Genomic DNA, 55567 nt, shown 5'->3' on the forward strand with positions numbered 1-55567 from the left:
GTGCGGGCACTCAGGTCGTTGTTGCCCGAGGCAATCTGCGCGCTGGCCGAGGCCACGCTTTCGGCGTTGCCGCGCACGCCGGTGACCACGCGGGCCAGGTTCTGGCGCATGTCCTCCAGCGCCGAGAGCAACTGGCCCATTTCATCCTTGCCGTGGGCCGGCATGGCCGCCGTGAGGTCGCCCTCGGCAATGGCGCGCGCGGCATCCACGGCCTGGCCCGCGGGGCGTGTGACCGAGCGTGTGATCGACACGCCCAGCACCAAGGCCAGTGCCACGCAGGCTGCCAGCGTGCCCAGCACCCAGAAACGGGCTGCCTGGAAGACCGACGACACTTCGGCCTGCTCCTTGTCGGCCTGCGCCGAGTTGATCTTCTGCAACTGGCCCAGGGTTTCGGCGGCGGCCACGAAGGCGGTCTCGGATTCACCGGCAAACAGCCCGGACAGGGCATCGGCGCTCAGCGCCAGGGTGTCGTTGGTGCTGAAGTCCACCGCCTTGGCGACCTCGATCAGGTTGGCCTGCAGCTTGTAGTAGGCGGCCTTGCGCGTGCGAAAGGACTGGAAGGCATCGCGCTCCTCGCCCGGGCTGACCAGCGGTTCGTACTGCGCCTCCACGCGCTCGAGGTCTTTGGCACGCGCGGCCATCTGTTCGGCGAAGGCCTGGACCTCGGCCGTGCTGCGTGCGGTGATCATGCCGGCTTCGGAGCGCCGCATGCGGTTCATCAGCACCCGCAGCTCGCCCGTGTAGCCCACGCTGGGCAGCAGGTTGCTCGCGATCTCCTGCGCGTTGTGGTGGATGCGGGACAGCTGGAACAGCGAGACCGCCCCCAGCAGGGCCGTGAGCAGCACCAGGGCGCAAAACCCCACCCCCAACTTGAGCCCGATGCGCACGTCGGAAATCTTCATAACACCCCTTGGCCATGGCCATTGCTGCCGGGGCGGGCGCAGGATTCCGCGCCGACACCCTGGCTTTGCCCAGTCTAGCAACGGCGGGGGCACTGCACAGTGCGGGGTTTCCATGAAAAAAGCATGCAGCCCGCCAAGGCATGCATGCTTTTCTTTCAGCGGGCGGTCAGCGAGGCTGCCCGTCCGGGCGCTCAGGCCGCGTTGTTCTTGGCCTTGAAGTTGGCGATGCCGTCCATGATTTCCTTCTTGGCGGCGTCCAGGCCTTCCCAGCCCAGCACCTTGACCCACTTGCCGGCTTCCAGGTCCTTGTAGTGCTCGAAGAAGTGGCTGATGGCCTTCAGGCGCATCGGGTTCACGTCTTCGACCTTCTGCCAGTGGGTGTAGATGGGCAGCACCTTGTCGGTGGGCACGGCCAGCACCTTGCCGTCCACACCGGCTTCGTCTTCCATCATCAGGATGCCGATGGGGCGGCAGGGCACGACCACGCCGGGGAACAGCGGGTAGGGGGTGATGACCAGCACGTCCACCGGGTCGCCGTCGCCCGACAGGGTCTGCGGCACATAGCCGTAGTTGGTGGGGTAGTGCATGGCGGTGGTCATGAAGCGGTCCACGAAGATCGCGCCCGATTCCTTGTCCACCTCGTACTTGATCGGGTCGGCGTTCATCGGGATCTCGATGACGACGTTGAAGGCGTCTGGGGCGTTCTTGCCTGGGGGTACGTGGTTCAGGGACATGTCTTTGGAGAGTGGTTTGGAACGATAACCCGCGAGCCCGGTTCAAGGCCCAGAGCGTCGGGATTAACCCTGATTTTAGGCGCATGCCCCTTTCTGCCCGCTTGCAAACCCCTGTTTGCCTGTAAATTGGGTCTGTTGGCCAATCGACTCCGGCAGGAGCACGAGGAAGCAACGCAGCGGAAGCACTACCGGCCTGCGTTGTGTTTCCTTTCCGTGCAACTGAAAAACCAAGGAGAAATGAATGGCTGACAACTCAGCGCTGACGTCCCCTCTGATACTGGCAGTGGTTTGCGGATTGATTGCGGTGGCCTACGGCATCTGGGCCCGCGGCTGGATTCTGGCCAAGGATGCAGGCAACGCGCGCATGCAGGAAATTGCCGCCGCCATCCAGGCTGGCGCAGCGGCCTACCTGGCCCGGCAGTACAAGACCATTGCCATCGTCGGCGTGGTGCTGGCCATCCTCATCGGCGCCTTTCTGGACCTGACCTCCGCGCTCGGCTTCGTGCTGGGCGCCTTTCTCTCGGGCGCCTGCGGCTTCATCGGCATGAATGTCTCGGTGCGCGCCAACGTGCGCACGGCGCAGGCCGCCACGCAGGGCATCGGCCCCGCGCTCGATGTGGCGTTTCGCGGCGGCGCCATCACCGGCATGCTGGTGGTGGGCTTGGGCCTGCTGGGTGTCACGGGCTTCTACTGGGTGCTGTCGCGGGGCATCACCTCGGGGCCCATGCTGGCCGAGGCGCTCAACCCGCTGATCGGCTTTGCCTTCGGCTCCTCGCTGATCTCCATCTTCGCGCGCCTGGGTGGCGGCATCTTCACCAAGGGCGCCGACGTGGGGGCCGACCTGGTGGGCAAGGTGGAGGCCGGCATCCCCGAGGACGATCCGCGCAACCCCGCCGTGATCGCCGACAACGTGGGCGACAACGTGGGCGACTGCGCCGGCATGGCGGCCGACCTGTTCGAGACCTATGCGGTGACGCTGATCGCAACCATGGTGCTGGGCGCGCTGATGGTGGCCAAGGCCCCCGGCCACGCCGTGGTCTACCCGCTGGCGCTGGGCGCCGTGTCCATCGTGGCCTCCATCATCGGCTGCTTCTTCGTGAAGGCCTCGCCGGGCATGAAGAACGTGATGCCGGCCCTGTACAAGGGCCTGGCGATCGCGGGCGTGCTCTCGCTGATCGCGTTCTACTTCGTCACGATGTGGATCATGCCGGACAACGCCATCATGGCCAGCGGCAGCCAGATGCGCCTGTTCGGCGCCTGCGCCACGGGGCTGGTGCTCACGGCCGCGCTGGTCTGGATCACCGAGTTCTACACCGGCACCCAGTACTCGCCCGTGCAGCACATCGCGCAGGCCTCCACCACGGGCCACGGCACCAACATCATCGCCGGGCTGGGCGTGTCCATGCGCTCCACGGCCTGGCCCGTGGTCTTTGTCTGCCTGGCCATCCTGGCGGCCTACCAGCTCGCGGGCCTGTATGGCATCGCCGTGGCGGCCATGTCCATGCTGAGCATGGCGGGCATCGTGGTGGCGCTCGATGCCTACGGCCCCATCACCGACAACGCCGGCGGCATTGCCGAGATGGCCGAACTGCCCAGCAGCGTGCGAGACATCACCGATCCGCTGGACGCCGTGGGCAACACCACCAAGGCCGTGACCAAGGGCTATGCCATCGGCTCGGCCGGCCTGGCCGCGCTGGTGCTGTTCGCCGACTACACGCACAAGCTGGAGACCTATGGCAAGGCCATCTCGTTCGACCTGTCGGACCCACTGGTCATCGTGGGCCTGTTCATCGGCGGGCTGATCCCCTACCTGTTCGGTGCCATGGCCATGGAGGCCGTGGGCCGCGCGGCCGGTGCCGTGGTGGTGGAAGTGCGCCGCCAGTTCAGCACCATCAAGGGCATCATGGACGGCACGGGCAAGCCCGAGTACGGCAAGGCCGTGGACATGCTGACCAGCGCCGCCATCAAGGAGATGGTGGTCCCCAGCCTGCTGCCCGTGGTCGTGCCCATCGTGGTGGGCCTGGCCCTGGGGCCCAAGGCCCTGGGCGGCCTGCTCATGGGCACCATCGTCACCGGCCTGTTCGTCGCCATTTCCATGTGCACGGGCGGCGGCGCTTGGGACAACGCCAAGAAGTACATCGAGGACGGCCACCACGGCGGCAAGGGCAGCGAGGCGCACAAGGCCGCCGTGACCGGCGACACCGTGGGCGACCCTTACAAGGACACGGCCGGCCCGGCCATCAACCCGCTGATCAAGATCATCAACATCGTGGCGCTGCTCATCGTGCCGCTGGTGGTGAGCTTCCACAAGGGCTGATACCCTGCAGCCATTGCCCATGCAGCCACGGCCCGCTTCGGCGGGCCTTTTTATTTGCCGCAACGCCCCCTACGCCACCATGCCCCTCACCGTGCAATCGCTGGACCATGTGGTCCTGACCGTCGCCAGCATTCCGGCCACCATCGCCTTCTACGAGCGCGTGCTCGGCATGCAGGCGCGCGAGTTCAAGCCGGGGCGCCACGCCCTGCACTTCGGCACGCAGAAGATCAACCTGCACGAGGTGGGCACGGTGGTGGACCCGAACGTGCGCCACGCCACGGCGGGCTCGGGCGACCTGTGCTTGCTCACGCGCACGCCACTGGACGAGGTGCTCGCGCACCTGGCCGCCGAAGGCGTGGCCGTGGTGCAGGGGCCCGTGGGCGCCACGGGCGCGCAGCACCGCCTGCGCTCGGTCTATATCTACGACCCTGACGAGAACCTGATCGAGATCGCCAACGAGGTTGAGGACCCGCTCACACACCAGCCCATCGCATGAGGTACTGCGCAGCCACTTGAGCGGCATCGGAGCGGCGCGTGCTGCTGCACAGCATGCCGATGGCGTCGAGCGCATCGGGCAGTTGCAGCGGCAGCCTCTTGAGCTGCCCCGCCTCCACAAACGGCTTCATGTGGCTGTCCGGCCCCACGTACAGCAGCTTCAGGCGGAGCACCGCAGCCACACTCAGCGCAATGGTGCGGGTTCCGATGCGGGCCAGCGGCGGGCGCATGCCCCACTGCTCGCACAGGTGCTGAAACGCATGGAACGGCGGTGACCCCTCGGGAGGCAGCAGCCAAGTCTCTCTCGCACAGTGTCGCAGGCTGAGGGTCCGGCGCCTGGCCAACGCATGGTCGCTGGCACTGTAGATGCCCAGCCGGTCCTGCTGCAGCGGGGTGAATGCGTAACCTGGCGGCACGTCGACGGACGCACGGCACAGAATGATGTCGGCGCCTTCTTCCTGGCACAGAGCGGCGATGGCCGCCGCATCGGTCTCGCGGTAGTCGATCCAGAGATCAGGATGGGCCGCACACAGAGCAGGAATCGCCTGGGCTGCGACGGCCGCAGTCGCGGCGGTGATTCCAGCAATCCTCACCAGTCCATTGGAGCCGTGCTGTACGTTCGCGGCGTCATGGCCCAGCGCCTCCATCGCAGCAAGCGCCCGCCTGAGGCCAGGCATCAGAAGAGCGCCCTCCCGGGTGAGGCGCACGCCTCGCGCATGCCGGTCGAAAAGCACGACCCCCAGCAGTTCCTCGACACGGTTGAGAGCCTGGGTGGCGGAGGGCTGGCTCATGCCCAGGGCGGTTGCAGCCTTCTGGATGGCACCCAGTTCGGCAATGCGGACAACCAGATTCAACTGGCGCGGATGCGCGTAGTGCACCAGGCGGCGGGCCAGGGAAGCACGGGAGTCTGCGAATGAGGAAGCCATGTAGGTACACGGGAAGACAGATATAAATTTTACCTATAGCTCATGGCAATCCGTGCATTGCTGCCTTGATGTCGAATGCGAAGAATCCACCATCCATCCAACAAGCAAGGAGACCGCGTGCGCCACCCCGATTCACCCTCCGTTCACGACCGATCCACCCGCCGCAGGCTTGTGCAGGTGGCTGCATTGGCTTTGAGCCTGGGAATGTGCGCTGGCATGGCCATGGCACAGGCCTACCCCTCGAAGCCCGTGAACCTGGTGGTGCCCTTCCCGCCAGGGGGCGCCACCGATGCCGCAGCACGGCTGGTCGCCACGCACCTGGGGCAGCTTCTGGGCCAGACCGTGGTCGTGGACAACGTGGCCGGCGCCTCGGGGGCCATCGCGGCACAGAAGGTCGTCCGCTCGGCCCCCGATGGCTATACCCTGCTGGCCGGCACCATCAACGAGGTAGTGCTGGCCCCGATCACCAACCCGGGCACGGCCTACAAGCACCAGGACCTGGCACCGATCGGCGAGATCGGCGTGACGCCCTTCGTGCTCGTGGCCAACCCCAAGGTGCCCGCCACGCAGGTCGATGAGCTGCTCGCCCACCTGCGCAAGAACCCCGGGTCGGTGAACGTCGGCATCCCGGGCGTGGGAACCCTGCAGCACATTGCCGTCGCCATGCTGGCCAGCCAGGCGAAGATCGACTGGGTGACGGTGCCCTACAAAGGCGCAGCCCCGCTCAATGCGGACCTGCTGGGCGGGCAGATCGATCTGGCCGTGGTGACCCTGCCGTCCGCGGTCGGGTATATCCAGGAGGGCAAGCTCAAATCCCTGGGGCTGATGAGCCTGAAGCGCGACGAGCGCCTCAAGGACCTGCCCACCATCAACGAGGGGCGCGAGGTCAAGGGCTTCACCACCGATGCGTGGCTGGGCCTGCTGGCGCCCGCCAAGGTGCCAGCCCCCGTCGTTGCCAGGATCCATGCAGCGCTGAGTGAGACCCTCCAGAAGCCCGAGGTGCGCGAGGGCCTGGGCAAGCTGGGGTTCCGCGTCGGGGGTGGCACGCCGGCCCAGTTCGCCCAGTTGCTGGAGCGCGAGGACGCGCGCTACCGCAAGGTCGCTGCAACCGTCAGGCTCGAACGCTGAGCCAAGGCGCCCGCGAATGATCTGTCTTTCCGACGAGGTGGCGGCCACACGGCCAGGCCAGGCGCAGCTGGCGGTGTTCTCGGCGCGATCCAGCATTGCGCACATCCTGGCCTTCGAGGCGGCCCTGGCGCGGGTCCAGGCACGGCGCGGCCTGATTCCCCAGGAGGCTGCCGACGATATCTCCCGCCGCGCCAGTTGGCGCCACTTCCCTCAGGACGAATGGGCGCGCCAGCGCGAACGCCTCGGACATCCGCTGGTGGCCATTCTCGAAGCCTGGGCAACGCGCCTCTTGCCCGAAAGCCGCGAGTGGCTGCACTACGGCGCGACCACGGCAGACCTGTTCAATACCGTGCTGGTGCAGCAGCTGCAGCAGGCCGGTGGCCTGCTGGTGGGCCAGTTGCGCAGTGTGGAGCAACGCCTTGCAGCGCTGGCAACCGAACACCGGGCCACGCCCATGGTGGCGCGTACCCTGGGGCGCCATGCCCTGCCCTTCACCTTCGGCATGAAGGTGGCCACCTGGCTGGCCGAGCATGGCCGCAGCATAGCGCGGCTGCAGGCCTGGCTGGACAGGTACCGGACGGGCATCCTGAGCGGGGCCGTGGGAACCTATGCGGCTTTCGGCGAGCAAGGGCCGCACATCGAACGCGAGGTGATGGCCGAGCTGAGATTGGCCGAGCCCGAGACGGTCGACTGGAAAGGCAGCCGCGACCGGTTTGCGGAGTTCGGCTGCGCGGTGGCGCTGGCCGCCAGGACCTGCGGCCACGTCGCCCACGAGATCTTCCTGCTCAGCGGCGACGACCTGGATGAGCTGCGCGAGGCCAATGGTGCCGTGGGCTCCTCCACCATGCCGCACAAATCCAATCCCTCGCTGTGCATCGAAGTCGTGTCTCGTTCCCGCGAAGTCGGCGCGCGCCTGCAGCCGCTGATGGAATGGATTGGCGTCGACTATGAGCGCGATTCCGCGCAGCACGGCGATGTACTGCGGGACATGTGCGTGGCCATGGCGGAGTTGCTGGCACATCTGGAAAGACTGCTCGACGTGCTGGTGGTGCTGCCGCAGAACATGGCGGCCAACCTGCAGCGCACCCGGGGCATGATCCTGTCGGAAGCCCTGACCTTCGCGCTGGCCGGGCAACTGGGCAAGCACACCGCACATGCCGCCATGAAGCAGGTCATTGACACGGCCCACAGAACCCACAGCCCGCTGCAGGAAGCCTTGCTGGGCCACGAGGTGTTTGGCGCGCTGGTGAAGGACAGGCCACAGCTGCTGGATGCGGCCCACTACGTCGGCCGGGCACCTCAGATCGTGGACGAGGCCGTGAGGTCGATCCACCTCCACCCCAGCGCAGGCGCGGAGGTCAGAACTCCGCAGAGATCGCAGCCCTGAGCAGCATCGCTGCGGGCTCCACCAGCTCCTGCAGGTCGCTGGCGCGGCCCTCCTCGATGGACTGCAGCACCATCTCGTTGATGCCACCCACCACCGCCATGGCCATCTTGGGCTGCAGTGGGGCCTTGCGCAGGCGTTCGCCCGGGCGGTTGTTCACCACGTCGAGCATCAGGTCGGCCAGTTGCTGGTTGGCCCGGCGGCGCGCGGCCAGGCCTGCGGGGCCCAGGCCCAGCATCTCCACGAACAGGGTGCGCAGCAGCACGGGGTTGCGTTCGAGCACGCCGAAGTAGGCCTTGAGGGCCTGCTCCACCTGCGTCTGCCACTCGCTGTGCGGGTCGATGGCGTTGCGCAGCACGGTGATGGCGTTGCCGCTGGCGACCTCGTAGAGCGCGATCAGGCACTCGGCCTTGTCGCCGAAGTTCTCGTAGAAGGTGCGGCGCGAGACGCTGGCCTCGCGCACGATGTCGGCGATGGTGGTGTCGGCATAGCCGCGCGCGGCCACGGCGCGTGCCATGCCTTCCAGCAGGCGGGAGCGGTGCACGGTGGAGGGGCTGGCAACGGTCGGGGCTTCGGTCATGGCTGCGGGAATGGATTCCAGGGAATATCCGAAAAGGTACTTGACAGTACCACATTCCAGTCGCATCATAGGCGCTTGGTACCACAACGTACCAACACCTTTTCATCCTGGGAGCCTGCCATGACCGAACTCGTCGTCCGCCGCCTGCTCATCGACCTCACGGCGCCCTTCGAACGCCACTGGTGCGGTGGCGACGCGTTTCGCACGGCGTTCTTCAATGCGCTGTCGATGAGCTTCCCCGTGGGCGAGCAGTTCTTCATCGACGCCGTGCGCAACGGCCACAAGGCCCTGCCCGCCGAGCGGCAGGCGCAGTACGCCGACGAGGTGCGCGGCTTCATCGGGCAGGAGGCCACGCACCGGCGCATCCATGCACTGTTCAACGGCCACCTCGACATGCAGGGTCTGGTCAACACCTGGGGCCCGCGTGCGGCCGAGCGCATGAAGCTCTTCGACGGCGCCGATGTGCGCCACCCGCTGGCGGTGACCGCCGCCAACGAGCATTTCACCGCCCTGCTGGCCGAGTGGCTGCTGGCCCATCCACAGGTGCTGGAAGGCGCCGAGCCCCGCCTGGCCACCATGTGGCAATGGCACTGCGCCGAAGAGGCAGAGCACAAGAGCACGGCCTTCGAGATCTACCAGGCCCTGGGCGGCGACCATGCCTGGCGCATCACCTGGTTCCGCCGCATCACGCTGGTGTTCCTGGGCGATGTGCTGCGCCAGACCGTGGGCAACCTGCGCCGCGACGGCACCCTGTGGCGCTGGCGCACCTGGACCAGTGCGGCGCGCGTGCTGTTCGGCCGGGGCGGCCTGGTGCGCGAGAGCTGGAGCCCCTGGCGCGCCTACCTGCGGCGCGACTTCCACCCCAGCCAGCATGGCAGCGACCGCTCCGAGCGCTGGCTCGCCGACCACCGCGATGCCTACACCCCGGTGGGCGCACGCTGAGCCCCCGACCACCCAACGACACCATGACCTTGCACACCACGAACCGGCCGCACACGGCGGCCGGCAGGCCCCGCTTTTGCCTTCGCATGCCCACGCTGCACGCCGCAGCCGCGCTGGCCCTGCTCGCCCTGCAAGGGCCTGCACAGGCCCAGCCCATGGCCTTCAACACCGCGCTGGAGCAGCTCACGGCGCGCTCCGACCAGCTCGCCGCATCGCGCAGCGCGGTCGAAAGCGCCCAGTTGCGCCGCCAGGCCCTGGCACGCCTGGGCGGCCCGGTGGTCTCGCTGAGCGGCGCGGCATATGCCTACAACGCCAACCTGGACCTCGACCTGAACCCCGTGAACCAGGCCATGCCGGGCGTGCTGCAGCAGCTGCCGCCGCAGTTGGCCGGCTCGCTGGCCCAGTTGCCCCACCTGCCGGCCAGCTACACCCTGAACCGCCACAAATCGGACACCAGCACCTCGGTCTCGGGCATCTGGCCGATCTACATGGGCGGCGCGGGTGATGCGGCGCGCGGCCTGGTGGAGGCTCAGGCCGCCGAGGTGCAGGCCGACGCCGACAAGACCGGCCACGAGGTCACCACGGTGCTGGTGCAGCGCTACTTCGGCGCCCAATTGGCCGAGCAGGCGGCCCGGCTGCGCGAGTCGGCACTGGCCACCATCGAGCAGCACGACGCGGCCGCGCAGAAGATGCTGGACGCCGGTGTCATCGCCCGCGTGGAGCGCCTGCAGGCGCGCGCTGCGCTGGAGGAGGCGCGCCGCAACGCGCGCAAGGCGCGCGACGATGCCGACCTGGCCGCCACGGCGCTGACGCGCACGGTGAAGGCCAGCGAGCGCGTGACGCCCACGAGCCCGTTGTTCGTGCTGGGCCAGCCGGTGGAGCCCCTGCATTATTTCGTCGATGCCGCCCTGCAGCGCCACCCGGGCCTGGCCAAGGTGGCCGCCAAGAAGGGCCAGGCCGAGCAGTTGCATGCCGCGCAGGAGGCCCTGCGCAAGCCCCAGGTCTTCGCCTTCGGTCAGCGCCAGCTCAAGACCGGCCGGGACGCCGACTGGGTGGCCGGCATCGGTGTGCGCTTCACGCTGTGGGACTCCATCGACCGCGACGCGCTGGCGGCCTCGTCCTCGCGCCAGATCGAGCAGGCCGAGCGCACCGGCGCCCAGGCACAGAACGACATTGCGCTGCTGGTGGAAAAGCGCTGGCAGGCGCTGGAGCAGGCGCGCCGCGCCTACTTCGCGCTGCAGCCCGGGCTGGAGCTGGCCGACGAGGTGCTGCGCCTGCGCAGCTCGGGCCTGCGGGCCGGCACCAGCACCACGCTGGACCTGATCGACGCCCAGGTCAACCAGGCCAAGGCGCAGACCGAGCGGGCCCAGGCCGCCCACGACTACGTGAAGGCCCTGGCCGAGCTGCTCGAAGCCTGCGGCCTCTCCGATGAATTTGGCAAATACATGGCGCGTGCCGATGTGAAGGTGGATTGAACATGAGCGATACCAGCAGCAGCAACAGCAACAAGAACAACGGCCGGGGCAGCAAGCCTGCCATGGCCCTGGGCGCGGTGGCCCTGGTGGCAGCGGCCGGCTTCGTGGGCTATGGCCTGTGGAAAGCCTCCCAGCCGGCACCCGAGGTCTTCCAGGGCCAGATGGAGGCGCGCGAGGCCGATATCGCGCCCAAGGTCACGGCACGCATCGCGCAGATCCTGGTGAAGGAGGGCGACCAGATTGCCGTGGGCGCCCCGCTGATTCGCATGGACAGCCCCGAGGTGCAGGCCAAGCTGGCCCAGGCCACCGCCGCGCAGGAGGCCGCCCAGGCCGTGGCCGACAAGGCCCAGCATGGCGCCCGCCCGCAGGAGGTGGAGATGGCCCGCCTGGCCTGGCAGCGCGCAGTGACGGCGGCCGAGCTGGCCGAGTCGTCCTACCGCCGCGTGGACGGTCTGGCCCGTGAGGGCCTGGTAGCGGCACAGAAGCGCGACGAGGCCGAGGCCAACCACAAGGCCGCGCGCGACCAGGCCCTGGCCGCCAAGGCGCAGTACGAACTGGCCCGCGCCGGCGCCCGGCCCGAGGACCGCAACGCCGCCAGCGCCCAGGCGCGCCAGGTGGCGGGCGTGGTGGCCGAAGTGCAGGCCGCCCAGGCCGAGACCGAACTCAAGAGCCCCGTGGCCGGCGAGGTCGCCAAGGTGCTGGCGCGCAGCGGTGAGCTTTCGCCCCAGGGCGTGGCCGTGGTCACGGTGGTGGACCTGGCCGACCAGTGGGTGGTACTGAACGTGCGCGAGGACCGCCTGCAGCGCTTTGCCATCGGCCAGGAGTTCGAGGCCACGCTGCCCGCTCTGGGCAGCACCGCAAAGCCCGTGCGCTTCAAGGTCTACCACACGGCCGCCCTGCCCGACTTTGCCACCTGGCGCGCCACGCGCGCCGGCCAGGGCTTCGACGTGCGCACCTTCGAAGTGCGCGCCCGCCCGGCCGCCCCCATCGAAGGCGCCCGCCCCGGCATGACGGTGCTGGTGCAATGAGCCAGCGCGCAACGCCCTGCCTCTTGACCACGCCATGAATTCCCTGGTCCACAGCTTTCGCCGCGAAGCGCGTCGCCTGCTCGCCAGCCCCTGGGACCTGGCCATGGTCACCTGGGTGCCGCTGCTCGCGGTGCTGCTCATGGGCTGGATCTTCTCGGCCGGCATTCCGCGCCACCTGCCCGTGGGCGTGCTGGACGACGACCACTCGGCCCTGTCGCGCCAGCTGGTGCGCATGCTCGACGCCACACCCGGCCTGCAGGTGGTGCAGCACTACGCCAACACGACCGAGGCCGAGCGCGCGCTGCGCAGTGTGGAGGTCTATGCCGTCGTCACCATCCCGCGCGACTTGTCGCTCACCGTGAAGCAGGGCCGCACGGCCCAGGTCACGCTGCTGCACAACGCACAGCTGGGCACGCATTCGGGCGTGCTGCAGCGCGACGTGCGCGCCGCTGTGGGCACGCTGTCGGCCGGCATCGAGATGGCGGCGCGCAACAAGCGCGGCGAACCGGCCAAGGCCGTGCGCGTGAGCATTGAGCCCATCCACACCCAGCTGCTGGCGCTGTTCAACGTGTCCACCAACTACGAGCAGTTCCTGGGCGCGGCGCTGATCCCGGCGCTGCTGCACATCCTGGCCATGACGGCCGGCGCCTGGACCGTGGGCCGCGAGCTGCGCGACCGCACGCTGGGCGAATGGCTGGGCGCGAGCGGCAGCCTGCTGCGCACCGGTGGGGCCCTGCTCGGCAAGCTCGCCCTGCCCTGGGCATCGCTCACCCTGGTGGCCCTGCTGGCGCTGGTGTGCATCACCTGGGGCCGGGGCTGGCATCCGCCGGGCAATCTGGCCTGGGTGGCGGCGGGACTGGCGCTGCTGATGGCCGTGTCGGTCGCTGCCGGCGCGGCGCTGGCAGGCCTCACGCGCTCGCTGCGCACCGCCCTGTCGGGCGCAGGCTTCTTCGCGGCGCCGGCGTTCGCGTTCAGCGGCGTGGGCTTTCCGCTGGCGGGCATGCCGGCCAGCGCGCGCGCCTGGGCCGAGGCCATGCCCTACACGCACTACATCCGCCTGCAGATCGAGCAGCTGCAGATGGGCGCGCCGCTGCGCACCAGTGTCCCCACCGTGGTGGCGCTGATGCTGGCCACGGCCCTGCTGCTCATGGCCGGCAGCGCGGCGCTGCACCTGGCGCGCAGCAAGCCGCAGAGCTGGGGAGGACGGTGATGGACGCACGCTACGAACCTTTGGCCGAGCCATCGAACCTCTTTGGTGCCTGGCTGCAGGCGCTGACCGCCATCTGCCGCGACAAGGGCGTGCTGCTGCTGCTCGTGGCCGCGCCGGTGCTGTACGGCTTTTTCTACCCCTGGTTCTACACCGACGAGGTGCTGACACGCGTGCCCGTGGCCGTGGTGGACATGGACGGCAGCAGCCTGTCGCGCCAGATCACGCGCTTTGCCGAGGCCGACCCGCGCATCGAGGTGCGCCTGGTGACCGCCTGCGAGCGCGAGGCGCAGGAGGCGCTGTGGCGCGGCGAAGTGGAGGGCTATGCGCTGCTGCCGCGCGACCTCAAGCGCAGCGTGGTGCGCGGCGAGGAAGCCCTGGTCCGCGTGGAAGGCAATGGCGCCTATGCGCTGCTCAACAAGGCCGTGCAGTACGGCTTTGCCGAGGCCGTGGGCACCGTTTCCGCCGGCATCGAGATCCGCAAGCTGCAGGCTGCAGGCCAGAGCGCGCAGCAGGCCGCCGCAAGCCGCAACCCGGTGCAGCTGCAGATGGTGGCGCTGTTCAACCCGACCGAGGGCTACGGCAGCTTCGTCGTGCCCGCCGTGGCGCTGCTCATCCTGCAGCAGACGCTGCTCATGGGCGCGGCCATGCTCACCGGCACCTGGGTGGAAGCCGGCCGGCACCGGGCCCGGGCCCGCACCTGGATGGGCCGGCTGCTGGCGCTGTGCACGCTGGGCTGGGCGAGCGGCGCCTTTTACTTCGGCTGGATCTTCCTGCTGCACGACTACCCGCGCGGCGGCAACCCGCTGGGCGCCCTGGCGCTGCTGGCCTGCTACGTGCCAGCCATCGCGGCCCTGGGGGCCCTGGTCGGCCTGTGGGTGGGCAACCGCGAGCGTGCGCTGCAGGTGCTGCTGTTCACCACCTTGCCGATCGCCTTCGTGGCCGGTTTCTCGTGGCCCGTGGAAGCCCTGCCCGAGGCACTGCAGTGGCTGCGCTGGCTGCTGCCCAGCACCTCGGGCGTGCAGGCCTCGCTGCGCCTGAACCAGCTGGGTGCGCCCCTCGTGGCCGCCTTGCCGCAGCTGTGTGCGCTGGTGGCGCTGGGCACCGTGTGCACGGTGGCGCTGCTGGCCTGGACAAGACCGGGTTCTGGCCGATCTGCTTGAGAATCTGGAACCTGGGCAGCAAGCCCGCGTAACATCTCGGGCATTCCGGTATTCCCAGAGAAGATGGCCTTGACACACTCCGCACCGACTGCCCCGCGCGACGGCAACGCCCCGCAGTACCAGCGCATCGTCCAAAGCGTGCTGGCCGACTCCAGGCAGCTGATGGAGCGCGTCGCCGAGGCGGCGCGCATGTCCCTGCAACTGCGCCAGGGAGAGGCCCGCACCTCCGGCGAGCACCAGGCCATGCTCGAAGCCCAGCAGCAGCTCATGCGGCTCACCTCCGTGATGGGCGAGCGCTACCCCGGCGCGCTGCTCAAGGCCCTGGAACAGCAGACCGCGGCGCCAGGGGAGGGAAAGCCCTCGCGCTCCCTGTTCACCATCCATTTCGACCAGCTCGAACTGATGGACGAGTCGCAGATCACCGAAAGCGTGGAGCGCGCCCGTGCCACCCAGGTCCTGGCATCGGCCGTGGAGGGGCCGCTGGCCGACCTCGACGCCCTGGTGTGCGCAGCCCGGGGGCTGCAAAAGGTGCAGCCCGATCACAACCCTCTGCGCCCCGAAGTCTTCCTGCAGGCGCTGCAGGCTGTGGTGTCGCAGATGCAGGTCAGCGCACAGATGCGCAACGACTGGATGGCGCAGATGGCCAAGGCGCTGGGCACGGAGCTGCGCCAGCTCTACCTGGCGCAGATCGATCGGCTCAAGCTAGGCGGCGTGCAGCCCGCAGGCTATGCCATGCGCCAGGCCGACGGCCAGGTGGTGTATGTGGCACCGGCCGGCGATGGCGCATCCCCCGGGTTCGGGGCCGAAACAGGCATGGGCATGGACTTGGGGCTACCCGCAGCGGCAGGCCCCGGCGACCCGCTGCTCACGCTCGACCGGCTGCGCCGCCTGCTGATCGGCGAGTTCAGCGGCCAGGCCGCGCCTGCACAGGCTCCGGCTGCGGCGGACGAGCCCTTCGCGGAGCGTTTTGCACGCGAATTCGACGGCCCGGCCGGGCTTCCCCAGATCGACCCGCCCGCCACGGACTTCGCCGTGACCGTGCCCGCCGCCTTCGAGGCGCTGCAGGAGATGAACCAGGTCGGCCAGATGATGGAGCGCCTGGGCAGCCAGCGCGCCCAGCCGGGCAGCGGCCCGGAGCCGCGGCGCGCCGCAGGGCTGGGGGACGCCCTCAGCATGGAGGTCGTCGCGCTGATGGTGGACAACATCGCGCGCGACAGCCGGCTGCCGTGGCCCGTGCAGCAGTTCGTGCGCGCCCTGGAGCCCGCCCTGATGCAGCTGGCGCTGGCCGACCCACGGTTCTTCAGCAACAAGGAGCACCCCGCGCGCCGTCTGCTGCAGGACATCACCGACCACGCCATGGCCTTCAACGGGGCCGAGGCCCCCGGCTTCAAGCACTTCATGCGCTCCCTCATGGACCTTGCCGGCCCGCTGGCCTCGGCCACCATCGAAAGCGCCGACGACTTCGAGCAGGTCCGCCAGCAGCTGCACGCGCAATGGGCAGGCGGCGAGCAGGCGCGCGAACAGGAGCGCCAGCGCGCCATCGAGGCGCTGCAGCACGCGGAGCAGCGCCATCTGCTGGCGGCCCAGATATCCGGCGAAATCCGGCTGCTGCCGCAGATCGACCACATTCCCGGCGAGATTGCCCAGTTCCTGCTCGGCCCTTGGGCCCAGGTCATGGCCCAGGCGCGCCTGGCCGACAAGACCGGCAGCGCCGACCCGGGCAGCTACCAGGAGCTGGTGGGCATCCTGGTCTGGAGCGCGCAGCCCGAGCTGACCCGCATGCACACCGGCGAACTCGCGCGCCTGATTCCCCAGCTGCTGGCCCGGCTGCGCGATGGCCTGGCACTGATCGACTACCCCGCGGACAGGACCGAAGCGGTCTTCGGGCAATTGATGCAGTTGCACCAGCAGGCCTTCCAGGGCGGGCCCAAGCCCGCCGCACCACCCCATGCCCCCGTCTTGCCACCCGATGCGGAGCCTGTGGAACCGCCGGACCTGCTCCTCGATGAAGAGCCATGGGTCGCGCCATCGGAAGCCCAGGATTCCGGCTTCATGGACGACTTGCAGCCCTCTGTGCCTGGGGAACTGGAACCCCTGCCGGCCCCCACCCCGGCGGATGCACCCGCCAGACCCACGCTGGCCGTCGGCAGCTGGGTCAATCTGCTGGTGGCAGGCCAGTGGGAGCGCACCCAGCTGTCCTGGGTCGGCTCGCACGGCACCTTCTTCCTCTTCACCAACGCGTCCGGCCGCACCCAGTCGATGACGCTGCGGCTGCTTGACCGGTGCATCCAGCAGGGCAGCCTGCAGGTGCTCAGCCAGCAGCCCGTGGTGGACGTGGCCCTGGACGCCGTCGCGCAGACCGCCATGCGCAACAGCGTGGAAGGCAGGTCATGAGCGGTTCTTCTGTCCCATTCTGCGAAGCACCAGCATGCCGAACAGCGGCGCCATGATGTACATGCTGACCGAGTAGATGGCCGCCGGCAGCGCGAGCTGGAAGTTGTTCAGCACCGAGAGCGCGATGAAGATCGCCAGCGTGGAGTTGTGGATGCCGATCTCGAAGCCGATGGCCGTGGCCATGGACTTGTCCATGCCCAGGGCACGCGGCAGGAAATAGCCCACGCCCAGGCTCAGCGCATTGAACAGCAGCACGGCCGGCCCGATGTCGGCGAACGAGGCCGACAGCGCCGCCCACTCCTTGGCGATGGCGATCAGCGCAAAGGCCGCCAGCACCAGGGCGCTGAAGAGCTTCATGGGCTTTTCCATGCGTGCGCTGAAGGCCGGTGCGCGCCGGTGCACCCACATGCCCACGACCACGGGGATGAGCACGATCACGATCACCTCCAGCACCTTGCCGAACTGCAGCGGCACCACCTGGCCGGTCTTGGCGAAGGTGGCGATGGCCCAGTTGGTGATGAGCGGCAGGCTCACGATGGACAGCAGCGTGTTGATGGCCGTGAGCGAGATGTTCATCGCCACATTGCCGCCGAACAGGTGGCTGAACAGGTTGGCCGACACGCCGCCCGGCGAGGCCGCCAGCAGCATCAGCCCCACGGCGTAGAGCGGCGGCACGCCGAGCAGCACGATGAGGCCATAGCAGGCCGCAGGCAGCACCAGCACCTGCAGCACCAGGGCCAGCAGCACGGCGCGAGGGTACTGCAGCAGGCGTTTGAAGTCCGCCACGGTGAGCGACAGGCCCAGGCCGAACATGACCAGGCCCAGCGCGATGAACAGCAGCGTGGGCAGGATGGATACAAAACTCATGGGATATGCACGCGGCCATGGGCCGGCCGCGCTCCTGTGAAAAAGCCCACGGCACCGCCACGCAGTGCCATGGGCAAAAAATCAACGATCGGAGAAGCGCGGGATCAGACGGTGGCGGGGCCGGTGCGCAGGCGCACGGGGCCACTGCGCTGCTCGATGGCGTGCTGCACATCCTTGCGCAGGCCCATGAGGAAGCCCAGCTCGGCGACCACGAACAAGGGCCCGATGATCAGGCCCACGAGGTCGTCCACGAAGGCGGGCTTGCGCCCTTCGTAGTAGTGGCCCACGAACTGGATGACCCAGCCCACGGCGAACAGGCCCACGCCCGTGGCCAGCCAGAGGGTCGTGCCCTGCACCGCCAGCCACTGGCCCCCGGCCAGCATGGCGGCCAGCAGCGCGGCCATCACCAGGCCGAAACGCGTATCGAGCCGGAAGTAGAAGACGCTGGCCGCGATGGCCGCCACCAGGGCCGGGCCCACGGGCACCCCGCCCAGCAGCCACACCGGGCGCGAGAGCAGGATCACCACGGCGAACATGATCATGGGCACGCCCACGAAGTGGGTGTGGATGTTGCGCGGGTCGCGGTGGTAGTCGGCGTATTGGGCCAGGTGGTCGATCAGGGTTTTCATGGGTGTCTCCTGGTATTGTTTTGAGCAGCATCCATACTCGCCCGATGCCCGGCCACAGTCTGTCGGAAAGCCGACACAACGCCCTGCCCCCTTTCCCCGCCCGTCTCGCCCCGCCTGCATGACCGACCCCGCCGCTCACCTCCCCGTGCTCCAGACCGGCCGCTGGTTCGCCCACCTGCCCCCCGATTTCGCCCAGCCCCTGCTCGCCATGGCCCACCTGCGCCAGCTGGCGGCCGGGGAGGTGCTGTTTCTGCGCGGCGATGCGCCCTGCGGCCTGTATGCCGTCGTGCGCGGCGCGATCAACATTTCGGGCACGGGCGGGCGGGCCGACGAGGCACGGGCCGCCATGCTCACGCGGCTGGAGCCCCCGCACTGGTTCGGCGAGATCTCGGTCTTCGACAATTCGGCGCGCACGCACGATGCCCATGCGGCCGAGGCCAGCACCCTGCTGCAGATACCGCACGAGCCCCTGCAGGCCTGGCTCACGGCCCACCCGCAGCACTGGCATGCGCTGGCCCTGCTGCTCACCGACAAGCTGCGCACGGCGTTCGTGGCCATCGAGGAACTGGCCCTGCTGCCCGCCGGCCAGCGGCTGGCGCGCCGCCTGGTGATGATGGCCGAGGGCTACGGCCAGTGGACGGCCGAAGGCCAGTCGCGCCGGGTGATCGGCATCTCGCAGGAGCAGCTGTCGCTGATGCTGGCGATCTCGCGCCAGACCACCAACCAGATCCTCAAGGACCTGGAGGCCCGGGCCCTGGTGCGCGTGCACCGCGGCGAGGTGGAGATCCTGGACCTGGCGGCGCTGCGCGCCACCTGCTACTGAAACGATAGCAGCCGGTATCTGCGGGTTATCACCCAGCCTCGCCGCCCGCTAAAATACTAAGCACACATTGCATTTCCGGGCACAATCGCAGCATCATGCAACTGAACTACATCGCCAACGCCTCCGTGCCATCTTCGTCGGGCCGCACGCTGCCCGTGATCGACCCGTCCGACGGCCAACCCTTCGACGAGATCCAGCGCAGCAATGCCGACGACATCGACGCGGCGGTGCACGCGGCACGCCAGTGCTACAACGCCGTCTGGCAGCGCCTGGCGCCGGCCGAGCGTGGCCGCCTGCTGCAACGCCTGTCGGCCAAGGTGCTCGAGCATGCCGACGAGCTGACCGCGCTGGAGCAGCGCGACTGCGGCAAACCCACCAAGCAGGCGCGGGCCGACACGCTGGCGCTGGCACGCTACTTCGAGTTCTACGCCGGGGCCTGCGACAAGCTGCACGGCGAAACCCTGCCCTACCTGGACGGCTACAGCGTGCTCACCTGGCGCGAGCCGCACGGCGTGACGGGCCATGTGATCCCCTGGAACTACCCGATGCAGATCTTCGGCCGCAGCGTGGGCGGTGCCCTGGCCGCGGGCAATGTCTGCGTCGTCAAGCCGGCCGAGGACGCCTGCCTGTCGCTGATCCGCGTGGCCCAGCTCGCGGCCGAGGTGGGCTTCCCCGCAGGGGCGATCAACATCGTCACCGGCTACGGCCACGAGGTCGGCGACGCGCTGGCGCGCCACCCGGGCATCGACCACATCAGCTTTACCGGCAGCCCCAAGATCGGCACGCTGATCCAGCAGGTGGCGGCCGAGCGCCACTGCCCCGTGACGCTGGAGCTGGGCGGCAAGAGCCCGCAGATCATCTTCGCCGATGCCGACCTCGATGCCGCCGTGCCCGTGGTGATCAACGCCATCGTGCAGAACGCGGGCCAGACCTGCAGCGCCGGCTCGCGCGTGCTGATCGACTCGCTGATCTACGAATCCCTGCTCGAACGCCTGGGCAAGGCCTTCGAGGCCCTGCGCGTGGGCCCCGCGGCCATGGATCTGGACGTGGGCCCGCTGATCCGCCAGACCCAGCAGCAGCGCGTGTGGGACTTTCTGTCGGACGCACAGGTGGCCGGCATCCCCATGGTGGCCCAGGGCGTGGTGGTGGACGAATCGCCCGAAGGCGGCTTCTACCAGGCCCCCACCCTGCTGCGCGACGTGCCGGTGCAGCACCGCCTGGCGCAGGAAGAGGTGTTTGGCCCCGTGCTCTCGGCCATGGCCTTCCAGGACGAAGACCATGCCGTGGAGCTGGCCAATGCCACCCAGTTCGGCCTGGTGGCCGGCATCTGGACGCGCGATGGCGCGCGCCAGTTCCGCATGGCCAAGCGCGTGCACAGCGGCCAGGTGTTCATCAACAACTACGGCGCCGGTGGCGGCGTGGAGCTGCCCTTCGGCGGCGTGAAGTCCAGCGGCTACGGGCGCGAGAAGGGCTTCGAGGCGCTGTACGGCTTCACCACGCTCAAGACCGTGGCCATCAAGCACGGTTGACGAGCCCGCTGTCCCGCGCTTGCCGCGGGACAGCGCGATTTGCGACGATTCTTTTTTCTCCATGCCCCTGAGCCCCCCCGCCCCCCGCACCGCCCGGCATGTCCGGCGCGTGACCTACCAGGGCTTCGAACGCGACGATGGCCTGTGGGACATCGAAGGCGAGCTGCACGACAGCAAGGCCTACGATGCCCCCGTGCACCGCGGCGAGGGCATGCGCCGTGCGGGCGAGCCCATTCACCACATGCGGCTGCGTGTCACGGTGGACCGCCAGCTCGTGGTGCAGGCCATCGAGGTGGCCATGGACGCCCACCCGCTCAAGGACTGCCCGCTGGCCCAGGCCGCGCTGCAGCAGATGGTGGGCTGCGGCATGACCCGGGGCTGGCGCCAGGCCATCCAGAAGCACCTGGGCGGCGTGGCCAGTTGCACCCACCTGCGCGAGCTGCTGTTCAACCTGGCCACGGCCGCCTTCCAGTCCGTCACGGCCGTGTTCGCACCGCCCGCCAATGGCGACCCGCCGCGCCACCTGGGCCAGTGCACGGGCTGGGACTTCAACGGCAACGGCGTGAAGGAACACTTTCCGCAATTCTATGGCCGCGTGCCTGTCCCGGCCCCCAAGGCCGAGGCGGCAACCCCGCCTGCCGAGCGCTGAGCCTATTCGCCCCCTTTTTTACCGCCCCATTTTCCAAAGACAGGGAGACACTCCATGCGTGCACAGAACAAGTCCGTCATCGTCACCGGCGCCGGCAACGGCATTGGCGAGGGCATCGCCAAGCGCCTCGCGGCCGAGGGCGCCAAAGTCATCGTCAACGACATCAACGAAGCCGGCGGCCAGCGTGTCGTGGCCGAGATCACCGCGGCCGGTGGCACGGCCGCCTTCTTCAAGGCCGATGTGACCAACTCGGCCCAGGTCAAGGCCCTGGTCGATGAAGCCGTGCGCCTGTACGGCCGGCTCGACGTGATGGTCAACAACGCCGGCTGGACACACCGCAACCGCCCCATGCTCGAAGTGAGCGAGGAAGAGTTCGACAAGGTCTATGCCATCAACATGAAGAGCATCTACCTGTCGGCCATCCACGCCGTGCCGGCGCTGCGCAAAGTGGGCGGCGGCAGCATCATCAACATCGCCTCCACCGCGGGCCTGCGCCCGCGCCCGGGCCTGACCTGGTACAACGGCTCCAAGGGCGCGGTGATCATCACCAGCAAGTCCATGGCGGCCGAGCTGGGCCCGGACAACATCCGCGTGAACTGCATCAACCCGGTGTTCAACCCCGACACCGGCCTGGCGGCCGAATTCGCGGGCGGCCCGGTGGACGATGCGCGCCGCGCCAAGTTCCTGGCCACCATCCCTCTGGGCCGCTTCTCCACCGCGCTCGATGTGGCCAACGCCGCGCTCTACCTGGCCAGCGATGAGGCCTCGTTCATCAACGGTGTGTGCATCGAAGTAGACGGCGGCCGCTGCGTCTAGTCCGGCAACAGCCCCCTACGGATTTCGGGGGCAAGCTGCAGTGCAGCATGCCACCAGCCGCAACTGCGGCAAAATCGGCCCTATGGCCGAACGTGTGATCCCCCTGGTGGACCAGCGCATCGCCGCCCTGAAGGCGGTGGTGCCGCTGCATGCCCAGGCGCCCACGGGCCACCTGGTGGACACGCGCGGGCGCCCGCTGCGCGACCTGCGCATCAGCGTGACGGACCGCTGCAACTTCCGCTGCAGCTATTGCATGCCCAAGGAAGTCTTCGACAAGGACTACCCCTACCTGCCCCACAGTGCGCTGCTGAGCTTCGAGGAGATCACGCGCCTGGCGCGGCTGTTCCTGGCGCATGGGGTGCGCAAGATCCGCCTCACGGGGGGCGAGCCCCTGCTGCGCAAGAACCTCGAAGCGCTGGTGGCACAGCTCGCGGCGCTGCGCACGGTAGACGGCACGCCCCCCGACCTCACGCTCACCACCAACGGGTCGCTGCTGGTGCGCAAGGCCCGCGCGCTCAAGGAGGCCGGGCTGAACCGCGTGACCGTGAGCCTCGATGGCCTGGACGACACCGTGTTCCGGCGCATGAACGACGTGGACTTTCCGGTGGCCGACGTGCTTGCGGGCATCGAAGCCGCGCATGCGGCCGGCCTGTCGCAGATCAAGGTCAATATGGTGGTCAAGCGCGGCACCAATGACCACGAGATCCTGCCCATGGCACGGCACTTCCGCGGCACGGGCACCACGCTGCGCTTCATCGAGTACATGGACGTGGGCGCCACCAATGGCTGGCGCATGGACGAGGTGCTGCCCTCGGCCGAGCTGATCGCGCGCCTGCGCGCCCACCTGCCCCTGGTGCCACTCGACCCGGCCAGCCCCGGCGAGACCGCCGAGCGCTGGGGCTATGCCGACGCCAGCGGCCGGCACGACCCGGCGCTGGGCGAGATCGGCGTGATCAGCAGCGTAACCCAGGCCTTCTGCCACGACTGCAACCGCGCACGCCTGTCCACCGAGGGCCAGCTCTACCTGTGCCTGTTCGCCACCCAGGGCCATGACCTGCGCAGCCTGCTGCGCGGCGGCGCGAGCGACGAGGCCATTGCCTCGGCCATCGCCCCCATCTGGCAACAGCGCGGCGACCGCTACTCCGAGCTGCGCAGCAGCCTGCCCGCCGACGCCGCACCCGGGCCGCGCCGGGTGGAGATGAGCTACATCGGCGGATGATGCGGCGCCGGCCTCTTTTTCACTTGTTTGCATGCGCGGGGCCGAGGCTGCCCGCGCCCATCCCCCACCATGATTGACATCCAGGACATCACCGGCCTTGTGCTGGCTGGCGGCCGCGGCTCCCGCATGGGCGGGGTCGACAAGGGCCTGCAGGGCTTTCGCGGCATGCCGCTGGCGCTGCACACACTGATGCGGCTGCAGCTGCAGACCGGGGCCACCATGGTCAACGCCAACCGCAACCTGGCGGCCTACGAGTCGTTTGGCGCCCCGGTCTGGCCCGATGGGCTGGCCGACTACGCCGGCCCGCTGGCCGGCTTCATGACCGGGCTGGAGCGCTGCGAGACGCCGTGGATGCTGACCGTGCCCTGCGACACGCCCCTGTTTCCGCTGGACCTGGCGGCACGCCTGGCCACTGCGGCCGAGCAGGCGGGTGCCAGCATCGCCATGGCGGCGGCCCCCGAGGCCGATGGCAGCGGCCACGTGGCCGTGCGCCCCCAGCCCGTGTTCTGCCTGCTGCGCGTGGAGCTGCTGGAGAGCCTCTCGGCCTTCACCCAGGCCGGTGGCCGCAAGATCGATGCATGGACCGGCCAGCATGCCTGCGCCATCGTGCCGTTCAACGCGCCGGGCGACGACCCGCAGGCCTTCTTCAATGCCAACACCCTGGCCGAGCTGCATGCACTGGAGGCCGGCACACCATCCAACCGCCCATGAAGACCCTTGCCCAGATTGCCGCCGAACTGCAGGGCTACGACCCCAAGGCCCTGAGCGTGGGCGACGCCAACGCCTTTCTCGCGCGCCTGGTGCAGCCGGTGCAGGGCACCGAAACCCTGCCCCTGTTCAACGCTCTGGGGCGCGTGCTGGCCAGCGATGTGGTCTCGCCCATGAGCGTGCCGCCGCACGACAACTCGGCCATGGACGGCTATGCCCTGGCCGGTGCCCAGCTCGTGCCGGGCCAGCCGCTCACGCTGCGCCCCGTGGGCACGGCCCTGGCCGGCAAGGCCTGGGCAGGCACGGTGGCCACGGGCGAATGCGTGAAGATCATGACCGGCGCCATCATGCCGGCCGGCCTGGACACCGTGGTGCCGCAGGAATTCACCACCACCGGGGCGGACGGCCACATCACCATCGCCGCCGACGTGCTGCGCCCGGGCGACAACCGCCGCTTCAAGGGCGAGGACATCCGGGAAGGCAGCGTGGCGCTGGCCCAGGGCGAGCCGCTCACGCCGGCCGCGCTGGGCCTGCTGGCCAGCCTGGGCCTGCCCACGGTGGCGGTGTACCGCCGCCTGCGCGTGGCCTACTTTTCCACCGGCGACGAAATCCTGAGCCTGGGCGAGGGCCCGCGCGAAGGCGCGGTGTACGACAGCAACCGCTACACCGTGTTCGGCCTGCTCACGCGGCTGGGCGTGGAGGTGATCGACCTCGGCGTGGTGCGCGACGAACCCGCCCTGCTGGAAGCCACCTTTCGCCAGGCGGCGCAGCAGGCCGATGCCATCATCACCAGCGGTGGCGTGAGCGTGGGCGAGGCCGACCACACGCGCACCATGATGAAGCAGCTGGGCGATGTGGCCTTCTGGCGCATCGCCATGCGCCCTGGCCGCCCCATGGCCGTGGGGCGCCTGGCCAGCGACGCGCCGGGCGGCCGCAATGCCGTGCTCTTCGGCCTGCCCGGCAACCCCGTGGCCGTGATGGTCACCTTCCTGGCCTTTGTACGCCCCGCCCTGCTGCGCATGATGGGCAGCAGCCACAGCCCCGTACCCCTGATGCGCGCCACCTGCACCGAGGCCCTGCGCAAGAAGCCCGGCCGCACCGAGTACCAGCGCGGCACCGTGAGCACGGCGCCCGACGGCAGCCTGCAGGTCTGCACCACCGGCAACCAGGGCTCGGGCGTGCTCAGCTCCATGGTGCAGGCCAACGGCCTCATCGTGCTGCACCATGGCCAGGGCGATGTGGCGGTCGGCGAGGCGGTGGATGTCATGGTGTTTGACGGGGTGATGTAGCGCCCCCCTGAGTCGCTTCGCGCCTTCCCCCGGAGGGGGAAGCCCCCAGCGCGGCGGGGCGGCCCTTGCGCGGGGGCACTGGCTTCGGCCGCGCCAGTTTCAAAGGCACTGCGGGAATCACGTGTCATCAATAACTGACATGACCATGCGGTGATCGCCTCTCGCTTACCCTTGCCACGGTGGCCTACGCTAGGCCAAGCCCCATCCGGACAAGACCCCTATGCCTTACGCAGCCCAACACCTTGTACAACCCCCGTCGCGCGATGAAGTGGACCAGTTGGCCGGCACCACCGTCGTCGAGTTCGGCACGCCCTGGTGCGGCCACTGCCAGCGTGCCCAGCCGCTGATCGAAGGGGCGCTGAAGGACCGGGCCGATGTCGCCCACATCAAGGTCGAGGATGGCCCGGGCCAGCGCCTGGGCCGCACCTTCGGCGTGAAGCTCTGGCCCACCTTGGTCTTCCTCAAGGATGGCAAGGAAGTGGAGCGCCTGGTGCGCCCGCAGCAGGCGGCCGATGTGCAGCAGGCCCTGCAGGCCGTTGCCGGCTGACTTTCTTCAGCCCCCTTCTTTCTTGTTCTTCTTCATGGCCAGCAGGTAGCCCACGCGCAGCGCGCGGTGCAGGCGGAACCTGCGGGTGAACGGGTTGTAGCCCAGGCCACGCCCATCCTGGAGGGCCAGGCCGGCCGCATTGGCATGGGCCGTGAGTTCGTGCGGGCGGATGAACTTGCGCCAATCGTGCGTGCCCACGGGCAGCAGACGCAGCACGCGCTCGGCCCCGAACACCGCGATCAGCCACGCAAAGGGCGTGCGGTTGATGGTCGAGAAGAACACCCAGCCACCGGGCTTGACCAGCCGCGCACAGGCCTCGATCACCTGGCGCGGATCGGGCACATGCTCCAGCATCTCCATGCAGGTCACCACGTCGTAGCTTCCCGGCTGTTCGGCCGCCAACTCCTCAGCCGACACCGCGCGGTAGGCCACGCGCACGCTGGTCTGGTGCGCATGCAGCCTGGCCACCTTGAGCGGCTTGTCCGCCAGGTCGATGCCCAGCACATCGGCCCCGCGCCGGGCCATGGACTCGGCCAGGATGCCACCGCCGCAACCCACATCGAGCACACGCTTGCCGGGGAGCGACACCGCCTCGTCGATCCACTGCAGGCGCAGCGGGTTGATCTCGTGCAGCGGGCGGAACTCGGAATGCGGATCCCACCAGCGCTCGGCCAGCTGCTGGAATTTGGCGAGCTCGGCGGCGTCGAAATTGCGGCGGACCATGGTGCTGCTCCTTGGAAAAATGGGAAAGATCGATCGGCTTACCGCTTACCAATGGCCTTGGGCCCGGTTCCAGCGGTAGAGCCGGCGTGCAAAGGCGTTGTAGGCAAGGTCGGTGATGCGGCGCACACCCCGCCAGCGCAGCGGTGCGGCCAGCCAGCCCCAGCACGGCACGCGCCGCAGGGCCGCGGCCACGGCGTCGGCGCCCACCTGCATGCGCCCATCGCCATCGGCTACATGCAGGCGCTCGCGCACCGCTTCGAGCTCCAGGCCCAGAGCGCCGAGCACCTCGGGGTGCTGGTGCACGTCCACCCACTGCACCTCTTTGTCGGCGGCCAGCCGCTCGCGCAAGGCGCAGATGCCGGCATCGCATACCGGGCAAGCACTGTTGTAGTAGACGGTGGCGGGGGAACGGGGGGTGGGGGCCATGGTCTTCTCCTTTGCCATCATCATACTTTTATTTAGCTAAATACCTAAATATTTAATTAAATAATTTCACCACCCGACTGGCTAGAATGTGCGGATGGAAAAGATCTTCGAAGCGCTTGCGTCCACCCCTCGGCGCAAGATCCTGGCCTACCTGTCCGAGACCGAGCTGTCCGCGGGCGAAATCGCCGCGCGCTTCGAGATGAGCAAGCCCTCGCTCTCGCAGCACCTCAAGGTGCTGGAGAACGCGGGCCTCGTCACCTCGGAAAAGCGCGGCCAGTTCGTCTACTACAGCCTGCTGCGCGACAACCTGGCCCATACGCTCACGGGCTTCATGCAGAGCGTGTGCCCTGTGTCCACGGGGCTAAAGAAGGAAAGCCGCGCCCTGGCCCAGAGCAAGGCCAAGGCGGCAGGCGCCAATAACACGCCAACGTCAGGCTAAAGGGACTTACGTTCCAAACAGCCATACAGGCTTGCTTCGCAACCGCACCTCGATGAAGCACGGGCTAGACCAGGCAGCCGTGCAAGGGCCGCCCCGCCGCACGGGCTGCGTCCCCCTTCCCGAATTGCGCAGCAATTCGAGAGAAGGGGGAAGGCGCGAAGCGCCTCAGGGGGATGCTCACCCTCTCCCGGCAAATGGCATGTTGGATGCCATGACGGTCATGTTGAGCACGTTGGCAGACAACGGCAGGCCGGCCATGTAGCTCACCGCCTCGGCCACGTGTTTGACGTCCATCAGCGGCTCGGTGGACATGGTGCCGTTGGCCTGGCGCACGCCTTCACCCTTGCCCATGCGGGCGGCCAGGTCGGTGAGCGCGTTGCCGATGTCGATCTGGCAGCCCACGATATTGAACGGGCGGCCATCGAGCGCCAGGCACTTGGTCAGGCCCAGCACGGCGTGCTTGCTGGCCGTGTAGGGGCTGCTGTAGGGCCGAGGCGTGTGGGCCGAGATGGAGCCGTTGTTGATGATGCGCCCGCCCTGCGGCGACTGGCGGCGCATGAGGCCGAAGGCCGCGCGCGCGCACAGGAACACACCGGTGATGTTGGTGTTCACCACGTCGAGCCACTTCTCTACGGGCAGCTCGTCCATGGGCACGGCGGGTGCGCCGATGCCGGCGTTGTTGAACAGCACGTCCAGGCGGCCGCACTCCTTCTCGACGGTCTGGAACAGCGCGTCGACGCTCTCGGGCTTGCGCACGTCGGACACGGCGGCCAGGGCCTTGCCGCCCTCTGCCTGTACTTCTGCCACCAGGGAATCGAGCAGTTCGCTGCGCCGGCCGGTGGCCACGACGAAGAAACCATCCTTGGCGAGCTGCCGGGCCACGGCACGGCCGATGCCGCTGCCGGCGCCGGTGACGAGAGCGACTTTCTGTGCGGGAAGAGAGGACACGCAATGACTCCTAGGTAGGTAAAACCGATAGTGTGGACCTAGAAGGTGTGAATGGACCCGGCGTGCCAGAGCAGGTCGTCAAAACGCGTGTGGTCTAGGCGCAAAGCACAGCCATAGCCCGTGCTATGGCGAGCATTTGCAACGACAATCACACGTGTTTTGGCGGCATGAGCGGGCATGTCGGGTTCGTTCGCACCTTCTTAGACTGCTCCGTGCGACTCGACGTACAGCGCGTACAACGAATGGCTGCTGGCCATGTAGAGCCGGTTGCGCTTGGGCCCGCCGAAGGCCAGGTTGGCGCAGCGCTCGGGCAGGCGGATGAAGCCGATGGGCTTGCCCTCGGGGTTGAAGACCTTCACGCCATCCATCTCATCGGAGCGACCCGTGGGCAGGTGGGCCTTCATGCCGCCGCCGATGTCAGTGGGCTCGGCCGCCACGGCGCCGGTGTAGCCCCAGCCGCACCACAGGTTGCCGTCACGGTCGACCTTGAAGCCGTCGAAGGCGCCGGGGCCGGCGGCATCGATGAGCTTGGTCTTGTTGGACACCGTGGCGCCGTCGGCCGACACATCGTAGGCCCAGATGCTGCGATTGGGCGTGCCCTTCCACTCCACCACGTAGAGCTTTTTCTCGTCGGGCGAGAAGGCGATGCCGTTGGGGTTGACCAGGTCGGTGATCACCGCAGTGAGCTTGCCGTCGGGCGCGATGCGGTAGACGTTGGTCGTGGCCTGCTCGGGCGTGGCGCGCGAGCCCTCCCATTCGCCGTTGATGCCGAAGATGGGGTCGGTGAACCAGACGCTGTCGTCCGACTTGACGACGATGTCATTGGGCGCGTTCAGGCGCTTGCCCTCGAAGCGGTCGGCCAGCACGGTGATGCGCCCATCCTTCTCGGTGCGGGTCACGCGGCGCGTGACCGAATGCTCGCAGGTGATGAGCCGGCCCTGGCGGTCGCAGACATTGCCGTTGGCATAGTTGACGTTGGTCTTGTGCACCGAGAACTTGCCGGTCTTCTCGTCGTACTTCATCAGCCGGTTGTTCGGGATGTCGCTGAGCAGCAGGTAGCCGCCTTCGGGGAAGTAGGCCGGCCCCTCGGCCCAGCGCATGCCCGTGCCCAACTGCTCCACCGTGCTGCTGTAGATGCGGTACTTGGTGAAGCTCGGGTCCAGGATGAACACCGACGGGTCGGGGTAGCGCTGGTTGGGCTTGAAGTCGAAGGCCTGTGCGCCGGCCAGGCCGCTGAGCGCGGCCACACCGGTGCCGGCCGCCGTTTTGAGGAACTGGCGGCGGGCCTGGTTCTGGGTTGTCGTCATCTCTCTTGTCTCCTGTTGTGGTTATGAATGAAAGAAATCAGGTCACTGGTGCGGGATTGAAGAGCACAAGGGCGTTGTGCAGCTTCCACTGCTCGGCCCAGGTCTTCTTGCGGCCGCTGGCCACGTCGAGCATGAGCTCAAACATCTCCCAGCCCACGTCGGCAATGGTCTTCTCGCCCGTGGTGATGGTGCCGGCATTGATGTCCATCAGGTCGTGCCAGCGGCGCGCCAGGTCGTCGCGCGTGGCCACCTTGATGACGGGCACTTCGGCCAGGCCGTAGGGCGTGCCGCGGCCGGTGGTGAAGACATGCAGGTTCATGCCCGCGGCCAGTTGCAGCGTGCCGCAGATGAAGTCGCTGGCAGGCGTGGCGGCGTAGATCAGTCCCTTTTGCTTGAGCTTTTCGCCCGGAGCGATGACGCCCGAAATCGGCGAGCTGCCCGACTTGACGATGGAGCCCATGGCCTTTTCCACGATGTTGGACAGACCGCCCTTCTTGTTGCCGGGCGTGGTGTTGGCGCTGCGGTCCACGCGGCCGCGCTGCAGGTAGGCGTCGTACCAGGCCATCTCGCGGATCATGGCGTCGGCCACCTCGGGCGACGATGCGCGCGAGGTGAGCTGGTCGATGCCATCGCGCACCTCGGTCGTTTCGGAGAACATCACGGTGGCGCCGGCGCGCACCAGCAGGTCGGTGCAGTAGCCCACGGCAGGGTTGGCCGTGACGCCCGAGAAGGCGTCGCTGCCGCCGCACTGCACACCCACCACCAGTTCGCTGGCGGGCACGGTCTCGCGCCGGCGCGCGTTCAGGCGCTCCAGGTGCAGCTCGGCCTGGCGCAGGATGGAGTCGACCATGGACATGAAGCCCACGTGCGCATCGTCCTGCAGGCAGACCACGTCGAGCGGGGTCTCGGCGCTGGCGCCGGTGTCGGCCACGTTGCGTTCATCCACCAGCGGAATGCTGCCGGGCGGCAGCAGGCGCTCGGGCTGCAGCTTCTCGCAGCCCAGGCTCACCACCATCACCTCGCCGCCGAAGTTAGGGTTGAGAGAGATGTTGCGCAGCGTGCGGATGGGGATCACCGCATCGGGCGCATCAATGGCCACGCCACAGCCGTAGGTGTGCTCGAGCGCCACCACGTCGTCCACGTGGGGAAAGCGCGGCAGCAGCTCGGACTTGATGCGCTGCACCGCGAACTCGGTCACCCCCGCCACGCACTGCACGGTCTGCGTGATGGCCAGGATGTTGCGCGTGCCCACCGAGCCGTCGGCATTGCGGTAGCCCTCGAAGGTGTAGCCCTCCAACGGCGGCTGCGGCTCGGGCTTGACCGTGGCGATGGGCAGGCCTTCGAGTTCGCGCGCCTCGGGCATGCGCAGCAGGCGCTCGTGCACCCAGCTGCCCGCGGGAATGGGCTTCAAGGCATAGCCAATGGGCACGTTGTAGCGGCGCACCTCGCCGCCTTCGGGAATGTCCACCAGCGCCACCTTGTGCGCCTGGGGCACCTTGTCCACCAGGGTCAGGCCCGAGGGGAACACCGTGCCCGCGGGCAAGCCCCCGTCGTTGGCGACGATGGCGACGTTGTCGCGCTCGTCCATCTTGATGTGCAGGGGCGGCCGCGCCGGGGTCGTGGTGGATGCGGTGCTATCGGTCATGGGGGTTGTTCTCTGTGCTGTTTTTCTCAATCCAACGCCGGCGCATCAGGGCCGCGTTCCGACCTCGGCCACTTCGCGCGTCCAGGCACGCGCCTGCTCGCTCAGGCTCAGGCCCAGGCCGGGGCGCGTGGGCACGAGCATGCGGCCGTTCTTGATTTCCAGGCGCTCGTTGAACAGCGGCTCCAGCCAGTCGAAATGCTCCACCCAGGGCTCGGTGGCGTACACGGCGGCCAGGTGCACGTGCAGCTCCATCGCGAAGTGCGGGCCCAGGCTCAGGCCGGCATGCTCGGCCTGCCCGGCGATCTTGAGGAAGGGCGTGATGCCGCCCACGCGCGGCGCGTCGGGCATCAGGTAGTCGGCCGCGCGGTGGCGGATCAGCTCGCCATGCTCGGCGGCGCTGGTCAGCATCTCGCCGGTGGCAATGGGGGTGTCGAAGGTCGCGGCCAGCGCGGCGTGGCCCTCGAAGTCGTAGGCGTCGAGCGGCTCCTCGATCCACACCAGGTTGAATTCTTCGAAGATGCGGCACATGCGCTGGGCCGTGGGGCGGTCCCACTGCTGGTTGGCGTCCACCATCAGCGGCACCTGCTCGCCCAGATGCTTGCGCACGGTTTCCACGCGCTTTATGTCCAGCGCCCGGTCGGGCTGGCCCACCTTGAGCTTGATGCCGCCGATGCCGCGCTCGATGGAGGCGCCCGCGTTCACCACCAGTTGCTCGATGGGCGTGTGCAGGAATCCGCCCGAAGTGTTGTAACACTGCACCGAGTCGCGCTGCGAGCCCAGCAACTTGGACAGCGAGAGCCCCGCACGGCGGGCCTTGAGGTCGTACAGAGCCACGTCGAAGGCGCCGATGGCCTGGGTGGACATGCCGCTGCGGCCCACCGAGGCGCCGGCCCAGCACAGCTTGGTCCACAGGCGCGAGATGTCGCTCGGGTCTTCGCCGATCAGCGCGGGCGCGATCTCCTTGGCATGGGCGAACTGCCCCGGCCCGCCCGCGCGCTTCGAATAGCTCAGCCCCAGGCCCTTGTGACCATCCGTGGTTTCGATCTCGGCGAACAGCATCGCGATCTCGGTCATCGGCTTTTGGCGGCCGGTGAGCACCTTGGCATCGCTGATCGGGTTGGCCAGCGGCAGGTAGCACGAGGAGATGCGGACCCAGGCGATGGAATCGCCGGCGGCGGAAGGGGTGGAGGCAGTCATGGGAGGGGCAAAGGAAGAACAGGAAAACAGAGGCCCCAAGGCTGCGCCTTGGGGCCGACGACACATCAGTCAATCGAAATCTTGCCGGTCTCGATCACCGTCTTCCAGCGTGCGTATTCCTTCTTCTGGAATTCCGCGAACTGGGCCGGCGTGTTGACCACCATCTCGAAACCGATGCCGACGAACTGGTCCTTGACCTTGGGGTCGTTGAGCGCTTCGGCAAAGGCGGCGTGGGCCTTTTCACGCACGGCAGGCGGCAGGCCCTTGGGGGCGACGATGGCCTGCCAGGAGGTGACTTCCACGTTCTTCACGCCGGCTTCGGTCAGGGTGGGTACATCGGGCAGCACGTGCGAACGTGCGGCGCTGGTAACGGCCAGGGCGCGCATCTTGCCGCCCTTGATGTACTGCACCACCGAGTTGACGTTCTGGAACGAGGCATCGACCTGCCCGCCCATGATGTCGGTGTGCGCGGGCGCACCGCCCTTGTAGGGCACATGGATGGCGGTGGTGCCGGTCTGCTGCCAGAACAACTCGGCCGTCAGGTGGTCGCTGGAGCCGTTGCCGGCCGAGGCAAAGGTCATCTTGCCGGGGTGGGCCTTGAGGTGGGCGATCACGTCGGCCACCGACTTGAGCGGCGAGTTGGTGGGCACGACCAGCACATTGGGCGACTGCACGGCCACGGTGATCAGGTCGAAGTCCTTGAGCGCGTCGTACTGCATGCCCTTGAGCAAGTGCGGCGTGATGACCAGCGGGCCCAGCGAGGTGACCAGGAAGGTGGCGCCATCGGCCGGCGCACGCTTGACGAAGGTGGCGCCGATGGTGCCCGTGGCCCCGGCCTTGTTCTCCACGAGGAAGGACTGCTTGAGCTTGTTGGTGAGCAGCGGGCCCACGGCGCGGGCCACCTGGTCGGTGGAGCCGCCCGGCGGGAACGGCACCACCAGAGTGACGGCCTTGTCGGGCCAGGCCTGGGCATGCGATGCGAGTGCGGCCAGGCCGAAGCACAGGGCGGTGAGTGTCTTTTTCATGCGTTGTCTCCTTGTTGGTAAACGGTCTTGCGGCCATCACCCATGGGCGGGCAGCTCGTCCGGAAGGGAAAGCCGTGCTTTCCTGCAAAATGGTAACGTTGTCATTTTTGGCAAATGAGGCCACTCCATTGAGTGGCCCCATCCTTCTGAAGGCCAGAGCCTTCGTTAAAGTGCCTTTGCTACCGTTCGGCGCAAATGATATCGTTGTCATTTTGTGCAGTCAACCCGAAAAATACGCGGAATCTGCAGACCCGCCACGGGGAACCCCGCCCAGGCTGCCAACACCGGAAGGCACCTGGAAGTTTGGTAGGGTACGGGCTTCGCTTCTTCTCCATCTTTTGCGCCAGCCCTGCCCTGGCTTTGCCGTACCCGTCCATGAGCACCCCCTCCCCTCACCACAAACCCGTCACCCTGCACGATGTGGCCAAGGTCGCGGGCGTGTCGCTCATCACCGCATCGCGCGCGCTGAGCAACCCCGGCGTGGTGTCGGACAAGACGATTGCCAAGGTGCGCGAGGCGGTGGACGCCACGGGCTACATCCCCAACCTGCTGGCCGGGGGCCTCAAGTCCAAGCGCAGCCGCATGGTGGCAGCCATCGTGCCGGCGCTGTCGGTGTCGCAGTTCCTGCCTACCGTGCAGACGCTCACCTCGGCCTTGGCCGCCGGGGGCTACCAGGTCATCGTGGGGCAGACCAACTACGACGCCGAGCGCGAGGAGGCCGTGCTCAACACCATGATCAGCCGCCAGCCCGACGGCATCGTGATGACCGGCCTGGTGCAGTCGCAGAAGGCGCGCGAGCGGCTGGTGCGATCGGGCATTCCCGTGGTCGAGACCTGGGACCTGAGCGACCGGCCCGTGGACATGGTGATCGGCTTCTCGCACCTCAAGGTGGGCGGTGCGGTGGGCGGCTATTTCCTCTCGCGCGGCTGGAAGAAGGTGGGCGTGGCCACCGGCAGCGACCACCGCGCCATGCTGCGGCGCGAAGGCTTTCTGGCCACCCTGGGCCGCAGCGATGTGCCCACCGCCGTGGTGCCCGCGCCCAGCAGCCTGGCCCTGGGCCGCCGCGCCCTGGCCGAACTGCTGGACCAGGAACCGGGTCTGGAGGCCGTGTGCTGCAGTTCCGACACCCTGGCCCACGGCGTGCTGGTGGAGGCCCAGGCGCGCGGCCTGCGCGTGCCCGAGGACCTGGCCGTGGTGGGCTTCGGCAACGCCGAATTCGGCGCGCACATGCTGCCCTCCATCACCACGGTGCATGTGGACGGGCCCGAGATCGGCCGCCTGGCGGCCCAGCTCATCCTGGCGCGCTGCAATGGCGAGACGGTGGAGCAGCCCATCGTGGACCTGGGGTTCCGCATGATCGAGCGGCGCTCCACGTCGGTGGACGCAGCGTAGTCACTGCGCACTGCGCCCCAAGCGCACGGTAGCCAGCAAGGCCAGCGCCACACAGGTGGCAACCGCCCCCACGAGGAATGCCGAGCCGATTCCAAACCACTGCGTGGCCACCCCCACCACCGGCCCGGTCACGCCCAGCGCAATGTCGGCAAACGCGATGAAGTTGCCCACCGCGCGGCCGCGCTGCTCGGGCGGCACCGAGCGCGTGGCGAGCACGCCCATGGCCGGGAACACGAGCGAGAAACCCAGCCCCGTGAACGTGGCCCCCAGCACGGCCATGGCGGGGCTTGCGGCCTGCCAGACCAGCAACTGGCCCACGGCCTCGAAAGCCAGCGAGCCCACGGCCACGGCCGTGGCGCCAAAGCGGTCCGGCAGGCCCGAACCCACCAGGCGCACCAGGATGTAGGCCGCACTGAAGCCCAGCAGCGCGGTGCCCGCATGCGGCCAACCATGGGCCGCGTAGGCCAGCGTGAGGAAGGCCGCCATGGCCGCATAAGGCACAGTGGCCAGTGCCAGCACCAGGCCCGGCCGCCAGATCAGGCCCAGCATGCGGTGGAAAGGCACGCGCTGCTGCCCGGCAGAGCCCGGTACCGCTGGTAGCCGCAGCGCAATGGCCCAGGCCACGAGCGGCGTGCACAGTGCCACAACGCCCACGCCGGCAAAGCCGAAGGACGGCTGCACCGCGAGCCCCAGCGGCGCGCCCAGGCCCAGTGCGGCATAGATGGCAATGCCCACCCAGGACATCACCGATCCGGTGCGCGCCGGTCCCACGCGGGCGATGCCCCAGCTCATGAGGCCGGTGAGGAACAGGCTTTCACCCAGGCCCGCCACCAGCCGGCCGAGCAGGACCAGCGCCAGGCTGGCCACCGGCGCCAGGGGCAGCAGGCCGGCCAGCACATAGGCCAGGCCCGCGCAGGCCGTGAGAGGCAGGCCCAGCAGCACGGCAAAGCGCGGCCCGCGCTGGTCGCACAAGGTGCCGGCCTGGTGGCGCGTGAGCAGGGTGGCCAGCGACTGCAGGCCAATGGCCCAGCCGACGGTGGCCGCGCCGAAACCCAGCTGGTGGCCCACTTGCAGCGCCAGGGCGCCGAGCGGAGCGCTGATGGACAGAAATCCGAGAAAGACCGCCAGCACCACGGGGGCCAGCCCCGCGAAAAGCGAAGAGGACACGGGCGCCGCACCGAGCAGGCGCACGGGTGGAACAGCAGAAGACGGGGAGGAAGGGGAAGAAGAAACAGGTATGCGTGACGTCATGAAAGCGCGCCTTTAGAACGCCGAGACACGCCCTTACTGGGCTCCTCTCGACAAAGGACGCGTTGGATGACGGTAACGCTTACGACAGGCCGGCAAGCGGCTGCGGGGCGGATTATGGCGTGGTGTTTCGCTGCCCGTCAACCGTACCGGGAATTATTTTTTTCGGTGCGGCTGGCGGACCTTCAGGCCGCCAGGCTCAGCCGCGAACCGCCTTTTCTATCGCCGCCACATCGATCTTTTTCATCGGCATCATGGCCTGGAATGCCCGCGCTGCCACGTCGCCGCCCTGGGCCATCGCATCGGTCAGCACGCGCGGCGTGATCTGCCAGTTGATGCCCCACCGGTCCTTGCACCAGCCGCACTGGCTCTCCTTCCCGCCGTTGCCGACGATGGCATTCCACAGGCGGTCGGTCTCGGCCTGGTCGTCGGTGGCGATCTGGAACGAGAAGGCTTCGCTGTGCTTGAACTGCGGGCCGCCGTTCAGGCCGATGCACGGGATGCCCGCCACGGTGAATTCGACGGTGAGCACCTTGCCCTTCTTGCCGCCGCCGGGGTAGTCCGAGGGTGCTTGGTGCACGGCCGTCACCTTGCTGTCCGGAAAGGTCTGTGCGTAGAAGTGGGCAGCAGCTTCGGCCTCGCTGTCGTACCAGATGCAGACGGTGTTCTTGGCGGCGGGCATGCAGGTCTCCGGTGTGGGAAAAACGGCCAGTGTGTCGCGTTCACGGCGCGCCTGCAAGCTGCGGCCTGTAGGACATCCGCTTGATCGGATTGGCACAGAATGCGATTGGCGCGGCACCCTTTGAAAGCACCTCGGAACCTAGACTTTCCCCACACCCACCACCAGGAACCGACATGCCTTTCAGCACCCAATCTTCCTTCACCGTGTACAGCCCCGACATGGCCGACGGCCGCGTGGCCCGCGCGCAGTTTGCCGCCAGCGCCATGAGCGGCCCGGGCGACAACCTGTCGCCGCAGCTCGAATGGCAGGGCGTGCCGGCCAGCGCGCAAAGCTTCATCGTCACCATGTACGACCCCGATGCACCCACCGGCTCGGGCTGGTGGCACTGGGCCGTGGCCAACATCCCCGCCAGCGCCCGTGCACTGCCGCGCGGCGCGGGCGTGGCGGGCACCGTACCGCTGCCGCCCGGCACGCTGGAGATCAACACCGACATGGGCGTGCCCGGATACGTCGGCCCCCTGCCCCCGCCCGGTGAGACGCACCGCTACGTGCTCACCGTGACCGCGCTCGATGTACCGCGGCTGGACCTGCCGCCCACGGCCATGCCGGCGCTGCTGGCCTTCATGGCCGGCGCCCACACGGTGGGCAAGGCCAGCTTCACCGCCATGGGCGCACGCTGATAGCCACCACGGAGCACGGAACCGCCATGCACCCACGCCACACCCAGGACGACGGAACCCCGCAGGCCCGCAGCATCCACGCCCTGCCCGGCGTGGGCATGGCAGCCCATGTGCTGCAGGGGCGCGGGCTGGAGATCCTGCGCATGCGCATGGACCAGCCCGCGCTGATCCTGGTGGACCAGGGAACCAAGACCGTGCGCTCCGAGCGCGGTGCATCGGCCCGCGCCCGGCCCGGGCAGGCCATCGTGATCGAAGGGCAGCAGACGGTGGACTTCACCAACGCCGTGCCCGAGGGCGTGGAGCACTACGAAGCCCGCTGGCTGGTGTTCGACACCGCGCTGCTCGAAGACCCCGGCTACCAGGCGTGCGCCGCGCAGTTGGAGCAGCAGCAGGCCAGCGTGCGCCTGCTGCCCAAGGTCGCAGCACCATTGGCCAGCGCCTTCGAGCGCGCTGCCCAGGCCCTGGCACCCGATGCCGCGTTGCCGGTGTCCATTGCGCGCCTGCGCGTGCTGGAGGTGCTGCACTGGCTGCTGGAGCAGCACGGCATGGCCTTGCGCGCGCCGCAAGCGCATGCCGATGTGTCCGCGAAGGTGCGCGCCCTCATCACGGGCCGGCTCGACACCGAATGGACCGCCGGCCGCATCGCCAGCGCGCTCGCCGTGTCCGAGGCCACGCTACGCCGCCGCCTGGTGGCCGAAGGCGCTTCGCTGACCCAGTTGCTGGTGGACGCGCGCATGGCCACCGCGCTCACGCTGCTGCAGGCCACCACGCAGCCGGTGTCGTCCATCGCGCTGTCGGTGGGCTACGAATCGCCTTCGCGCTTTGCGGTGCGCTTTCGCCAGCGCTTCGGCTTTGCGCCGACCGCCGTGCGCGGGCACGAGCGCGGCGCCGCCTGACCATTCTTATCCCGAACCCACATCCAAGACACCCCATGCTCAAGATCCACCACCTGGGCCATTCCCAGTCCGAACGCATCGTCTGGCTCTGCGAAGAACTGGGCCTAACCTACGACCTGGTGCACTACACACGCGATGCCATCACGCGCCTCTCGCCGCCAGAACTCAAGGCCTTGCACCCGCTGGGCGCGGCGCCACTCATCGAGGACGGCCCCCTGCTGCTGGCCGAGTCGGCCGCCATCGTCGAGTACATCATCGTCAAGCACGGCGGTGACCGCCTGAAGCTGGGGCCCGAGCATGCCGACTACGCGCAGTTCCTGTACTGGTTCCATTTCGCGAACGGCAACCTCATGCCCTTGATCGGCCGCATGATGTCGGTGAGCCGCTCCCAGTTGTCTGCAGACCACCCGGTGCAGCAGAACGCCCAGGTGCGGCTGGAACGGGTGCTGGCATTGGTGGAGGCCCGCCTGGGCGAAGCGACCTGGCTGGCAGGCGAGGAGTTCACGGCCGCCGATGTGATGAGCGTGTTCCCGCTGACCACCATGCGGCTGTTCCAGCCACTGGACCTCAAGCCCTACCCGAACATCCGCGCCTACCTGCAGCGCATCGGGGAGCGGCCGGCGTACCAGCGCGCGATGGCCAAGGGGGATCCGGATCTGGTGCCGTTGCTGGACTGACAGCGTGGTTCAACCAAGCTTGCGCAGCATCACAGCCGCCCCTGCGCAAACACCGCGATCCGCTGCGCGGTGTCCGGGTCCGCAAAGCACGCATTCGCCGCCTTGCTCTCGGCCACCAGCGCCTCTTCGATCCGTGGCCCCAGGCCCGAGGTGAGCACGCGCTTGAGGCGTGCCGTGGCGCCGGCCGAGCGGGTGGCCGCCTCGGCGGCCAGGGCCATTGCGGTGGACAGCATCTGGTCGGCGGGCACCACGCGGTTGACCAGGCCCAGGGCCTTGAGGTCTGCGGCGCTCTGGCGCTCGCCCAGCACGATGAGTTCCATCGTGCGCTGGTGGCCCAGGGCCTGGGGCAGCAGGTGCGTGACGCCGCCGGTGACAAAATGGCCGAGCGCCATTTCGGGGAAGAAGCAGACCAGGGTGTCCGCGGCCACCACCATGTCGCAGTTGAGCACCCATTCGAAGCCGCCGCCCACGGCATAGCCGTGCACGGCGCCGATGACGAGCTTGGGGCCGAACATGATGTCGCGCGTGATCTGCTGGATGCGTTCGCAGTGCTCGGCGATGGCGGCGGGGCTTTCGGACTGTTCGCCGAACTCCTTGAGGTCGTCGCCCGCGCAGAACGCACGGCCCGCGCCGGTGAAGACGATGCACTGCGTGGCAGGCTCGTTCTGCGCGGCCTGCAGGGCGGCGTGCAGGTCCACCAGCAGCGTGCCGCTGATGGCGTTGAGGCGCTCGGGACGCTGCAGGGTGACGATGCTGACGGCGCCCTCGATGGTGTGAATTGCAAAGCTCATGAACGGTGTCTCGCTTTCTTCGACGAATGGATGAATGGTTGATCAATAGGTGGAACGCGGCGCCTCCGCCTCGCGGTCCCAGGTGCCCGGCGCAATGCCTTCGGCCTGCAGGCGGAATTTCTCGACCTTGTCGGTGGGGGTTTTGGGCAGTGCGGGCAGCAGGCGCAGGTAGCGCGGCACCATGAAGCGGGCCATGCGTTCGCTGCAGTGCCGGGCCAGGTCGGCAGGCGTGAGGCGGCAGCCAGGGCGCAGCACCACGCAGGCCATGACCTCTTCCTCGGTCATGTCGCTTGGCACGCCGAACACGGCGCTTTCGAGCACGTCGGGGTGGGTCTCGATGCCCATCTCGACCTCGGCGGCCGAGATGTTCTCGCCGCGGCGGCGCACGATGTCCTTGGAGCGGCCGACGAAGTACATGTAGCCATCGGCATCCTGGCGCAGCAGGTCGCCGGTGTGGAACCACAGGTCCTTGAACGCAGCGAGCGTGGCCTCGGGCATGCCGTAGTAGCCCTGCATGAGCAGGCCGGGCTGCTCGGGGCGGATGAGCAGTTCGCCGGGCTGATCCACGGGCACGTCGAAGCCCTGTGGGTCTGCCAGCCGTGCACTGAAAGCAGGGTCCACCTTGCCGCACGAACCCGTGCGGCGCGGCTCGTGCAGGGGTGTGTACATGACACCACCGGCCTCGGTGGAGCCATAGAGCTCCACCAGGCGGCAGCCGAAGCGCTGCTCGAATTCTGGCGCAAACGCCGGCAGGGGCACGCCCCAGCCCAGGCGGGCGCGGTGGTCGCGGTCGCGTGGCGAGGGGGGCTGCTTCCACAGCATGGTGACCGTGGCGCCCATGAAGTCGAACACGGTGGCCTGCAGGGCGCGCACCTCGTCCCAGTAGCGCGAGACGCTGAAGCGCTCGCCGATGGCAGCCACACCGCGCAGCAGCAGCGCAGGCACGATGGTCATCACCGTGGCGTCGAGGTGGAACATCGGGTAGGGGCAGTACAGCACGTCGTCGGGCCGCAACTCCAGCCCCGCGATGAACAGCCGCGCCTGGGCCAGCACGAAGCGGTGCGCGATCATGGCGGCCTTGGAGCGGCCCGTGGTGCCCGAGGTGTAGAGCAGCAGGCACAGGGCATCGGGCGCCACCTCGGGGCGCGGCAGAGACTGCGCGGTGGGCTCCACGCTGCACAGAACGGCGTAGGGCTGGCAGCCATCGGGCAATGCGGCGCCCTCCCCCACCACAAAGACATGGGTGGCCGTAGCCAATTCGGGCTGCACCTCGGCCCATTGGGCATGCAGGGTGGCATGCACCACGGCCAGTCGGCTTTCCACCAGGTTGACGGCGGCGGCCAGCGCCGCGCCGCGGAACGAGGTGTTGACGGGAGCTGCCACCGCACCCAGCTTGGCCAGCGCAAACCACAGGATCGCCATCTCGATGCAGTTGGGCAGCATCAGGCTGACATGGTGGCCTGCGCGCACGCCCTGCGCGTGCAGGCCCGCGGCCAGGCGGTCGCTGGCCTCATCGATCTGGCGGTAGGACCACTCGCCCGCGGCCATGCGGATAAAGGGCTGGTGCGGCACCTCGGCGGCGGCGCGGCGCAGTTCGGCGCCGAGGGAGGGGGCAAGAGAAAGGGCGTTGGCCATGGCGGATGCAGGATAGGAATTGCCCTGCCAAAGGGCAAGGACCATGCCACCGGTGCTGTGCGCCCTTTCTCCTGTGCAGGCACGTTGACATCCACAATGCAGCGAATTTATTTACAACAAACGTTCAACTATTGAACGTTGTATATTGCAACTTCATGCCCACTAGGAAGCCATCCACCGCCCTGCCTGCCCCCGCCAACAGCAGCCCAGACGATCTGCTGGAACGCCAGGGCCAGCTCATCGAGGAGCTGCAGACCCTGGTGAACCATGTGCCCTATGGGCTGATGGTGCTGGAACCCGGCGGCGTGGTGCGTCACCTCAATGCCGAGGCCGCACGCCAGTTGCGCCTGCCGCGCCACCTGGCGCAGGGGCGCACGCTGGGTTCGCTGCTGGACTTCGACACCATGGTGGAGCAGGTGTTCCTGACGGGCGAGGGTTACACCGACCGCGAGCGCGTGATATCCACCCCGCGCTTTCAGCTGCATGTGCTGGACACGGCGGTGCCTGTGAAGGCGGCGGACGGGCGCGTGCTGTCGGTGGTGAACACCTTTCGCGAGATCAGCGGCGTGCACCGGCTGGCCGGCCGCCTGGCGGGCAGCCAGGCGCGGCACACCTTCGACACCATGATCGGCCAGAGCCCGGCGCTGCGGGCCACCATCGCCGCGGCGCGCAAGGCGGCAGCGGGCCAGGCCAATGTGCTGCTCAGCGGCGAAAGCGGCACCGGCAAGGAGGTGCTGGCCCAGGCCATCCACAACGCGAGTGCGCGGCGCGACGGCCCCTTCATCGCAGTGAACTGCGCGGCGCTGCCGCGCGATTTGATCGAGAGCGAGCTGTTCGGCCATGCGCCGGGTGCCTTCACGGGCGCACAGCGCGAGGGCCGGCCAGGCAAGTTCGAGGCGGCCAGCGGCGGCACCATTTTTCTGGACGAGGTGTCGGAGCTGCCGCTCGATGTGCAGGCCAAGCTCTTGCGTGTGCTGCAGGAGCGCGAGGTGGTGCGCCTGGGCAGCACGCGCGCCGTGCGCGTGGATGCGCGGGTCATCACCGCCAGCAACCGCGACCTGCACGCCATGGTGGCTCGCAAGGAATTCCGCGAAGACCTGTACTACCGCTGCCATGTGATAGCGCTGGCCCTGCCGCCGCTGCGCGAGCGCCCGGCCGACGTGGCGCTGCTGGCCACGCACTTCCTCGCGCGCTACGCGGCGGCACTGGGCAAGCCGGTGCACGAACTGCCCGCTGCCGTGCTGGCGGCGCTGCTGCAACACCCCTGGCCCGGCAATGTGCGCGAGCTGGAGAATGCGATGGAGCGGCTGGTGAACCTGAGCGAGGGCGGCACGCTGGACGCATCAGTGCTGGGTCTGATGCCAGCGACGGCCAACCTGCCGGCCGCTGTGGAGTCAGCCCCTGCCGGAGTGCGCAGTTTGCGCGAGGCAGAGCGCGAGGCCATCGCGCAGGCCCTGCGCGCCTACCGCTTCAATGTGACCCGCACGGCGCAGGCCCTGGGCATTGCCAAGCCCACGCTGTATGCCAAGCTGCGGCTGCACGGCATTGCGCTGGAGCGGCCGCTGGCCTAGGGCCGAGCCGGCCTACTTCGCCACGTAGTCGTGCGGCGGATGCAGCGGCTCGGCCGGTTGCTCCGCGGCCACGGCGGTGTTGGCGCCCGGCACGGCCTTGCGCGCGAACAGGGTGTACATGGTGGGCACGACGAAGATGGTGAGCAGCGTGCCCAGCGACATGCCGCCCACGATGACCCAGCCGATCTGCGAACGCGTCTCGGCCCCGGCGCCCGTGGCCAGGGCCAGCGGAATGGCGCCGAGCACCATGGCGCCCGTGGTCATGAGGATGGGGCGCAGGCGCTGGGCCGAGGCCTTGACGAGCGCATCCACCATCTCCAGGCCCTGCTCGCGCAGCTGGTTGGTGAACTCCACGATCAGGATGCCGTGCTTGGTGATCAGCCCCACCAGCGTGATCAGGCCGATCTGCGAATACACGTTGAGCGAGCCCCCGCTCCACTTGAGCGCCAGCAGCGCACCGATCATGGACAGTGGCACCGAGACCATGATCACCAGCGGGTCGATGAAGCTCTCGAACTGCGCCGCCAGCACCAGGAAGATGAACACCAGCGCCAGCAGGAAGACGATGCCCAGCGCCCCTTGCGAGCTGCGGAATTCGCGCGAGGTGCCGTTCAAATCGGTGGTGTAGCCGGGCTTGAGCACCTTGGCGGCCGTGGCGTCCATGAAGGCCAGGGCCTCGCCCAGCGAGTACTCGGGCGACAGGTTGGCCGTGATGGTGACCGATCGGCGCTGGCCGAAGTGGTTGAGCTCGCGCGGGCTCACGCTTTCCTTGACGTTGACCAGGCTCGAGAGCGGGATCATCGCGTCGTTGCGGCCGCGCACATAGATGCTGTCGATGTTCTCGGGCGTGGTGCGGCCGCTGGCCTGGGTCTGCACGATCACGTCGTACTGCTCCGAGTCGCGTTTGTAGCGCGTGACGGTGCGTCCGCCCAGCATGGTCTCGATGGCCCGGGCCACCACGTCCACGCTCACGCCCAGGTCGGCGGCGCGGTCGCGGTTGACCGCGATGCGCAGCTCGGGCTTGTTCAGGCGCAGGTCGGCCTCGGGGGAGATGATGCCGGGGTTCTTGGCGATCTCGGCCATCATGGCGTTGGACACGGCGTTGAGGTTCTCGTAGCTGTCGGAGGTCTGGATCACATAGGTCAGCGGGCGCGCGCGGAACGGCTGGCCCAGCGAGGGCGGCGTGATCAGGAAGGCATTCACGCCCGGCAGGCCCACCACCTTGGGCTGCAGCTCGCGCACCATGTTGAGGGTGCTGCGCGAGCGGTTCTCCCAGTCCACCGTGCGGTAAATCACACTGCCCTGCGCCACCGTGGGGTTGCCGATGTTGGCGAAGATGCGGTCGAACTCGGGATAGTCGCGGCCCACCTTTTCGAGCTCCAGCGCATAGCGGTTGGTGTATTCCAGCGTGGCGCCGTCGGGCGCGGTGACGTTGACCAGGATGGTGCCGCGGTCTTCCAGCGGTGAGAGCTCCTGGCGCATGCCGGGGTAGACCAGCACCAGCGCAGCGCCGCTGGCCACCATGGCCAGAACCACCAGCCAGCGCGCCTGGAACAGTGCGCCGCGCACGCCACCACCGGTGCGGCCACCCCAGCGCGCAGTGACGACCCAGCGCAGCAGGCGACCATAGGCGTCCGACAGGGCCGTGAGCCAGCGCTCCATGGAGCGGTCGAACCAGTTTGGTTGGGGGTTGTGCTTGAGCAGCAGCGAGCACATCATGGGCGACAGCGTGAGCGCCACGAAACCAGAGACCACCACGGCACCGGCCAGCGCCAGCGCGAATTCGACGAACAGCCGCCCCGTGCGGCCCGGCGTGAAGGCCAGCGGCGCGTACACGGCCACCAGGGTCAGCGTCATGGCGACGATGGCAAAGCCGATTTCGCGTGCGCCCTTGATGGCGGCCGAAAACGGGTCGAGCCCCTCCTCGATGTGGCGGTAGATGTTCTCCAGCATCACGATGGCGTCGTCCACCACCAGGCCGATGGCCAACACCAGGGCCAGCAGGGTGAGCGTGTTGATCGAGAAGCCCGCCAGCGACATCAGCGCGAAGCTGCCCACCAAGCTCACGGGGATGGTGACGATGGGGATGATGGAGGCGCGCGCCGTGCGCAGAAAAACGAAGATCACCAGGGCCACCAGCACCACGGCCTCGGCAATGGTGGTGTAGACGCTTTTCACCGAGCGGTCGATGAACAGCGAGTTGTCGTTGGCGATGTCGATGGCGATGTCGGGCGGCAGGTCGGCCTTGAGCGTGGGCAGCATGGCGCGCACGCCGGCAGACAGCTCCAGCGGGTTGGCCGTGGCCTGGCGGATCACGCCCAGGGAGATGGCCTCGCGCCCGTTCAGGCGCACGCGGCTGCGGTCGCTGGCGGCGCCCTCCTCCACGCGCGCCACGTCGCGGATGCGCACCGGAAAGCCGTTGACGGTGCGGATCACCACGTTCGCGAACTGCGCGGGGCTGGCCAGGTCGGTCTGCGAGGTGACGCTGAACTCGCGCTGCTGCGACTCGATGCGGCCGGCGGGCAGCTCCAGGTTGTTGCGGCGGATGGCGTCTTCCACGTCCTGTGTGGTGAGGCGGTAGCCGGCCATGCGCTCGGGGTCGAGCCACACGCGCATGGCATAGCGGCGCTCACCGTAGATGGGCACGTCGGCCACGCCGGTCACGGTCTGCAGGCGCGGCTTGACGATGCGGTTGAGCAAGTCGTTGATCTCCAGCGGGGTGCGCGTGTCGCTGCTGAAGGCCAGCCACATCACGGGCGAGGCGTCGGCCTCGACCTTGGCGATCACGGGCTCGTCCACGGCATCGGGCAGGCGGTTGCGCACGCGGGCCGTGCGGTCGCGCACCTCGGCGGCGGCGTTGTCGGCGTCCTTCTCCAGGCGAAAGCGCACGCTGATCTGGCTTTGCTCGGCGCGGCTGATGGAGGTGATCACGTCCACCGCGTCGATGCCGGCGATCGAGTCTTCGAGCGGCTTGGTGACCTGCGACTCGATCACCTCGGCCGAGGCCCCCGCGTAGCGCACGCTCACGGTGACCACGGGCTCGTCGATCTTGGGGTATTCGCGCACCGACAGGCGCGTGAAGCTCACGGCGCCGATCAGCAGCACCAGCAGCGACAGCACGGTGGCAAACACCGGCCGGCGGATCGAGAGTTCAGCGAGTTGCATGGCGGTCGCCCAGCAGGGTGCGGTGAAAGGGTGCCAGGTCGCTCAGGCGGGCTGGCGTGCGGCGGCAGCGGCAGGGGCCGGACGGCCCGGGGTGGCCACTGCGGCCTGGCAGGGGTTGGGGCCGGGCAGCGGCTCGACCAGCGTGGGCTGGGGGGCGGCAGCCACCACCACGGGGGCCGGCGCGGGGGCGGCTGCGGGCGCCGCCGGTGCGGCCGACGCGGGGGCATCGGCTGCACTGGCCGCGCCCGATGCCGCCCGGGCGGGCCCGGCGCTGCCCTTGGCCTTGCCAGTCTCGGGCTGGCCCAGCACCACCACGCGCACGGCCGTGCCGTCGCGCTGGATGCGCTGCTGGCCGGCGGTGACGACCAGGTCATCGGCGGCGAGGCCATCCACCACCTCGACGAGGCCGGGGGCACGCGCGCCCAGCTTCACGGCAGTGCGCTGGCTCACGCGGGTGCCGGGCTCCTTGCCGTCGACCACCTTGAAGACAAAGGCGTTGCTGCCCTCGGGCACGATGGCCTCCTCGGGCACCACGCGCGCGTTGGCACGCTCGGAGAACACCGTGGTCACGCGCGCGAACATGCCGGGGCGCAGCTGCAGGCGGCGGTTGTCGATGCAGCCGCGCACGGCCACGGCGCGGCCATCGGCGTCGATCTGCGGGTTGATGGCCTGGACGACGGCCGCATAGCGCACGCCGGGCAGCGCATCGAAGGCCACGCGCGCTGTCTGTCCAGTGCGCACCTTGCCCTGCAGGCGCTCGGGCAGGCGGAAGTCCACGTACACGGCGTCGAGGTCTTCCACGTTGACGATGTCGGCGCCGTCCTTGAGGTAGTCGCCCACGTTCACGCCGCGGATACCGGCAATGCCGTCGAACGGCGCCAGGATGCGCAGGCGCGAGGCCGTCGCCTGGGCCAGCGCGAGCTTGGCCTGCGCGACCTCGAGGTTGGCCGCACTCTCATCGACCGAGCGCTGGCTGATGAAACCCTGGGCCACCAGCTCCTGGTTGCGCTTGTGGTTGGCCTGGGCAATGGACAGCTCGGCCTGGCTTTGCTGCACCTGGGCGCGGGGCAACTGGTCGTCGAACTGCACCAGCACCTGGCCCTGGCGCACGCGCTGGCCATCAGTGAAATGGAGCGCCGTGATGCGCCCGCTGACCTCGGGGCGCAGCACCACGCTGCGGCGCGAGCGCAGGCTGCCCACGGCCTCGGCGTCGTCGCGCAAGGCCATCTGGCGCACCGGCGTGGCCTCCACGGCCACCACCCGGCCGGCGCCGCCCTGCCCGCCCGCCCCCCGCGCGCCGCCCGCAGGCCCGCTATCACCCGCAGGTGCAGTGGCAGCGTCCGTCTTCGCCGGCGCGGCCGGGCGCTGAAGCCACCATGCGGCCCCCGAGGCAGCAGCGATGCCGACGACAGCAACAACGAGATATCGGGTTTTGGACGCCATGGATGGATCAGCAACAGCAGTGAAATCGGTGGGACGGCCCGGGATTGCGGGCCATCCACCAATGTATCAGTGTGTGTCCAAAACCGCAGCTTCCGGCGATTTCAGCGGTGGGGCTTTGGAGACAGATGGCTGCTGGTAAACCCTTGGCCGCCCGCCTGGCAGGCTTAGATCCTGCCCAGGGCCTTGTCCACGCCCTTGTTGGCCAGTTGGTCGGCGCGCTCGTTGCCGGGGTCGCCCGAATGGCCCTTGACCCAGCGCCAGTCGATGCGGTGGCCGCCATTGGCGACCAGCGCATCCAGGCGCTGCCATAGCTCCACATTCTTCACCGGGGCCTTGGTGGCGGTGCGCCAGCCCCGGGCCTTCCAGCCGTGGATCCATTCGGTGATGCCCTTGCGCACGTACTCGCTGTCCAGGTACAGGGTGACGGCGCAGGGGCGCTTCAGGGCGGCCAGCGCCTCGATCACGGCCAGCAGCTCCATGCGGTTGTTGGTGGTGCCCAGCTCGCCGCCGAACAATTCCTTCTCCGACGTGCCCGCGCGCAGCAGCACGCCCCAGCCGCCCGGGCCGGGGTTGCCCTTGCAGGCGCCATCGGTGTAAATGACTACTTCGTTCAAGATCGATTCCTGTTCTTCACTACCCAGGAGTCTAAAGGCGCGAGCGCGGCCTCACCGCCGATGGGCCGTACCGGGGGGCGAGGGTGTGCGGTGGGCCACCGGCACGGTGGCGGCGTTGCGCTGCTTCGCCGTGCGCCATGCCGGGCCGAGCAGGCGCATGCCATGCACGCGCTTGACGGCCACGATGAAGTAGCCCGCGCCGAAGATGGGCCACCAGCGCTCGCCCAGCGGGTCCATCCAGCCAAAGCGCTCGATCCACTGGCTGCTGCGCACCGCCGGGCGGTAGCAGCCGAACTGCGCCGACTCCACCTCGAAGCTGAGCAGCCGCAGCCAGTCGCGCAGGCGGCGGTAGCCGATGAATTCGCCCACGTCGGGCAGGTAGAGGCTGCCGCGGCCAAAACGCTGGTACAGCCGTGCGCGGCGCTGGCGCAGGCCCCACAGGCTCATGGGGTTGAGGCCGCTGATGACCACGCGCCCCTCGGGCACCAGCACGCGTTCCACCTCGCGCAGCGCGGTGTGGGGGTCGATGCTCAGCTCCAGCGTGTGGGGCAGCACCACCAGGTCGAGGCTGGCTTCGGCAAAGGGCAATGCCACAGGTTCGGCCAGCAGCGCAATGCCCTGGCGGGGCGAGCCATCCTCGCGCAGGCTGGCGTCCGGGGGCGGGCCTTCGGCGTCCGCGGCCTCCTGGCCGAGCACCAGCCACTGGTTGGGCATGCGGTTGGTGCGCAGGCCGTCCAGCAGCGGCATGCCCAGCTGCACGGCGTGGTAGCCAAAGAGGTCGGCCACCGCCTCGTCCAGGCGGTTCTGCTCCCAGGCCAGCAGGTAACGGCCGGGCGGGGAATCGAACCAATGGTGCAAACCTATAATTTGATCGCTCATGAACCTGCTACCGCTGCCCGCCTTTGCCGACAACTACATCTGGATGCTGCACGACGCACGCCAGGCCATTGTCGTGGACCCGGGAGATCCCGCACCGGTTCAGAAGGCTTTGCACGACCAGGGACTGCGATTGCAGGCCATTCTAGTCACGCACCACCACAACGACCACGTGGGTGGGGTGGACGTGCTGCGCGAGGCCACCGGGGCCACGGTGTACGGCCCGGCGCGCGAGAAGATCCCCGAGCCGCTGGTGCGCCTGTCCGCCGGTGACACGGTGGATGTGGCGGGCCTGCACTTCACGGTGCTGGACGTGCCGGGCCATACGGCAGGGCACATTGCCTTCTACTGCGCAGACCTGGGCGACGGCACGCCAGCGCTGTTCTGCGGCGACACCCTGTTCTCGGCCGGCTGCGGGCGGCTGTTCGAGGGCACACCGGCGCAGATGCTCGATTCGCTCGACCAGCTGGCCGCCCTGCCCGGCAACACGCGGGTGTGCTGTGCGCACGAATACACACTATCGAACCTGAAATTCGCGCGCGCGGTGGAACCCGGCAACCAGGATCTGGTCCACTACCTCGGCTGGTGCGAGGCACAGCGGGCACGCAACGAGCCCACCTTGCCGTCGACCATTGCGCAGGAGCGCGCGGTGAACCCCTTTCTGCGCGTGCGCGAGTCCGGGGTGCGCCAGGCGGCCCAGCGGTTCCACCAGCAGACCGATCAACACGACGCGGTGGCAGTGCTGGCTGCCCTGCGCCAATGGAAGAACGAGTTTCGATGAAAATTGTGCACATCGCATGCCTGGCTGGCATGCTCTGGCTGACTGGCTGCGCCACCACCGGAACCGACACCACCGTGGCGGGCGGCGCATCCGACGGCCCCGCCATCCCCACCAACAACAAGACCCCTGCCCGCCCCGCGCACACGCCACTCATCCCCAATGGGCCGCTGCAGCCCATCATGGCGGTGAACGCCTTCAACGGCGGCGGCGTGGCCTCGCTGTCGGCCCCGGCCGACCTGTGGGACCGCATACGCCGCGGCTTTGCCATGCCCGACCTGCAGCACGAGCTGGTGCAGGACCGCGAGCAGTGGTATGCCACGCGCCCCGACTACATCCAGCGCATGACGGAGCGCTCGAGCAAGTACCTGTTCCACATCGTCGAGGAGCTGGAGCGCCGCGGCATGCCCACCGAGCTGGCGCTGCTGCCCTACATCGAGAGCGCGTTCAACCCGCAGGCCGTCTCCAGCGCCAAGGCGGCGGGCATGTGGCAGTTCATGCCGGCCACGGGCAGTTATTTCGACCTCAAGCAGAACGCCTTTCGCGATGACCGGCGCGACGTGCTGGCCTCGACCCGCGCGGCGCTCGACTACCTGCAAAAGCTCTACGGCATGTTCGGCGACTGGCACCTGGCCCTGGCCGCCTACAACTGGGGCGAAGGCAGCGTGGGCCGCGCCATTGCAAAGAACCAGAAGGCAGGCCTGGGCACGGGCTACACCGACCTGAACATGCCGGCCGAAACCCGGCTGTACGTGCCCAAGCTGCAGGCGGTGAAGAACATCGTGGCCAACCCCGATGCCTTCAAGACCGAGCTGCCGCTGATCGAGAACCACCCCTACTTCCAGACGGTGGACATCACCCACGACATCGACGTGGCGCTGGTGGCCAGCCTGTCGGGCATCCGCGAGGACGATTTCCGCGCGCTCAACCCCTCGTACAAGCGCCCGGTGATCCTGGCGGCCGGCACGCCGCAGATCCTGCTGCCCTGGGACAACGCCAAGGTCTTCCAGCGCAACCTCGAAGCGCGCCGCGAAGGCCAGTACGCCAGCTGGACCGTGTGGTCCGTGCCCACCACCATGACGGTGGCCGACGCAGCCCAGCGCACCGGCATGAGCGAGGCCGACCTGCGCAGCATGAACAACATCCCGCCGCGCATGCTCATCAAGGCGGGCTCGGCGCTGATGGTGCCGCGCTCGGTGACCACGCGCGAGGACGTGTCTTCGCACCTGGCGGACAACGGCCAGTTGGCCTTCGCCCCCGAGATCGTGACCCGCCGCACCACGGTGCGCGCCCGCAAGGGCGAAACTGTGGCCAGCGTGGCCAAGCGCTACAACCTGAGCGCCAGCAACGTGGCCGACTGGAACGACGTGAAGGCCAGCGCCGCGTTCAAGCTGGGCCAGCAGATCGTGGTCTACCTGCCGGTGCGTGCCGCCGTGGCGGCAGCCACCACCCAGGTGCGTTCATCGAACGTACGCAACGTGGTGCAGGCCCGCGGCAAACAAAGCGCGGCCAAGGCACCACCCTCAGCCCCCGCCAAGCGCGGCGGTACGCCGTCCAAAGTCAAGAAACGCTAAAGCCTCGCGGGTGATAGTCCGCGCCTTACGCGCCCAGACCCCGCGCTCAAGAGTTGCTGAAAAAGCTTCCTGGCTAGGCGCTCCGTCGCAGACAGTACTGAAAGTACGGCAAGACGGAGCAACGACGCCAGGGAGGTTTTCTCAGCGACTCCGTTTAAAGCTTAAGCGAGTGCATGCCCATCAGTCCTAGCACGCCCATGACGATGAGGTAGATCGCCACGATGGTGCTGAGCAGGCGTGGCATGACGAGGATGAGGATGCCCGCAATCAGGGAGACGAGCGGGCCGATGCTGAGGGTGAACGACATGGTGAGGCAGTCCTTGTTGGCTGGGGTTGGGTATCCGGAGGTTACGCATCCGGAGCGCCGGCCAATGTAAGCCATCTTCCCGACCCGAAAGCGCATTTTTCGGACAATCGTGCCACCCGCCCCTCGGCGCGCTGCGCAGGCTCAGACGTTGTATCTCAGGCGTGCCTTGCGCACCCACTCGTTGCTGAAGGTGCGGGCCAGATCGACCTTGGCGCCCGCCACGTCGGAGCCGGTGCGGCCCAGCACGCGCAGTGCGGTGGCGGGCCCGTCGTCGGGCATCAGGCCGTTGGGCGAGAAGGTCTCGCGCACACGGCTGAATGCGGCCAGGTACAGGCCCCGGTCGCCCAGCAGGTAGCTCGGCGGCACCAGCTTGATCAGATCGGCCGGCGCCGCGGTCTGCAGCCATTTGAGCGCATGCACGATGGCATTGGTGAGCGCCTGCACCTGCGCCGGCTGCTTTTGGACGAAGGCCTGGGGGGCGTACAGGCAGCCTGCAGGCATGTTGCCGCCAAACAGCTCATGCGCCCCCTTCAGGGTGCGCATGTCGCCCACGATGTGCACGTCCATCTTCTGTTCGAGCAGGGTCATGATGGGGTCGGCATGGCACAGTGCATGCACCTGGCCCGTACGCAGCGCCGCCACGGCCGGCGCGCCCGCGCCCACACCGATGAAGTTGACGTCGCGCTCGCGCATGCCGGCACGCGCCAGCAGGTGCACGGCCATGAGGTGCGTGGACGAGCTCAGGGCCGAGACGCCGATGCGCCGGCCCGCCAGGTCCGACAGTTCGTCATAGCGCGGCAGCGCCTTGCGCGACACCCCCATGGCGATCTGCGGCGCGCGGCCATGCAAGGCCATCGCCCGCAGGTGGTTGCCACGCACCTGCTGGCGGATGGTGTACTCGTAAGCCCCCGACCCCACATCGGCCGTGCCGTTGAGCACCGCCTGCAGCGCCATGGCGCCGCCGGCAAAGTCGGACACCACGACCTGCAGGCCCTCGCTCTCAAAATAGCCCAGCAGGTCGGCCAGCGCCAGCGGCAGGTGGTAGAGCACGCTTTGCCCGCCCACGGCCACCGTGACACGGCCCAGCCCTGGAGCGGCAGCCTGCTGCGACAGCACGGCAGGCGCGAACACCGTGGCCGCCGAGAGGGCGGATACGGCGCCAAATGCGCGGCGGCTGAGCATGGGTGGTGGCATGGAAAAAGAAAGGCGAAAAAGCCCATTGTTGCACTGCAACAATCGTGCCTCAGCAAGGCCCATCAGGCATCAGGGACTACCCCTGAGGACTACTACGTAGGTGACACCTGCCAAGGCCGAAAAGTGCCCCGAAAACGGTGCCTCGCACAGGCATGCGGCCAGGCCCGCCAGGGGCCCGCTCCCCGCCGATCAGCGGTGGTATCCGAGGAACAGGATGCCGATGTTCACCAGGAAGGCGCCCGACCACAGCGCGCTGCGCACGGTGGGCATGTCCGCCACATACATCATGATGTAGAAGATGCGCAGAAACACCCACAGCAGGGCCGCCAGGTCGAGCAGCGTCTGCGCGGCACCGAGCTGGTGCGCAATGATCACGGCGCCGATGAAAAAGGGCAGTGCCTCGAAACTGTTGGTCTGCGCCGCATTGGCACGCGCCTGCCAGCCCGTCTGCCGGGCCAGCCAGCCGCGCGGGTCGCGGTTGTCGAAGCCCCCTTCCTTGCGCGACTTGCCCCGCCCGCCGCTCTTGGCCAGGTAGGAACACGCCATGGGCAGCAGCACGGCCACCAGCACGCACCAGTAGGCCGCAGTGAAGCGCGCCATGTGCATGGAGTTCATTGGAATTGCACTTTCTTGGTATTGCTCGCCCATCTTGCCTGGCAAGCTATTGATTTGATAGTGGGGAAGGATTCTAAGCGGCCCCTGCGCGCAAGAGCCGCACGCCCTCTTCTTGAACAGGTTCTTAGCGCCGGTCCACCAGCGCATGGGCGATGGTGCCCAGGTCCACGTACTCCAGTTCGCTGCCCACTGGCACGCCGCGCGCCAGCCGCGTGACATGCAGGCCCCGGGCCTTGAGCGCCTCGCTGATCACATGCGCCGTCGCCTCGCCCTCGGCATTGAAGTTGGTCGCCAGGATCACCTCCTGCACCGTGCCATCGCTGGCCCGGTCCATGAGCTTGTGCAGACCGATCTCCTTGGGACCGATGCCATCGAGCGGGCTGAGCCGCCCCATGAGCACGAAGTACAGCCCCTTGAACGCGCCCGTGCGCTCCAGCGCCGACTGGTCCGCCGGCGTCTCCACCACGCACAGCCGCGTGGCATCGCGCTCCGGGTCCAGGCAGGTGCTGCAGACCTCGGCCTCGGTGAAGGTGTGGCAGCGCACGCAGTGGTGCACCGATTCCGCCGCATCCTGCAGCGCCCGCGACAAGGCCTGCGCCCCCTCGCGGTCATGCTGCAGCAGATGGAACGCCATGCGCGAAGCCGACTTCACCCCCACCCCCGGCAGCCGCCGCAGCGCCTGGATCAGGACATCGAGGGAATTGATAGACGATGAAGAAGCCATAGGCCTAATGTACGCAACAGCGAGTGAGCGCAGCGAAACGAGCCGCCAAAAACCCAGCCTTCATACCCCACCCTCAAGGGCGTAGCGAGCGGTCTTCAGGCTAGGCGGACGGAACACAGGAACCGGAACGTACTTGAAGTACGTGAGGATTCCGAGCACCGCCCAACGACGCATGGAGGCCGCTCGGTAGCCAGCATCAGAAAGGGAATTTCATGCCGGGGGGGAGGCCTGGCATGCCTGCCGTGAGCTTGCCCATCTTCTCCGCCGAAGTCTCTTCGGCCTTGCGCACCGCCGCATTGAAAGCGGCAGCCACCAGGTCTTCGAGCATGTCCTTGTCTTCGGCCAGCAGGCTGGGGTCGATGGTGATGCGCTTGACGTCGTGCTTGCAGGTCATGAGCACCTTCACGAGGCCGGCGCCGGACTCGCCCTCCACCTCGATGAAGGCCAGTTCGTCCTGGGCCTTCTTGAGGTTGTCCTGCATGGCCTGGGCCTGCTTCATCAGGCCGGCGAGTTGTCCTTTGTTGAACATGGTGGTGGTTCCTTGGTTGGATGGAGGATGTTGTTTATTGTTGGTTGACTGTACGGCCGTGCCGCTTCACGCAGGCTTGATGCTGCCCGGCACGATCTTGGCGCCGTGGTCGCGCAGCAGGGTCTGCACATAGGGGTCGTTCATCACGATCTCTTCGGCCACGCGCTGGCGTTCGGCGGCAGCGGCGGCATTGCGGCGCGCAGGGCTGTCGATCACGACACCCACCTCGACGCTGATCTGCGTGGCATGGCCGGCCGCTTCCAAAGCGCTGCGCAGGCGCTCGCGCGCCGTGGGCTGGTTCAGCGACTCGCGCTCCACACGCAGCAGCCAGTGGGCGCCATCGCGCGCCACCAGCTGCGACTGCAGGGCCAGCTCGCGCACCAGGGCGGTGACGGCCTCGGCCGCCACCAGGGACTGCACGGTGGTGTACCAGACATCGCCCTCCTCGGTGGGCGTGTAGCGGGCCGACGGCGGACGCGCCGCCGTGGGCGAGGAGGTGCCTGCAGGGGTCGGCTGCAGGCGCTCGCCCGGCTCGGCGGACATGGTGCGCACGGGGATGGACATCACCCCGGCCGCAGCAGGCCGCACGGCCACCGCGGGTGCCTGGCCGTTGTCGGCACCGCCCGCGCCCTCGCTGCCTTCCTCATCGCCGCCGCCATGCTGGCGGTCGAAGTCGTCCAGCGTACGCACCGGCAGCGCCATAGCCTCCCGAGGT

At 68.4% G+C, this 55567-nt stretch carries 53 protein-coding genes (1 of these 53 cut by a window edge); 26 read left to right on the forward strand and 27 right to left on the reverse strand.

The annotated features are described in order from the left end of the window. Together AC3WOH_RS15960 and ppa are read right to left on the reverse strand one after the other, a co-directional pair. Window positions 1-902, reverse strand: a 902-nt coding sequence (locus AC3WOH_RS15960; protein WP_492230264.1) for an MCP four helix bundle domain-containing protein, incomplete at its 3' end; no start/stop codon positions are given. Window positions 903-1093: 191 nt separating this feature from the next. After that, window positions 1094-1636, reverse strand: a complete 543-nt coding sequence (ppa, locus tag AC3WOH_RS15965) for an inorganic diphosphatase (RefSeq protein WP_184862486.1) — start codon at window positions 1634-1636, stop codon at window positions 1094-1096. A 241-nt stretch (window positions 1637-1877) separates the two neighbouring features. Between ppa and AC3WOH_RS15970 the strand changes: the two genes are divergently transcribed. Further along, window positions 1878-3953 carry a sodium-translocating pyrophosphatase gene (locus tag AC3WOH_RS15970; protein ID WP_492230265.1) on the forward strand — a complete coding sequence of 692 codons (2076 nt, stop codon included), beginning with the start codon at window positions 1878-1880 and terminating at the stop codon, window positions 3951-3953. A 79-nt stretch (window positions 3954-4032) separates the two neighbouring features. Beyond that, window positions 4033-4449: a VOC family protein gene (locus tag AC3WOH_RS15975; protein ID WP_492230266.1), complete on the forward strand. Its 417-nt coding sequence runs from the start codon at window positions 4033-4035 to the stop codon at window positions 4447-4449. Here AC3WOH_RS15975 and AC3WOH_RS15980 read toward each other — a convergent pair. Further along, on the reverse strand, window positions 4427-5374 hold the full coding sequence (locus AC3WOH_RS15980) for a LysR family transcriptional regulator (RefSeq protein ID WP_492230267.1): 948 nt from the start codon (window positions 5372-5374) through the stop codon (window positions 4427-4429). The genes AC3WOH_RS15975 and AC3WOH_RS15980 overlap by 23 nt on opposite strands. 216 nt (window positions 5375-5590) lie before the next feature. Between AC3WOH_RS15980 and AC3WOH_RS15985 the strand changes: the two genes are divergently transcribed. Together AC3WOH_RS15985 and AC3WOH_RS15990 are read left to right on the forward strand one after the other, a co-directional pair. Next, window positions 5591-6502 (forward strand): Bug family tripartite tricarboxylate transporter substrate binding protein, encoded by a 912-nt coding sequence (locus tag AC3WOH_RS15985; protein ID WP_492230268.1) that lies wholly within the window; start codon window positions 5591-5593, stop codon window positions 6500-6502. Window positions 6503-6518: 16 nt separating this feature from the next. Then, on the forward strand, window positions 6519-7889 hold the full coding sequence (locus AC3WOH_RS15990) for a lyase family protein (protein WP_492230269.1): 1371 nt from the start codon (window positions 6519-6521) through the stop codon (window positions 7887-7889). Here AC3WOH_RS15990 and AC3WOH_RS15995 read toward each other — a convergent pair. Next, window positions 7861-8466 carry a TetR/AcrR family transcriptional regulator gene (locus AC3WOH_RS15995; protein WP_184862481.1) on the reverse strand — a complete coding sequence of 202 codons (606 nt, stop codon included), beginning with the start codon at window positions 8464-8466 and terminating at the stop codon, window positions 7861-7863. The two genes, AC3WOH_RS15990 and AC3WOH_RS15995, sit on opposite strands and share 29 nt — an antisense overlap. Before the next feature lie 120 nt (window positions 8467-8586). On the opposite strand from AC3WOH_RS15995, the gene AC3WOH_RS16000 reads away from it, so the two are divergent. The 6 genes from AC3WOH_RS16000 to AC3WOH_RS16025 all read left to right on the forward strand — a co-directional run bounded on the left by AC3WOH_RS16000 (window position 8587) and on the right by AC3WOH_RS16025 (window position 16675). After that, window positions 8587-9408: a metal-dependent hydrolase gene (locus AC3WOH_RS16000; protein WP_492230270.1), complete on the forward strand. Its 822-nt coding sequence runs from the start codon at window positions 8587-8589 to the stop codon at window positions 9406-9408. A gap of 86 nt (window positions 9409-9494) precedes the next feature. After that, window positions 9495-10883, forward strand: a complete 1389-nt coding sequence (locus tag AC3WOH_RS16005) for a TolC family protein (protein WP_492230439.1) — start codon at window positions 9495-9497, stop codon at window positions 10881-10883. Between the two features lie 2 nt (window positions 10884-10885). After that, on the forward strand, window positions 10886-11911 hold the full coding sequence (locus AC3WOH_RS16010) for an HlyD family secretion protein (RefSeq protein ID WP_492230271.1): 1026 nt from the start codon (window positions 10886-10888) through the stop codon (window positions 11909-11911). Window positions 11912-11945: 34 nt separating this feature from the next. Continuing rightward, window positions 11946-13121 carry an ABC transporter permease gene (locus AC3WOH_RS16015; protein WP_492230272.1) on the forward strand — a complete coding sequence of 392 codons (1176 nt, stop codon included), beginning with the start codon at window positions 11946-11948 and terminating at the stop codon, window positions 13119-13121. After that, entirely contained in the window at window positions 13121-14281 is a 1161-nt protein-coding gene (locus tag AC3WOH_RS16020; protein WP_492230273.1) for an ABC transporter permease, read from the forward strand. The genes AC3WOH_RS16015 and AC3WOH_RS16020 overlap by 1 nt, the downstream gene beginning before the upstream one ends. Before the next feature lie 63 nt (window positions 14282-14344). Then, window positions 14345-16675, forward strand: a complete 2331-nt coding sequence (locus AC3WOH_RS16025; protein WP_492230274.1) for a DUF1631 family protein — start codon at window positions 14345-14347, stop codon at window positions 16673-16675. On the opposite strand, the gene AC3WOH_RS16030 is transcribed toward AC3WOH_RS16025, so the two are convergent. Continuing rightward, window positions 16670-17542, reverse strand: coding sequence for a bile acid:sodium symporter family protein (locus AC3WOH_RS16030; RefSeq protein ID WP_492230275.1), 873 nt, complete (start codon window positions 17540-17542; stop codon window positions 16670-16672). The two genes, AC3WOH_RS16025 and AC3WOH_RS16030, sit on opposite strands and share 6 nt — an antisense overlap. Window positions 17543-17646: 104 nt before the next feature. Beyond that, a complete protein-coding gene (locus AC3WOH_RS16035) occupies window positions 17647-18171 on the reverse strand; it encodes an Mpo1 family 2-hydroxy fatty acid dioxygenase (RefSeq protein WP_492230276.1) in 525 nt (174 codons plus the stop codon). 118 nt (window positions 18172-18289) lie between these two features. On the opposite strand from AC3WOH_RS16035, the gene AC3WOH_RS16040 reads away from it, so the two are divergent. The 8 genes from AC3WOH_RS16040 (at window position 18290) to AC3WOH_RS16075 (ending at window position 25751) form a co-directional block, all read left to right on the forward strand. Then, window positions 18290-18994: a Crp/Fnr family transcriptional regulator gene (locus AC3WOH_RS16040; protein WP_492230277.1), complete on the forward strand. Its 705-nt coding sequence runs from the start codon at window positions 18290-18292 to the stop codon at window positions 18992-18994. A gap of 95 nt (window positions 18995-19089) precedes the next feature. Next, complete coding sequence (locus tag AC3WOH_RS16045) at window positions 19090-20523, forward strand: aldehyde dehydrogenase family protein (protein WP_184862461.1); 1434 nt, start codon at window positions 19090-19092, stop codon at window positions 20521-20523. Between the two features lie 61 nt (window positions 20524-20584). Continuing rightward, a complete protein-coding gene (locus tag AC3WOH_RS16050) occupies window positions 20585-21172 on the forward strand; it encodes a DUF2889 domain-containing protein (protein WP_492230278.1) in 588 nt (195 codons plus the stop codon). 54 nt (window positions 21173-21226) lie between these two features. Continuing rightward, window positions 21227-21988, forward strand: a complete 762-nt coding sequence (locus AC3WOH_RS16055; RefSeq protein WP_007848062.1) for an SDR family oxidoreductase — start codon at window positions 21227-21229, stop codon at window positions 21986-21988. Between the two features lie 82 nt (window positions 21989-22070). Next, a complete protein-coding gene (gene moaA, locus AC3WOH_RS16060; protein ID WP_492230279.1) occupies window positions 22071-23207 on the forward strand; it encodes a GTP 3',8-cyclase MoaA in 1137 nt (378 codons plus the stop codon). A gap of 69 nt (window positions 23208-23276) precedes the next feature. Further along, a complete protein-coding gene (mobA, locus tag AC3WOH_RS16065) occupies window positions 23277-23918 on the forward strand; it encodes a molybdenum cofactor guanylyltransferase MobA (RefSeq protein WP_492230280.1) in 642 nt (213 codons plus the stop codon). Further along, on the forward strand, window positions 23915-25204 hold the full coding sequence (gene moeA / locus AC3WOH_RS16070; protein WP_492230281.1) for a molybdopterin molybdotransferase MoeA: 1290 nt from the start codon (window positions 23915-23917) through the stop codon (window positions 25202-25204). The genes mobA and moeA overlap by 4 nt, the downstream gene beginning before the upstream one ends. Before the next feature lie 220 nt (window positions 25205-25424). Further along, a complete protein-coding gene (locus AC3WOH_RS16075; RefSeq protein ID WP_492230282.1) occupies window positions 25425-25751 on the forward strand; it encodes a thioredoxin family protein in 327 nt (108 codons plus the stop codon). A 6-nt stretch (window positions 25752-25757) separates the two neighbouring features. Here the strand turns inward: AC3WOH_RS16075 and ubiG are convergent, their stop codons facing one another. Continuing rightward, the gene (gene ubiG, locus AC3WOH_RS16080; protein WP_492230283.1) at window positions 25758-26474 is read right to left on the reverse strand and encodes a bifunctional 2-polyprenyl-6-hydroxyphenol methylase/3-demethylubiquinol 3-O-methyltransferase UbiG; all 717 of its coding nucleotides are present in this window, start codon (window positions 26472-26474) and stop codon (window positions 25758-25760) included. Window positions 26475-26519: 45 nt separating this feature from the next. Next, window positions 26520-26900: a thiol-disulfide oxidoreductase DCC family protein gene (locus tag AC3WOH_RS16085; RefSeq protein WP_492230284.1), complete on the reverse strand. Its 381-nt coding sequence runs from the start codon at window positions 26898-26900 to the stop codon at window positions 26520-26522. A 94-nt stretch (window positions 26901-26994) separates the two neighbouring features. Between AC3WOH_RS16085 and AC3WOH_RS16090 the strand changes: the two genes are divergently transcribed. Continuing rightward, window positions 26995-27339, forward strand: a complete 345-nt coding sequence (locus AC3WOH_RS16090; RefSeq protein WP_492230286.1) for a metalloregulator ArsR/SmtB family transcription factor — start codon at window positions 26995-26997, stop codon at window positions 27337-27339. Between the two features lie 177 nt (window positions 27340-27516). Here AC3WOH_RS16090 and AC3WOH_RS16095 read toward each other — a convergent pair whose 3' ends face one another. From AC3WOH_RS16095 to AC3WOH_RS16115, 5 genes are all read right to left on the reverse strand, one after another. Next, on the reverse strand, window positions 27517-28287 hold the full coding sequence (locus tag AC3WOH_RS16095; protein ID WP_492230288.1) for an SDR family oxidoreductase: 771 nt from the start codon (window positions 28285-28287) through the stop codon (window positions 27517-27519). Window positions 28288-28487: 200 nt separating this feature from the next. Continuing rightward, a complete protein-coding gene (locus tag AC3WOH_RS16100; RefSeq protein ID WP_492230289.1) occupies window positions 28488-29594 on the reverse strand; it encodes an SMP-30/gluconolactonase/LRE family protein in 1107 nt (368 codons plus the stop codon). Between the two features lie 37 nt (window positions 29595-29631). Further along, on the reverse strand, window positions 29632-31239 hold the full coding sequence (gene garD / locus AC3WOH_RS16105; protein ID WP_492230290.1) for a galactarate dehydratase: 1608 nt from the start codon (window positions 31237-31239) through the stop codon (window positions 29632-29634). A gap of 45 nt (window positions 31240-31284) precedes the next feature. Continuing rightward, entirely contained in the window at window positions 31285-32436 is a 1152-nt protein-coding gene (locus AC3WOH_RS16110) for an L-talarate/galactarate dehydratase (RefSeq protein ID WP_492230292.1), read from the reverse strand. Between the two features lie 65 nt (window positions 32437-32501). Then, window positions 32502-33461 (reverse strand): Bug family tripartite tricarboxylate transporter substrate binding protein, encoded by a 960-nt coding sequence (locus AC3WOH_RS16115; RefSeq protein ID WP_492230293.1) that lies wholly within the window; start codon window positions 33459-33461, stop codon window positions 32502-32504. Window positions 33462-33836: 375 nt separating this feature from the next. Between AC3WOH_RS16115 and AC3WOH_RS16120 the strand changes: the two genes are divergently transcribed. Then, window positions 33837-34853 carry a LacI family DNA-binding transcriptional regulator gene (locus tag AC3WOH_RS16120; protein ID WP_492230295.1) on the forward strand — a complete coding sequence of 339 codons (1017 nt, stop codon included), beginning with the start codon at window positions 33837-33839 and terminating at the stop codon, window positions 34851-34853. On the opposite strand, the gene AC3WOH_RS16125 is transcribed toward AC3WOH_RS16120, so the two are convergent. Together AC3WOH_RS16125 and AC3WOH_RS16130 are read right to left on the reverse strand one after the other, a co-directional pair. Continuing rightward, complete coding sequence (locus tag AC3WOH_RS16125) at window positions 34854-36020, reverse strand: MFS transporter (protein ID WP_492230296.1); 1167 nt, start codon at window positions 36018-36020, stop codon at window positions 34854-34856. It lies immediately after the preceding gene. Between the two features lie 280 nt (window positions 36021-36300). Continuing rightward, window positions 36301-36783, reverse strand: coding sequence for a VOC family protein (locus AC3WOH_RS16130; RefSeq protein ID WP_492230298.1), 483 nt, complete (start codon window positions 36781-36783; stop codon window positions 36301-36303). Window positions 36784-36956: 173 nt separating this feature from the next. On the opposite strand from AC3WOH_RS16130, the gene AC3WOH_RS16135 reads away from it, so the two are divergent. The 3 genes from AC3WOH_RS16135 to AC3WOH_RS16145 are packed head-to-tail and all read left to right on the forward strand — an operon-like array spanning window position 36957 to window position 39036. Further along, the gene (locus AC3WOH_RS16135; protein ID WP_492230300.1) at window positions 36957-37463 is read left to right on the forward strand and encodes a YbhB/YbcL family Raf kinase inhibitor-like protein; all 507 of its coding nucleotides are present in this window, start codon (window positions 36957-36959) and stop codon (window positions 37461-37463) included. Between the two features lie 26 nt (window positions 37464-37489). Then, window positions 37490-38359, forward strand: a complete 870-nt coding sequence (locus AC3WOH_RS16140; protein ID WP_492230302.1) for a helix-turn-helix transcriptional regulator — start codon at window positions 37490-37492, stop codon at window positions 38357-38359. A gap of 35 nt (window positions 38360-38394) precedes the next feature. After that, window positions 38395-39036 carry a glutathione S-transferase family protein gene (locus tag AC3WOH_RS16145; protein WP_492230304.1) on the forward strand — a complete coding sequence of 214 codons (642 nt, stop codon included), beginning with the start codon at window positions 38395-38397 and terminating at the stop codon, window positions 39034-39036. Between the two features lie 29 nt (window positions 39037-39065). Here AC3WOH_RS16145 and AC3WOH_RS16150 read toward each other — a convergent pair whose 3' ends face one another. Beyond that, window positions 39066-39827 (reverse strand): enoyl-CoA hydratase/isomerase family protein, encoded by a 762-nt coding sequence (locus AC3WOH_RS16150; protein ID WP_492230305.1) that lies wholly within the window; start codon window positions 39825-39827, stop codon window positions 39066-39068. A 42-nt stretch (window positions 39828-39869) separates the two neighbouring features. Continuing rightward, window positions 39870-41462, reverse strand: a complete 1593-nt coding sequence (locus AC3WOH_RS16155) for an AMP-binding protein (protein ID WP_492230306.1) — start codon at window positions 41460-41462, stop codon at window positions 39870-39872. Window positions 41463-41617: 155 nt separating this feature from the next. Between AC3WOH_RS16155 and AC3WOH_RS16160 the strand changes: the two genes are divergently transcribed. Next, window positions 41618-43033 carry a sigma-54 interaction domain-containing protein gene (locus AC3WOH_RS16160; protein WP_492230307.1) on the forward strand — a complete coding sequence of 472 codons (1416 nt, stop codon included), beginning with the start codon at window positions 41618-41620 and terminating at the stop codon, window positions 43031-43033. A gap of 12 nt (window positions 43034-43045) precedes the next feature. Here AC3WOH_RS16160 and AC3WOH_RS16165 read toward each other — a convergent pair whose 3' ends face one another. The 4 genes from AC3WOH_RS16165 to AC3WOH_RS16180 form a co-directional block, all read right to left on the reverse strand. Then, a complete protein-coding gene (locus tag AC3WOH_RS16165; RefSeq protein ID WP_492230308.1) occupies window positions 43046-46198 on the reverse strand; it encodes an efflux RND transporter permease subunit in 3153 nt (1050 codons plus the stop codon). Window positions 46199-46240: 42 nt separating this feature from the next. Continuing rightward, the gene (locus AC3WOH_RS16170) at window positions 46241-47641 is read right to left on the reverse strand and encodes an efflux RND transporter periplasmic adaptor subunit (RefSeq protein WP_492230310.1); all 1401 of its coding nucleotides are present in this window, start codon (window positions 47639-47641) and stop codon (window positions 46241-46243) included. 164 nt (window positions 47642-47805) lie between these two features. Continuing rightward, on the reverse strand, window positions 47806-48255 hold the full coding sequence (gene rnhA, locus AC3WOH_RS16175; protein ID WP_492230311.1) for a ribonuclease HI: 450 nt from the start codon (window positions 48253-48255) through the stop codon (window positions 47806-47808). 51 nt (window positions 48256-48306) lie between these two features. Next, window positions 48307-49134, reverse strand: a complete 828-nt coding sequence (locus AC3WOH_RS16180) for a class I SAM-dependent methyltransferase (RefSeq protein ID WP_492230313.1) — start codon at window positions 49132-49134, stop codon at window positions 48307-48309. Between AC3WOH_RS16180 and gloB the strand changes: the two genes are divergently transcribed. Together gloB and AC3WOH_RS16190 are read left to right on the forward strand one after the other, a co-directional pair. Next, window positions 49133-49912: a hydroxyacylglutathione hydrolase gene (gene gloB, locus AC3WOH_RS16185; RefSeq protein ID WP_492230315.1), complete on the forward strand. Its 780-nt coding sequence runs from the start codon at window positions 49133-49135 to the stop codon at window positions 49910-49912. The genes AC3WOH_RS16180 and gloB overlap by 2 nt on opposite strands. Then, window positions 49909-51483, forward strand: coding sequence for a transglycosylase SLT domain-containing protein (locus tag AC3WOH_RS16190; RefSeq protein WP_492230317.1), 1575 nt, complete (start codon window positions 49909-49911; stop codon window positions 51481-51483). Before gloB ends, AC3WOH_RS16190 begins: the two co-directional genes overlap by 4 nt. Window positions 51484-51637: 154 nt before the next feature. Here the strand turns inward: AC3WOH_RS16190 and AC3WOH_RS16195 are convergent, their stop codons facing one another. The 6 genes from AC3WOH_RS16195 to dnaX all read right to left on the reverse strand — a co-directional run. Next, window positions 51638-51790 carry a DUF3096 domain-containing protein gene (locus AC3WOH_RS16195; RefSeq protein ID WP_145698004.1) on the reverse strand — a complete coding sequence of 51 codons (153 nt, stop codon included), beginning with the start codon at window positions 51788-51790 and terminating at the stop codon, window positions 51638-51640. A gap of 141 nt (window positions 51791-51931) precedes the next feature. Further along, on the reverse strand, window positions 51932-52984 hold the full coding sequence (locus AC3WOH_RS16200; protein ID WP_492230319.1) for an ABC transporter substrate-binding protein: 1053 nt from the start codon (window positions 52982-52984) through the stop codon (window positions 51932-51934). Window positions 52985-53173: 189 nt separating this feature from the next. After that, on the reverse strand, window positions 53174-53599 hold the full coding sequence (locus AC3WOH_RS16205) for an MAPEG family protein (protein ID WP_492230321.1): 426 nt from the start codon (window positions 53597-53599) through the stop codon (window positions 53174-53176). A 124-nt stretch (window positions 53600-53723) separates the two neighbouring features. Continuing rightward, window positions 53724-54323 (reverse strand): recombination mediator RecR, encoded by a 600-nt coding sequence (recR, locus tag AC3WOH_RS16210; protein ID WP_492230323.1) that lies wholly within the window; start codon window positions 54321-54323, stop codon window positions 53724-53726. Between the two features lie 196 nt (window positions 54324-54519). Further along, on the reverse strand, window positions 54520-54852 hold the full coding sequence (locus tag AC3WOH_RS16215; protein WP_184862400.1) for a YbaB/EbfC family nucleoid-associated protein: 333 nt from the start codon (window positions 54850-54852) through the stop codon (window positions 54520-54522). Window positions 54853-54918: 66 nt separating this feature from the next. Continuing rightward, a protein-coding gene (dnaX, locus tag AC3WOH_RS16220; protein ID WP_492230325.1) for a DNA polymerase III subunit gamma/tau crosses the window boundary here: on the reverse strand, window positions 54919-55567 show its 3' end. Its footprint extends 1376 nt past the window's final position; the window shows 649 of its 2025 coding nt (coding positions 1377-2025); its start codon lies off the right edge, out of view; its stop codon occupies window positions 54919-54921.

It is taken from the genome of Acidovorax sp. FW305-C-20-28 (assembly GCF_058783375.1).

Bases quoted from the DNA above. Each gene is read 5' to 3' on its own strand.
- AC3WOH_RS16005 (WP_492230439.1), top strand. From the start codon at position 9,495: ATGCCCACGCTGCACGCCGCAGCCGCGCTGGCCCTGCTCGCCCTGCAA.
- AC3WOH_RS16165 (WP_492230308.1), bottom strand. From the start codon at position 46,198: ATGCAACTCGCTGAACTCTCGATCCGCCGGCCGGTGTTTGCCACCGTG.
- garD (WP_492230290.1), bottom strand. From the start codon at position 31,239: ATGACCGATAGCACCGCATCCACCACGACCCCGGCGCGGCCGCCCCTG.
- AC3WOH_RS16000 (WP_492230270.1), top strand. From the start codon at position 8,587: ATGACCGAACTCGTCGTCCGCCGCCTGCTCATCGACCTCACGGCGCCC.
- AC3WOH_RS15990 (WP_492230269.1), top strand. From the start codon at position 6,519: ATGATCTGTCTTTCCGACGAGGTGGCGGCCACACGGCCAGGCCAGGCG.
- AC3WOH_RS16075 (WP_492230282.1), top strand. From the start codon at position 25,425: ATGCCTTACGCAGCCCAACACCTTGTACAACCCCCGTCGCGCGATGAA.
- AC3WOH_RS15970 (WP_492230265.1), top strand. From the start codon at position 1,878: ATGGCTGACAACTCAGCGCTGACGTCCCCTCTGATACTGGCAGTGGTT.
- AC3WOH_RS16035 (WP_492230276.1), bottom strand. From the start codon at position 18,171: ATGAAAACCCTGATCGACCACCTGGCCCAATACGCCGACTACCACCGC.
- mobA (WP_492230280.1), top strand. From the start codon at position 23,277: ATGATTGACATCCAGGACATCACCGGCCTTGTGCTGGCTGGCGGCCGC.
- AC3WOH_RS16150 (WP_492230305.1), bottom strand. From the start codon at position 39,827: ATGAGCTTTGCAATTCACACCATCGAGGGCGCCGTCAGCATCGTCACC.
- AC3WOH_RS16120 (WP_492230295.1), top strand. From the start codon at position 33,837: ATGAGCACCCCCTCCCCTCACCACAAACCCGTCACCCTGCACGATGTG.
- moeA (WP_492230281.1), top strand. From the start codon at position 23,915: ATGAAGACCCTTGCCCAGATTGCCGCCGAACTGCAGGGCTACGACCCC.
- AC3WOH_RS16195 (WP_145698004.1), bottom strand. From the start codon at position 51,790: ATGTCGTTCACCCTCAGCATCGGCCCGCTCGTCTCCCTGATTGCGGGC.
- AC3WOH_RS16155 (WP_492230306.1), bottom strand. From the start codon at position 41,462: ATGGCCAACGCCCTTTCTCTTGCCCCCTCCCTCGGCGCCGAACTGCGC.
- AC3WOH_RS16040 (WP_492230277.1), top strand. From the start codon at position 18,290: ATGACCGACCCCGCCGCTCACCTCCCCGTGCTCCAGACCGGCCGCTGG.
- AC3WOH_RS15995 (WP_184862481.1), bottom strand. From the start codon at position 8,466: ATGACCGAAGCCCCGACCGTTGCCAGCCCCTCCACCGTGCACCGCTCC.
- AC3WOH_RS16085 (WP_492230284.1), bottom strand. From the start codon at position 26,900: ATGGCCCCCACCCCCCGTTCCCCCGCCACCGTCTACTACAACAGTGCT.
- AC3WOH_RS16180 (WP_492230313.1), bottom strand. From the start codon at position 49,134: ATGAGCGATCAAATTATAGGTTTGCACCATTGGTTCGATTCCCCGCCC.
- AC3WOH_RS16015 (WP_492230272.1), top strand. From the start codon at position 11,946: ATGAATTCCCTGGTCCACAGCTTTCGCCGCGAAGCGCGTCGCCTGCTC.
- AC3WOH_RS16090 (WP_492230286.1), top strand. From the start codon at position 26,995: ATGGAAAAGATCTTCGAAGCGCTTGCGTCCACCCCTCGGCGCAAGATC.
- ubiG (WP_492230283.1), bottom strand. From the start codon at position 26,474: ATGGTCCGCCGCAATTTCGACGCCGCCGAGCTCGCCAAATTCCAGCAG.
- AC3WOH_RS15985 (WP_492230268.1), top strand. From the start codon at position 5,591: ATGGCCATGGCACAGGCCTACCCCTCGAAGCCCGTGAACCTGGTGGTG.
- AC3WOH_RS16170 (WP_492230310.1), bottom strand. From the start codon at position 47,641: ATGGCGTCCAAAACCCGATATCTCGTTGTTGCTGTCGTCGGCATCGCT.
- AC3WOH_RS16115 (WP_492230293.1), bottom strand. From the start codon at position 33,461: ATGAAAAAGACACTCACCGCCCTGTGCTTCGGCCTGGCCGCACTCGCA.
- AC3WOH_RS16130 (WP_492230298.1), bottom strand. From the start codon at position 36,783: ATGCCCGCCGCCAAGAACACCGTCTGCATCTGGTACGACAGCGAGGCC.
- AC3WOH_RS16110 (WP_492230292.1), bottom strand. From the start codon at position 32,436: ATGACTGCCTCCACCCCTTCCGCCGCCGGCGATTCCATCGCCTGGGTC.
- recR (WP_492230323.1), bottom strand. From the start codon at position 54,323: ATGGCTTCTTCATCGTCTATCAATTCCCTCGATGTCCTGATCCAGGCG.
- AC3WOH_RS16020 (WP_492230273.1), top strand. From the start codon at position 13,121: ATGGACGCACGCTACGAACCTTTGGCCGAGCCATCGAACCTCTTTGGT.
- AC3WOH_RS16030 (WP_492230275.1), bottom strand. From the start codon at position 17,542: ATGAGTTTTGTATCCATCCTGCCCACGCTGCTGTTCATCGCGCTGGGC.
- AC3WOH_RS16135 (WP_492230300.1), top strand. From the start codon at position 36,957: ATGCCTTTCAGCACCCAATCTTCCTTCACCGTGTACAGCCCCGACATG.
- AC3WOH_RS16055 (WP_007848062.1), top strand. From the start codon at position 21,227: ATGCGTGCACAGAACAAGTCCGTCATCGTCACCGGCGCCGGCAACGGC.
- AC3WOH_RS16160 (WP_492230307.1), top strand. From the start codon at position 41,618: ATGCCCACTAGGAAGCCATCCACCGCCCTGCCTGCCCCCGCCAACAGC.
- AC3WOH_RS16145 (WP_492230304.1), top strand. From the start codon at position 38,395: ATGCTCAAGATCCACCACCTGGGCCATTCCCAGTCCGAACGCATCGTC.
- AC3WOH_RS16025 (WP_492230274.1), top strand. From the start codon at position 14,345: ATGGCCTTGACACACTCCGCACCGACTGCCCCGCGCGACGGCAACGCC.
- AC3WOH_RS16100 (WP_492230289.1), bottom strand. From the start codon at position 29,594: ATGACGACAACCCAGAACCAGGCCCGCCGCCAGTTCCTCAAAACGGCG.
- AC3WOH_RS16190 (WP_492230317.1), top strand. From the start codon at position 49,909: ATGAAAATTGTGCACATCGCATGCCTGGCTGGCATGCTCTGGCTGACT.
- moaA (WP_492230279.1), top strand. From the start codon at position 22,071: ATGGCCGAACGTGTGATCCCCCTGGTGGACCAGCGCATCGCCGCCCTG.
- AC3WOH_RS16140 (WP_492230302.1), top strand. From the start codon at position 37,490: ATGCACCCACGCCACACCCAGGACGACGGAACCCCGCAGGCCCGCAGC.
- AC3WOH_RS16010 (WP_492230271.1), top strand. From the start codon at position 10,886: ATGAGCGATACCAGCAGCAGCAACAGCAACAAGAACAACGGCCGGGGC.
- AC3WOH_RS16045 (WP_184862461.1), top strand. From the start codon at position 19,090: ATGCAACTGAACTACATCGCCAACGCCTCCGTGCCATCTTCGTCGGGC.
- AC3WOH_RS16050 (WP_492230278.1), top strand. From the start codon at position 20,585: ATGCCCCTGAGCCCCCCCGCCCCCCGCACCGCCCGGCATGTCCGGCGC.
- AC3WOH_RS15980 (WP_492230267.1), bottom strand. From the start codon at position 5,374: ATGGCTTCCTCATTCGCAGACTCCCGTGCTTCCCTGGCCCGCCGCCTG.
- gloB (WP_492230315.1), top strand. From the start codon at position 49,133: ATGAACCTGCTACCGCTGCCCGCCTTTGCCGACAACTACATCTGGATG.
- ppa (WP_184862486.1), bottom strand. From the start codon at position 1,636: ATGTCCCTGAACCACGTACCCCCAGGCAAGAACGCCCCAGACGCCTTC.
- AC3WOH_RS15975 (WP_492230266.1), top strand. From the start codon at position 4,033: ATGCCCCTCACCGTGCAATCGCTGGACCATGTGGTCCTGACCGTCGCC.
- AC3WOH_RS16205 (WP_492230321.1), bottom strand. From the start codon at position 53,599: ATGAACTCCATGCACATGGCGCGCTTCACTGCGGCCTACTGGTGCGTG.
- AC3WOH_RS16215 (WP_184862400.1), bottom strand. From the start codon at position 54,852: ATGTTCAACAAAGGACAACTCGCCGGCCTGATGAAGCAGGCCCAGGCC.
- AC3WOH_RS16200 (WP_492230319.1), bottom strand. From the start codon at position 52,984: ATGCCACCACCCATGCTCAGCCGCCGCGCATTTGGCGCCGTATCCGCC.